The sequence below is a fragment of the Paraburkholderia bryophila genome (genome assembly GCF_003269035.1).
In the GTDB taxonomy this organism is placed as follows: domain Bacteria; phylum Pseudomonadota; class Gammaproteobacteria; order Burkholderiales; family Burkholderiaceae; genus Paraburkholderia; species Paraburkholderia bryophila.
Map to the genome: position 1 here is coordinate 1 of NZ_QLTK01000030.1, position 57,671 is coordinate 57,671.

The 57,671-nt window shown below is 62.4% G+C and carries 50 protein-coding genes and 2 pseudogenes (1 of these 52 running past the window's edge); 22 read left to right on the top strand and 30 right to left on the bottom strand.

What is annotated here, in order from left to right; translation table 11 throughout:
- Positions 1-215: 215 nt before the first annotated feature.
- The 3 genes from BX591_RS29455 to BX591_RS29465 are packed head-to-tail and all read right to left on the bottom strand — an operon-like array spanning position 216 to position 3,134.
- Positions 216-1,244 (bottom strand): Gfo/Idh/MocA family oxidoreductase, encoded by a 1,029-nt coding sequence (locus BX591_RS29455; protein ID WP_111934844.1) that lies wholly within the window; start codon positions 1,242-1,244, stop codon positions 216-218.
- Entirely contained in the window at positions 1,244-2,260 is a 1,017-nt protein-coding gene (gene iolG, locus BX591_RS29460) for an inositol 2-dehydrogenase (RefSeq protein WP_111934845.1), read from the bottom strand. The genes BX591_RS29455 and iolG overlap by 1 nt, the downstream gene beginning before the upstream one ends.
- Positions 2,253-3,134, bottom strand: coding sequence for a MurR/RpiR family transcriptional regulator (locus BX591_RS29465; RefSeq protein WP_111934846.1), 882 nt, complete (start codon positions 3,132-3,134; stop codon positions 2,253-2,255). The genes iolG and BX591_RS29465 overlap by 8 nt, the downstream gene beginning before the upstream one ends.
- Positions 3,135-3,410: 276 nt before the next feature.
- On the opposite strand from BX591_RS29465, the gene BX591_RS29470 reads away from it, so the two are divergent.
- From BX591_RS29470 to iolB, 7 genes are all read left to right on the top strand, one after another.
- On the top strand, positions 3,411-4,457 hold the full coding sequence (locus BX591_RS29470) for a sugar ABC transporter substrate-binding protein (protein ID WP_105506662.1): 1,047 nt from the start codon (positions 3,411-3,413) through the stop codon (positions 4,455-4,457).
- A gap of 286 nt (positions 4,458-4,743) precedes the next feature.
- Positions 4,744-5,928: an ABC transporter permease gene (locus BX591_RS29475; protein WP_111934847.1), complete on the top strand. Its 1,185-nt coding sequence runs from the start codon at positions 4,744-4,746 to the stop codon at positions 5,926-5,928.
- 34 nt (positions 5,929-5,962) lie between these two features.
- On the top strand, positions 5,963-6,769 hold the full coding sequence (locus BX591_RS29480; RefSeq protein WP_111934848.1) for an ATP-binding cassette domain-containing protein: 807 nt from the start codon (positions 5,963-5,965) through the stop codon (positions 6,767-6,769).
- A gap of 72 nt (positions 6,770-6,841) precedes the next feature.
- Positions 6,842-8,896 carry a bifunctional 5-dehydro-2-deoxygluconokinase/5-dehydro-2-deoxyphosphogluconate aldolase gene (locus BX591_RS29485; protein ID WP_111934904.1) on the top strand — a complete coding sequence of 685 codons (2,055 nt, stop codon included), beginning with the start codon at positions 6,842-6,844 and terminating at the stop codon, positions 8,894-8,896.
- Entirely contained in the window at positions 8,893-10,866 is a 1,974-nt protein-coding gene (iolD, locus tag BX591_RS29490) for a 3D-(3,5/4)-trihydroxycyclohexane-1,2-dione acylhydrolase (decyclizing) (RefSeq protein WP_111934905.1), read from the top strand. The genes BX591_RS29485 and iolD overlap by 4 nt, the downstream gene beginning before the upstream one ends.
- A 10-nt stretch (positions 10,867-10,876) precedes the next feature.
- On the top strand, positions 10,877-11,803 hold the full coding sequence (iolE, locus tag BX591_RS29495; RefSeq protein WP_111934849.1) for a myo-inosose-2 dehydratase: 927 nt from the start codon (positions 10,877-10,879) through the stop codon (positions 11,801-11,803).
- Positions 11,800-12,600 (top strand): 5-deoxy-glucuronate isomerase, encoded by an 801-nt coding sequence (gene iolB / locus BX591_RS29500; RefSeq protein WP_111934850.1) that lies wholly within the window; start codon positions 11,800-11,802, stop codon positions 12,598-12,600. Before iolE ends, iolB begins: the two co-directional genes overlap by 4 nt.
- Before the next feature lie 43 nt (positions 12,601-12,643).
- Here the strand turns inward: iolB and BX591_RS29505 are convergent, their stop codons facing one another.
- On the bottom strand, positions 12,644-14,905 hold the full coding sequence (locus tag BX591_RS29505; protein WP_244146823.1) for a hypothetical protein: 2,262 nt from the start codon (positions 14,903-14,905) through the stop codon (positions 12,644-12,646).
- Here BX591_RS29505 and BX591_RS37035 point away from each other — a divergent pair.
- Positions 14,802-15,170: a hypothetical protein gene (locus BX591_RS37035; protein ID WP_244146861.1), complete on the top strand. Its 369-nt coding sequence runs from the start codon at positions 14,802-14,804 to the stop codon at positions 15,168-15,170. The genes BX591_RS29505 and BX591_RS37035 overlap by 104 nt on opposite strands.
- Positions 15,171-15,461: 291 nt before the next feature.
- On the opposite strand, the gene BX591_RS29510 is transcribed toward BX591_RS37035, so the two are convergent.
- The 5 genes from BX591_RS29510 to BX591_RS29530 form a co-directional block, all read right to left on the bottom strand.
- A complete protein-coding gene (locus BX591_RS29510; RefSeq protein ID WP_111934852.1) occupies positions 15,462-15,845 on the bottom strand; it encodes a nuclear transport factor 2 family protein in 384 nt (127 codons plus the stop codon).
- A 239-nt stretch (positions 15,846-16,084) separates the two neighbouring features.
- Positions 16,085-17,875, bottom strand: a complete 1,791-nt coding sequence (locus BX591_RS29515) for an ABC-F family ATP-binding cassette domain-containing protein (RefSeq protein ID WP_244146824.1) — start codon at positions 17,873-17,875, stop codon at positions 16,085-16,087.
- A 309-nt stretch (positions 17,876-18,184) separates the two neighbouring features.
- On the bottom strand, positions 18,185-18,478 hold the full coding sequence (locus BX591_RS29520; RefSeq protein ID WP_111934854.1) for a hypothetical protein: 294 nt from the start codon (positions 18,476-18,478) through the stop codon (positions 18,185-18,187).
- A 269-nt stretch (positions 18,479-18,747) separates the two neighbouring features.
- Entirely contained in the window at positions 18,748-18,942 is a 195-nt protein-coding gene (locus BX591_RS37040; RefSeq protein ID WP_420849436.1) for a hypothetical protein, read from the bottom strand.
- A gap of 74 nt (positions 18,943-19,016) precedes the next feature.
- Entirely contained in the window at positions 19,017-19,436 is a 420-nt protein-coding gene (locus BX591_RS29530; RefSeq protein ID WP_244146825.1) for a VOC family protein, read from the bottom strand.
- A gap of 54 nt (positions 19,437-19,490) precedes the next feature.
- Here BX591_RS29530 and BX591_RS29535 point away from each other — a divergent pair, with 54 nt between their 5' ends.
- The gene (locus BX591_RS29535) at positions 19,491-20,153 is read left to right on the top strand and encodes an ureidoglycolate lyase (protein WP_111934856.1); all 663 of its coding nucleotides are present in this window, start codon (positions 19,491-19,493) and stop codon (positions 20,151-20,153) included.
- Between the two features lie 76 nt (positions 20,154-20,229).
- On the opposite strand, the gene BX591_RS29540 is transcribed toward BX591_RS29535, so the two are convergent.
- A complete protein-coding gene (locus BX591_RS29540; RefSeq protein ID WP_111934857.1) occupies positions 20,230-20,841 on the bottom strand; it encodes a TetR/AcrR family transcriptional regulator C-terminal domain-containing protein in 612 nt (203 codons plus the stop codon).
- A 92-nt stretch (positions 20,842-20,933) separates the two neighbouring features.
- On the opposite strand from BX591_RS29540, the gene BX591_RS29545 reads away from it, so the two are divergent.
- Positions 20,934-22,445 carry an FAD-dependent monooxygenase gene (locus BX591_RS29545; RefSeq protein ID WP_244146826.1) on the top strand — a complete coding sequence of 504 codons (1,512 nt, stop codon included), beginning with the start codon at positions 20,934-20,936 and terminating at the stop codon, positions 22,443-22,445.
- 28 nt (positions 22,446-22,473) lie between these two features.
- Here BX591_RS29545 and BX591_RS29550 read toward each other — a convergent pair whose 3' ends face one another.
- From BX591_RS29550 to BX591_RS29565, 4 genes and pseudogenes are all read right to left on the bottom strand, one after another.
- Complete coding sequence (locus BX591_RS29550) at positions 22,474-23,940, bottom strand: hypothetical protein (protein ID WP_146749827.1); 1,467 nt, start codon at positions 23,938-23,940, stop codon at positions 22,474-22,476.
- A gap of 308 nt (positions 23,941-24,248) precedes the next feature.
- Positions 24,249-24,845 carry a GNAT family N-acetyltransferase gene (locus tag BX591_RS29555; RefSeq protein ID WP_167444639.1) on the bottom strand — a complete coding sequence of 199 codons (597 nt, stop codon included), beginning with the start codon at positions 24,843-24,845 and terminating at the stop codon, positions 24,249-24,251.
- Positions 24,846-25,035: 190 nt separating this feature from the next.
- Positions 25,036-25,227, bottom strand: a pseudogene (locus BX591_RS29560) (CDF family Co(II)/Ni(II) efflux transporter DmeF); the annotation flags it as partial.
- 82 nt (positions 25,228-25,309) lie between these two features.
- A complete protein-coding gene (locus BX591_RS29565; protein ID WP_111934861.1) occupies positions 25,310-25,918 on the bottom strand; it encodes a short chain dehydrogenase in 609 nt (202 codons plus the stop codon).
- A 110-nt stretch (positions 25,919-26,028) separates the two neighbouring features.
- Between BX591_RS29565 and BX591_RS29570 the strand changes: the two genes are divergently transcribed.
- Positions 26,029-26,907 (top strand): LysR family transcriptional regulator, encoded by an 879-nt coding sequence (locus tag BX591_RS29570; protein WP_111934862.1) that lies wholly within the window; start codon positions 26,029-26,031, stop codon positions 26,905-26,907.
- Between the two features lie 33 nt (positions 26,908-26,940).
- Here BX591_RS29570 and BX591_RS29575 read toward each other — a convergent pair whose 3' ends face one another.
- Both BX591_RS29575 and BX591_RS29580 read right to left on the bottom strand, forming a co-directional pair.
- Positions 26,941-27,327 carry a VOC family protein gene (locus tag BX591_RS29575; RefSeq protein WP_111934863.1) on the bottom strand — a complete coding sequence of 129 codons (387 nt, stop codon included), beginning with the start codon at positions 27,325-27,327 and terminating at the stop codon, positions 26,941-26,943.
- Positions 27,328-27,512: 185 nt separating this feature from the next.
- The gene (locus tag BX591_RS29580; RefSeq protein WP_111934864.1) at positions 27,513-28,016 is read right to left on the bottom strand and encodes a hypothetical protein; all 504 of its coding nucleotides are present in this window, start codon (positions 28,014-28,016) and stop codon (positions 27,513-27,515) included.
- Between the two features lie 132 nt (positions 28,017-28,148).
- Between BX591_RS29580 and BX591_RS29585 the strand changes: the two genes are divergently transcribed.
- A complete protein-coding gene (locus BX591_RS29585; protein ID WP_111934865.1) occupies positions 28,149-29,087 on the top strand; it encodes a LysR family transcriptional regulator in 939 nt (312 codons plus the stop codon).
- A 17-nt stretch (positions 29,088-29,104) separates the two neighbouring features.
- Here BX591_RS29585 and BX591_RS29590 read toward each other — a convergent pair whose 3' ends face one another.
- From BX591_RS29590 to BX591_RS29620, 7 genes are all read right to left on the bottom strand, one after another.
- A complete protein-coding gene (locus BX591_RS29590) occupies positions 29,105-29,818 on the bottom strand; it encodes an ABC transporter ATP-binding protein (protein ID WP_111934866.1) in 714 nt (237 codons plus the stop codon).
- Positions 29,815-30,621, bottom strand: coding sequence for an ABC transporter ATP-binding protein (locus BX591_RS29595; protein ID WP_111934867.1), 807 nt, complete (start codon positions 30,619-30,621; stop codon positions 29,815-29,817). Before BX591_RS29595 ends, BX591_RS29590 begins: the two co-directional genes overlap by 4 nt.
- A complete protein-coding gene (locus BX591_RS29600; RefSeq protein WP_111934868.1) occupies positions 30,618-31,862 on the bottom strand; it encodes a branched-chain amino acid ABC transporter permease in 1,245 nt (414 codons plus the stop codon). Before BX591_RS29600 ends, BX591_RS29595 begins: the two co-directional genes overlap by 4 nt.
- A complete protein-coding gene (locus BX591_RS29605; protein WP_111934869.1) occupies positions 31,855-32,793 on the bottom strand; it encodes a branched-chain amino acid ABC transporter permease in 939 nt (312 codons plus the stop codon). The genes BX591_RS29600 and BX591_RS29605 overlap by 8 nt, the downstream gene beginning before the upstream one ends.
- Positions 32,794-32,797: 4 nt before the next feature.
- The gene (locus tag BX591_RS29610; RefSeq protein ID WP_111934870.1) at positions 32,798-33,247 is read right to left on the bottom strand and encodes an acyl-CoA thioesterase; all 450 of its coding nucleotides are present in this window, start codon (positions 33,245-33,247) and stop codon (positions 32,798-32,800) included.
- A 187-nt stretch (positions 33,248-33,434) separates the two neighbouring features.
- Positions 33,435-33,965, bottom strand: coding sequence for an NUDIX domain-containing protein (locus BX591_RS29615; protein WP_105506639.1), 531 nt, complete (start codon positions 33,963-33,965; stop codon positions 33,435-33,437).
- A gap of 383 nt (positions 33,966-34,348) precedes the next feature.
- A complete protein-coding gene (locus BX591_RS29620) occupies positions 34,349-35,776 on the bottom strand; it encodes a YbfB/YjiJ family MFS transporter (RefSeq protein WP_244146827.1) in 1,428 nt (475 codons plus the stop codon).
- Between the two features lie 119 nt (positions 35,777-35,895).
- Here BX591_RS29620 and BX591_RS29625 point away from each other — a divergent pair, with 119 nt between their 5' ends.
- Positions 35,896-36,810 (top strand): LysR family transcriptional regulator, encoded by a 915-nt coding sequence (locus BX591_RS29625; protein WP_111934871.1) that lies wholly within the window; start codon positions 35,896-35,898, stop codon positions 36,808-36,810.
- A 262-nt stretch (positions 36,811-37,072) separates the two neighbouring features.
- Here the strand turns inward: BX591_RS29625 and alaS are convergent, their stop codons facing one another.
- Entirely contained in the window at positions 37,073-39,697 is a 2,625-nt protein-coding gene (alaS, locus tag BX591_RS29630) for an alanine--tRNA ligase (protein ID WP_111934872.1), read from the bottom strand.
- A gap of 304 nt (positions 39,698-40,001) precedes the next feature.
- On the opposite strand from alaS, the gene BX591_RS29635 reads away from it, so the two are divergent.
- Positions 40,002-41,222, top strand: coding sequence for a CaiB/BaiF CoA transferase family protein (locus BX591_RS29635; RefSeq protein WP_111934873.1), 1,221 nt, complete (start codon positions 40,002-40,004; stop codon positions 41,220-41,222).
- 148 nt (positions 41,223-41,370) lie between these two features.
- Here the strand turns inward: BX591_RS29635 and BX591_RS29640 are convergent.
- Positions 41,371-41,922, bottom strand: a pseudogene (locus BX591_RS29640) (RBBP9/YdeN family alpha/beta hydrolase).
- Between the two features lie 84 nt (positions 41,923-42,006).
- Complete coding sequence (ggt, locus tag BX591_RS29645) at positions 42,007-43,758, bottom strand: gamma-glutamyltransferase (protein WP_111934874.1); 1,752 nt, start codon at positions 43,756-43,758, stop codon at positions 42,007-42,009.
- Between the two features lie 539 nt (positions 43,759-44,297).
- On the opposite strand from ggt, the gene BX591_RS29650 reads away from it, so the two are divergent.
- Together BX591_RS29650 and BX591_RS29655 are read left to right on the top strand one after the other, a co-directional pair.
- Positions 44,298-46,007, top strand: a complete 1,710-nt coding sequence (locus BX591_RS29650; protein WP_111934875.1) for a glutamine--tRNA ligase/YqeY domain fusion protein — start codon at positions 44,298-44,300, stop codon at positions 46,005-46,007.
- A gap of 261 nt (positions 46,008-46,268) precedes the next feature.
- Positions 46,269-47,219, top strand: coding sequence for a transporter substrate-binding domain-containing protein (locus BX591_RS29655; protein ID WP_167444640.1), 951 nt, complete (start codon positions 46,269-46,271; stop codon positions 47,217-47,219).
- A gap of 55 nt (positions 47,220-47,274) precedes the next feature.
- On the opposite strand, the gene BX591_RS29660 is transcribed toward BX591_RS29655, so the two are convergent.
- The gene (locus BX591_RS29660) at positions 47,275-47,724 is read right to left on the bottom strand and encodes an NUDIX hydrolase (RefSeq protein ID WP_111934876.1); all 450 of its coding nucleotides are present in this window, start codon (positions 47,722-47,724) and stop codon (positions 47,275-47,277) included.
- An 82-nt stretch (positions 47,725-47,806) separates the two neighbouring features.
- Positions 47,807-48,196 (bottom strand): RT0821/Lpp0805 family surface protein, encoded by a 390-nt coding sequence (locus BX591_RS29665; RefSeq protein ID WP_111934877.1) that lies wholly within the window; start codon positions 48,194-48,196, stop codon positions 47,807-47,809.
- 311 nt (positions 48,197-48,507) lie between these two features.
- Here BX591_RS29665 and BX591_RS29670 point away from each other — a divergent pair, with 311 nt between their 5' ends.
- Entirely contained in the window at positions 48,508-48,747 is a 240-nt protein-coding gene (locus BX591_RS29670; protein ID WP_111934878.1) for a hypothetical protein, read from the top strand.
- A gap of 19 nt (positions 48,748-48,766) precedes the next feature.
- On the opposite strand, the gene BX591_RS29675 is transcribed toward BX591_RS29670, so the two are convergent.
- Positions 48,767-50,131 carry a cytochrome-c peroxidase gene (locus BX591_RS29675; protein WP_244146829.1) on the bottom strand — a complete coding sequence of 455 codons (1,365 nt, stop codon included), beginning with the start codon at positions 50,129-50,131 and terminating at the stop codon, positions 48,767-48,769.
- Positions 50,132-50,451: 320 nt separating this feature from the next.
- On the opposite strand from BX591_RS29675, the gene BX591_RS29680 reads away from it, so the two are divergent.
- The 3 genes from BX591_RS29680 to BX591_RS29690 all read left to right on the top strand — a co-directional run bounded on the left by BX591_RS29680 (position 50,452) and on the right by BX591_RS29690 (position 55,067).
- Positions 50,452-52,032, top strand: coding sequence for an acid phosphatase (locus BX591_RS29680; RefSeq protein WP_111934880.1), 1,581 nt, complete (start codon positions 50,452-50,454; stop codon positions 52,030-52,032).
- A 270-nt stretch (positions 52,033-52,302) separates the two neighbouring features.
- Positions 52,303-52,686: a DUF427 domain-containing protein gene (locus tag BX591_RS29685; RefSeq protein WP_111934881.1), complete on the top strand. Its 384-nt coding sequence runs from the start codon at positions 52,303-52,305 to the stop codon at positions 52,684-52,686.
- A 623-nt stretch (positions 52,687-53,309) separates the two neighbouring features.
- Positions 53,310-55,067 (top strand): retron Ec67 family RNA-directed DNA polymerase/endonuclease, encoded by a 1,758-nt coding sequence (locus BX591_RS29690; protein ID WP_111934882.1) that lies wholly within the window; start codon positions 53,310-53,312, stop codon positions 55,065-55,067.
- An 807-nt stretch (positions 55,068-55,874) separates the two neighbouring features.
- On the opposite strand, the gene BX591_RS29695 is transcribed toward BX591_RS29690, so the two are convergent.
- On the bottom strand, positions 55,875-56,174 hold the full coding sequence (locus BX591_RS29695) for a helix-turn-helix domain-containing protein (protein ID WP_236071051.1): 300 nt from the start codon (positions 56,172-56,174) through the stop codon (positions 55,875-55,877).
- A 351-nt stretch (positions 56,175-56,525) separates the two neighbouring features.
- Here BX591_RS29695 and BX591_RS37045 point away from each other — a divergent pair, with 351 nt between their 5' ends.
- Positions 56,526-57,044 carry a hypothetical protein gene (locus BX591_RS37045; protein WP_244146830.1) on the top strand — a complete coding sequence of 173 codons (519 nt, stop codon included), beginning with the start codon at positions 56,526-56,528 and terminating at the stop codon, positions 57,042-57,044.
- Positions 57,045-57,467: 423 nt separating this feature from the next.
- Positions 57,468-57,671, top strand: partial view of an HAD domain-containing protein gene (locus BX591_RS29710; protein WP_244146831.1) — the 5' end (the start) only. 672 nt of this gene lie beyond the right edge of the window; only the first 204 of its 876 coding nucleotides appear in the window; its start codon is at positions 57,468-57,470; its stop codon lies off the right edge, out of view.

The window sequence follows — 57,671 nt, forward strand, 5'->3', positions numbered from 1 at the left end:
GGTCTATCTGAATCCGGAGCGAACCCAGGCCTCAGCCGAAATGTATAGGCAGGCCGCGTAACGGTTCAGGCGACAACTACCTTGACACACACCGCGGCAAAGAGAAGTTAGTGCCGCCCCGCACAGGGGCAACACTAATAGACCACTAACCCAGCAAGAAAAGGCCAACACCACAAGCAGCACAACCAGGCCCCCGTCCAGGCAAAACCAAAAACCTACAAAACCACAGCCCGCCCACTCAGGAGCGACTCCCTAAGCGCACTCCCAATCCGCGTAGCCTCAACCGCATCAGCAAGCGAAGCCCCACAAGCCCCCCCACCCCGCACAGCCGCAACAAACTCCCTCGCCTCAACCAGAAACGCCTCCTCGAACCGATCAAAAAACGTCGGCGTGCACTCATTCCGAATTCCGGATCGATCATAAATCTCAACCCGATTCACCGCGGGATTGCGCCCAATCGTCAACGCGCCGGCCGTGCCAATCACTTCACTATGGCTATCGTTGCCATGCGCCTGCGTCCGCGACGCATAAAACACCGCAAGCTTGCCACCCTCAAACTCACAGATCGCCACGCCGTTATCAACGTCGCCAAACTCCCGCAACCCCTCGTGCAACGCCACCGCCCCCGCAGCGAACACCCGCGTGGCACGCGGCTTCCCTAACAACCAACGCGCGACATCGATATCGTGCACCGTGCAATCGAGAAAAATCCCGCCCGACGTCGCCGCGAACCGCACGAAGAAACCATCGGTATCGTTCTGATCCGTGGTTTGCGAGCGCACCAGAAACGGCCGGCCAATCGCGCCGGCGGCAATCTTGTCGAACGCATCCCGATAGCTCGGATCGAAACGCCGCATGAACCCAATGGTCGCCTGCAAATGCGGATAGCGCGCCGCCTCGGCCAGCACCCGCTCGCATTCCGCCAGATCCAGCGACAACGGCTTCTCGCAAAACACATGCTTGCCGGCCTGCAACGCGTCGATAATCTGTTGCGCGTGCAACGACGACGGCGTCACCAGCCACACCGCATCCACCTCGCGATCCGCCAGCAATTCGGCGTAATCGCTGTATAGACGCGGTTCCGGCAGCGCCTCGCGGGCCCATGCGCGCTCCTCGTCCACCGGACTGCAGGCCGCCACTAAAGACGCCCCCGGCACCCGGTACGCAAGATTCTCCGCGTGGCGCTTGCCCAGCCGCCCCAACCCCACCACGCCCAATCGAAGCCGCCCCGTGTCCGCGCTCATCACGACGCCTCGCCGAGTTTGACCGCACGGCCCTCGCGCCACGAACGCGTGGCGGCGTCGGCGAGTTCGAGCGCTTTCAGGCCATCGGCAACCGTCGTGCGTACCGGCTTGCCGCGCGTCACCGCATCGAAGAAATGCGCGATTTCAAGCGCGTACGCCGCGCGGTAACGTTCGAGGAAAAACGCTTCGGGCACGTCGCTCGACACCTCGGTTTTCGAATACGCCGTGACTTCCGTCGGCCGCACATTGCCTGCCTGCAACATGCCGGTGCTGCCGAGCACTTCGAAACGCTGGTCGTAGCCATACGCGGCACGTCGCGCGGTATTGATCTGGCACAGGCGGCCGCGCTTCGTCCGGATCGTCACCGCCGTCGAATCGATATCGCCCGCTTCGGCGATCGCCGGATCGGTCAGGCAACTGCCGGTGGCGTGCAGCGTGTCGGCTTCGTCGTCGAGAATCCAGCGGAAGACGTCGAAGTCGTGAATCAGCATGTCCTTGAAGATGCCACCCGAGTGCCGGATGTAATCGACCGGCGGCGCACCCGGGTCCCGGCTCGTCACCACCAGCATCTCCGGCGTGCCGATCTCGCCCGCGTCGATACGCGCCTTCAATGCGGAAAACGTCGGGTCGAAGCGGCGCTGAAAGCCGATCATGCACACCACGCCCGCGCGCGCCACCGCGTCGGCGCAAGCCCGCGCGCGCTCCAGCGTGAGATCGACCGGCTTCTCGCAAAACACGTGCTTCTTCTGCGCGGCGGATTTCAGAATCAGATCCGCATGCGTATCCGTGCTCGAACAGATCACGGTCGCGCCGATCGACGCGTCGCCCATCGCGCCATCGATATCCGCCACCTGCGCACCGTGCTCGGCGGCGAGCGCCGCGGCGGCCTCGCGATTCACATCGACCACGTATTTGAGCCGCACGCCCGGCTGGCGCGCAAGATTGGCCGCATGAATCCTGCCGATGCGTCCCGCGCCGAATACCGCGACATCGATCGTCTTTGCCACATCAGTCATCGTATCCTCCAGTGTCTTTGGATTCTTCAACGTTCAATTCGAGCTTGTACGCGAGCGCGATAAACAACGCCTGGCACAAACAGATCGTGCTGGTCAGCGAGCGAAACGCGAACGCGCTGCCCTCTTTCACATACAGTTGGGTCGTCGCATAGCGGGACAGCGGCGACAACTGGCTGTCCGTAATCACCAGCGTTTTCGCCTGATGGTGATGCGCCACGCGCAAGCAATACTGCGTTTCCTTGCCGTACGGCGCGAAGCTGATCGCGATCACCACGTCGCCCTTCTTCACGCTGCGAATCTGTTCGCGGTACATGCCGCCGAAACCGGACACCAGATGCACGCGCTTGGGCGTGTGCTGCAACGCGTAGACGATGTAGCTCGCCACCGGAAACGAACGCCGCACGCCGATCACGTAAATGTTGTCGGCCTGTTGCAGCATCTTCACGGCGGCGTCGAACTGCGCGTCGTCGAGGCCGGCTTCGAGTTCCTCGAGCCCGCCGCGCGACGCCGCAATGAATTCCCGCGCCACCGAGCCGCCCGACAACGCACCCGGCTTCTCGTCGATCAGCTTGCGAATGCGCTGCTGATAACTCGGCGACGAACTGCCCTGCCCCGTGTAAGCCTGACGGAACACCGCCTGCAGATCCGAGAAACCGGAAAACCCGAAGCGCTGCGCAAACCGCACCACCGCCGATGGATGCACGCCGCAACTCGCGGCGATGTCGCTGGTGCGATCCACCATCACGCTGGCGCGGTGCTGCTCGATATAAGTCGCGACATTCTTCAACTGACGCGGCAGCGCCTCGTAGTTTTCCGCGATGCGCTGCATCAATTCCTCGACGCTCGGCAATTCTTCGGTGCTCTCTTCCGCCATGGCTCTCTCTCGGGTGCTTTATTGCAGTGCGGTATCGGCCGGTAAAGCCCGCCACACGGCGTCCTGACGCTGCCGATTATAGGCAGCGGCCCCGTCAAATGGAACGTATTTTCTATTTTTATTTGTCATGAAATTTTCATTGCAACGCTCGGAAAGATGGCCTAATCTTGGCCGTGAGCGATGGCGTCGAGCTGAACCGCACTGTGCTGACTGTGAACGGAAAGCCGCCCGCCAGACGCTCCCTTCAATAACGACAGACCGAGAAAGGTGGAGACAATGAGACTTTGCAAGGGCAAGGGTGCGCTCAGGATTCTGGTGACGGCATTGACGTTGGCGACGGGATTCGGCGCGGCCTCGGCCGCCCGCGCGGCTGACGCCCATTTCGTGCTGATCAGCCACGCGCCGGATTCGGATTCGTGGTGGAACACCATCAAGAACGCGATCAAACAGGCCGACGAGGACTTCAACGTCGAGACCGATTACCGCAATCCGCCGAACGGCGATATCGCCGACATGGCACGGCTGGTCGAACAGGCCGCAGCGCGCAACTACGACGGCGTGATCGTCTCGATCGCCGACTTCGACGTGCTGAAGAGTTCGATCGCCAAGGTCACGCAGAAACACATTCCGCTCGTCACGATCAACTCCGGCACCGAAGAGCAAAGCGCGCAGCTCGGCGCGATCATGCACGTCGGCCAACCCGAATACGCGGCCGGCAAGGCGGCCGGCCAGAAAGCGAAGGCCGCAGGCATCAAGTCGTTCCTGTGCGTGAACCACTACGCGACCAATCCGGCTTCGTTCGAACGCTGCCGTGGTTTCGCCGATGCACTCGGCGTCGACTTCAAAACCTCCACGCTCGACGCGGGTCAGGACCCGACCGGCGTGCAGTCCAAGGTGAGCGCGTATCTGCGTAATCATCCGGACACGCAGGCGGTGCTCGCGCTCGGTCCGCTCTCGGCCGATCCGACCATCAAGGCGCTGCAGCAGATGGGCCTCGCCGGTAAGGTCTGGTTCGCCACCTTCGACTTCGACAGCGACATCGCGAAGGCGATCCAGGACGGCACGATCCAGTTCGCGATCGATCAGCAGCCGTACTTGCAGGGCTATATCCCGGTCGCCGTGCTGGCTATCGTGAAGAAGGAACACACCACCGACCCGGCGAAGATCCGCCAGATCCTGCAGGCCAATCCGAAGTTCAAGGAACGGCTGGCTACTTACGGGCTCGCACCCTCGTATGGGCCACGCAATATCGGCTCGGGCCCGGGCTTCATCACCAAGGCCAACGTCGACAAGGTGCTGAAGTACGCGGGGCAATACCGCTAATCAGGCAGCTAAGTCACGCCTGACCTGAACCCGCCGCGAGCATCACGATCACGCCGATCGCCCCGCTCGCGGCCAACAACAGACCAGCGAATGCCGGCCGGATCGATTCGGGCCGGCCGGCACTCGCCCGCCCGTTGTGTTTGACGTGCAGCCTCGTCGCGCTGCACCGGCATGCCGCACAGACAGACGCGAACTGCCGCCCTTATTCGCCGCATTTACTTTGCTTCAAACGCCGCACGGGTTGCCGACCATCAGTCGCCCGCCGGCGTATCAAGGAGAGCTTCAAATGGGTGTCGCCAACATTTTTCATCCCCATCCCCGCAAGCAGCCGCCGGGCGACCCGCAAGACCCGACCGGCCAGGCCAGCACCACGACGGCCGCCAGCGCCGATGAACGCGTGCGCCGGGAGTCGTGGTTCAAACACCTGCTGAATCGCCCGGAATTCGCCGCGCTCGCCGGCACCGCCATGGTGTTTATCGTGTTCGGCGTAGCGGCCGGCAACTCGGGGATGTTCAATCTCGACGGCGTGATGAACTGGTCGCAAGTCGCGGCCTATCTGGGCCTGATCGCGGTCGGCGCCTGCGTGCTGATGATTGCGGGTGAATTCGATCTGTCGATCGGCTCGATGATCGGCTTTGCCGGCATGATGGTCGCGCTGCCCACCATGTATTTCCACTGGCCGATCTGGCTCGCGATCATTTTCGCGTTCGCCGGCTCGATGCTGCTCGGCGCGCTCAACGGCTATCTGGTGATGCGCACGCGGCTGCCGTCGTTCATCGTCACGCTCGCCTTCCTGTTCATTCTGCGCGGCCTGACGCTGGCCTTATCCGTGATGTTCGCGGATCGCACGATCATCTCCGGTGTCGGCGATGTCGCACGCCAGGACTGGCTGGCCCACACGCTGTTTCAGGGTGTCGCGTTCAAAGGCCTGTTCGTCTGGCTCGGCCACCTCGGTCTCGTCAAGATGCTCGACAACGGCGTGCCGCTCGTGCCGGGCATTCCCAAGGTACTGCTGTGGTGGCTCGGCCTGGCGATCGTCTGCGCGTTCGTGCTGGCGCGCACACGCTTCGGCAACTGGATCTTTGCCGTCGGCGGCGACGCCAACGCGGCCAAAAACGTCGGCGTGCCGGTACGGCGCGTGAAGATCTCGCTGTTCGTGCTGACCGCGTTCTGCTCGTGCCTGTATGCGGTGCTGCAGGTGTGCGACATCGGCTCGGCCGCGGCCGACCGTGGTTTGCAGGCCGAATTCGAAGCGATCATCGCCGCGGTGATCGGCGGCACGCTGCTCACCGGCGGCTACGGCTCGGTGATCGGCGCCTGCTTCGGCGCGCTGATCTTCGGCGTCGTGCAGATCGGCATTACCTACACGAACGTCGACTCGGACTGGTTCCGCGTGTTCCTCGGCGTGATGCTGCTGTTCGCCGTGCTGTTCAACCACTACGTGCGTAGCCGCGTCGCGGCGTCCCGCTAAACCTCGCTAATTTCGCTCAGGCACGGAGCTCACGATGAGCACACCCGAACAGACCGACGGCGACTACATCCTGTCGCTGGAAAATGTCAGCCGCTATTTCGGCAACATCATTGCGTTGAAGGACATCAACATCAAGCTGCGGCGCGGCGAAGTGCATTGCCTGCTCGGCGACAACGGCGCGGGCAAATCCACGCTGATCAAGACGCTCGCCGGCGTGCATCAGCCGAGCGAGGGAACGTATCTCGTCGACGGCAAACCGGTGCGCTTCAACTCGCCGAAAGACGCGCTCGATCTCGGTATCGCCACCGTCTATCAGGATCTGGCGCTGGTGCCGTTGCTTTCAGTGGCGCGCAATTTCTTCATGGGACGCGAGCCGCAGAAAAAACTGCTGGGCTTCATCAACGTGATGGACCTCGAACACTGCGCCACCGCCGCACGCGACAAGCTCGCGGAAATGGGCATCAACGTGCGCGATCCGCATCAGCCGATCGGCACGATGTCCGGCGGCGAGAAGCAATGTCTGGCGATCGCGCGAGCCATTCACTTTGGTGCGCGCGTGCTGATTCTCGACGAACCGACCGCCGCGCTCGGCGTGAAGCAGAGCTTCAATGTGCTGAAACTGATTCACAAGGCGCGCGCCAAGGGCATTTCGGTGATCTTCATCACGCACAACGTTCATCACGCGTATCCGATCGGCGATTCGTTCACGCTGCTCAATCGCGGCAAATCGCTCGGCACGTTTACGAAAGACACCATCAGCAAGGACGAAGTGCTCGACATGATGGCCGGCGGCGCCGAGATGCAGAAGATGATGGGCGAACTCGAAGGCGCGACGATCTGATTGGATCTGATCTATTCGCGTGGGCCCGGTGCCAAGACGCCGAATCCCACGCTCAGCTACTCAGGATTATTCATGGCTCACTCCAGCACATCCAGCGCTCACCCGTCCGGCCCCGCGTCGGGTTCGGGTTCGACCAGCGGCCGCTTCGCGCCGGGCCGCACGCGCGACATCGTCTGCCTCGGCCGGCTCGCCGTCGATCTGTACGCGCAGCAGGTCGGCGCGCGGCTCGAAGACGTGTCGAGCTTCGCGAAGTATCTCGGCGGCTCGTCGGCGAATATCGCGTTCGGCTGCGCGCGGCTCGGTCTCGCCTCCGCCATGCTGGCGCGCGTCGGCAACGATCATATGGGCCGTTTTCTCACCGAGACGCTCACTCGCGAAGGTTGCGACGTCAGCCGGGTACGCATCGATCAGGAACGCCTGACCGCGCTCGTGCTGCTCGGCCTGAAAGACCGCGACACGTTCCCGCTGATCTTCTACCGCGAGAACTGCGCCGACATGGCGGTCGACGAAGCGGATTTCGACGAAGCCTTTATCGCGTCGTCGAAAGCGCTGCTGATTACCGGCACGCACTTCTCCACCGAACAGGTGAACCGCACGAGCCGTCGCGCGCTGGATTACGCGCGCCGCAATCAGGTGCGTACCGTGCTCGATATCGATTATCGTCCGGTGTTGTGGGGCCTCACGGGCAAAGCGGACGGTGAAACCCGCTTCGTCGCGAGCGAAGGCGTCACCGCGCATTTGCAGCGGATTCTGCCGCTGTTCGATCTGGTGATCGGTACCGAGGAGGAATTCCGCATTGCCGGCGGCAAGACCGAACTGGTCGATGCACTCGCCATGGTGCGTGCCGTGACGCCCGCCACGCTGGTGCTCAAGCGCGGACCGCTAGGCTGCCAGATCATCGACGGCGCGGTGCCCGCCTCGCTCGACGACGCGCCGATTCACGGCGGCGTGGAAGTCGAGGTGCTGAACGTGCTCGGTGCGGGTGACGCGTTCGCCTCCGGCTTTCTTTCCGGATGGTTGCGCGATCAACCGCTCGAAGCCTGCGCGCGCGCCGCCAACGCGAGCGGCGCGCTGGTGGTGTCGCGACACGGTTGCGCACCGGCCATGCCGACGCCGGCCGAGCTCGACTACTTCCTGCGCGAAGCGAAGCTGGACCCGCAGCGCATGCGCCGTCCGGATCGCGACGCGACGCTGGCCCGCTTGCATCGCGTCTCACCGGCCCGCAAACAATGGGACGAAGTACTCGGCTTCGCCTTCGATCACCGCAACCAGTTCTTCGAACTCGCGCAGCAGACCGGGGCGGATGAAGCGCGCATTGCACGGCTGAAAGGCCTGTTCGTCGAAGCCGTCGCGCAGACGGAAAGCGCGTTGGGCTTGCAGGACCGCATTGGCGTATTGATCGACGACCGTTACGGCCAGGACGCGCTGAACGCGGCGACCGGACGCGGCTGGTGGATCGGCCGCCCGGTCGAACTGCCCGGCTCGGTGCCGCTGGTGTTCGACCACGGCCGCTCGATCGGCACCTCGCTGATTGCGTGGCCGCGAGACCATATCGCCAAGTGCCTCGTGCAGTTCCATCCGGACGAGCCCATCGAACAACGTCTCGAACAGGAAGCGCAGTTGCGTGCGCTATACGACGCGACTCAGGCAAGCGGCCACGAACTGCTGCTCGAAGTGATTCCGCCGAAGCACGCGTCGCTGCCGCAAGGGCCGGATATCGTGTATCGCGCGTTGAAGCGGCTGTACAACATCGGCATCTATCCGGAGTGGTGGAAACTCGAACCGATGGACGCCGCGCAATGGCAGGCCGTCGACGCATTGATCGCCGAACGCGATCCGTATTGCCGCGGCGTGGTGCTGCTCGGTTTGTCGGCGGGTGTCGAGCAGTTGAACGAGGGGTTTCGCGCCGCCGCGCAATCGGCAACGTGCCGCGGTTTTACGGTCGGCCGCACGATCTTTCACGAACCGAGCCATGCGTGGCTCGCCAATGAAATCGGCGACGACGAACTGATCGCCCGGGTGCGCCGCACGTTCGAAACGCTGATCGCGTCATGGCGCGCGACGCGTGGCGCGAACGCCTCGCAGCACGGCGCGTCGCGCCGCGTTCATCAGGAGCAGGCCGCATGAACCAGCGCATCATGCATCACGACACGGCGTCCGCCAACGACGCCACCCAGGCACGCCCCGCCGTGTCCGGCACGATCCGCCTGACGACCGCGCAGGCGCTGGTGCGCTATCTCGCCGCGCAACGCGTTGTCACTGAAGACGGCAAAAGCACCGAGACGCTATTCGGCGGCGTCTTCGCGATCTTCGGGCATGGCAACGTGGCGGGGATCGGCGAGGCGCTGTACCAGCATCGCGAGGAATTGCCGACGCTGCGCGCCCATAACGAACAGGCCATGGCGCATAGCGCGATTGCTTTCGCGAAGGCGCATTTCCGCCGCCGCATGATGGCCGTGACGACCTCGATCGGACCCGGCGCCACCAACCTCGTGACGGCGGCGGCGCTCGCGCACGTGAACCGTCTGCCGGTGCTGTTGCTGCCCGGCGACGTCTTCGTGTCGCGCGCGCCGGATCCGGTGCTGCAACAGGTGGAAGACTTTCACGACGGCGGCGTCTCCGCCAACGACGCGCTCAAACCGGTATCGCGCTACTTCGACCGGATCGTGCATCCGGCGCAATTGCTCAATGCGTTGCCGCGCGCCGTGCGCGTATTGACCGACGCGGCGTTGTGCGGGCCCGTCACGCTCGCCTTGCCGCAAGACGTCCAGGCGCAGGCGTGGGATTTCCCGGCGGAATTTTTCGAGCCGCGCGTCGTCCGGTTTCATGCGCCTGCAGCGCGTATCGACGAGATCGACGCCGCCGTCGCGCATTTACGCCGCGCCAAACGGCCGCTGATCGTCGCGGGAGGCGGTGTGCTGTACGGCCACGCCACCGATGCGCTGCACCGCTTCGCCACCACGCACGGCATTCCGGTCGCGGAAACGCAGGCCGGCAAAGGCTCGCTGGCGTGGAACGATCCGTTGAACGCGGGCGCGCTGGGCGTGACGGGTTCGCCCGCCGCCAACGCGCTCGCGCACGATGCCGATTGCGTGCTCGCCATCGGCACGCGCCTGCAGGACTTCACCACCGGTTCGAACACGTTGTTCACCCAGGCGGAGGTGGTCGCGATCAACGCCAACGCGTTCGACGGCCTCAAGCATCGCGCCCTCGTCGTGGAAGCCGACGCGCGTCTCGCACTCGACGCGCTCGCCGAGCCGCTGCAAGGCTGGCACGCGGACCGCCCCTGGACCGCGCGCGCGCACAAACTCGCGGCGAGCTGGCGCGACACGGTGAGCACGCTCACGCATGCACCGCAACGCGACAGCGTGCTGCCATACGAAGGCGATGTGATCGGCGCGATCCAGCGTTCGAGCCCGGGGTCGGCCGCGAACGATATCGTCGTGTGCGCGGCGGGCACCCTGCCCGCTGAGTTGCACAAGCTGTGGCGTGCCGGCAAACCGGGCGCGTATCACGTCGAATATGGCTATTCGTGCATGGGCTACGAGATTGCCGGCGGCCTCGGTGCGAAGCTCGCACGGCCCGCGCGCGAAGTGATCGTGATGGTTGGTGACGGCAGCTATCTGATGATGAACAGCGAGATCGCGACCTCGGTGATGATCGGCGCCAAGCTGATCGTCGTGGTGCTCGACAATCGCGGCTACGGTTGCATCAACCGTCTGCAACAGGCGTGCGGCGGTGCGCCGTTCAACAATCTGCTGGAGGACTGCATGCAGGGTCCGCTCGGCGCGCCGCAGATCGATTTCGCCGCGCATGCGCGAGCCCTCGGCGCGCAAGCCGAGCACGTCGCGAATATCGCTGAACTGGAAGTCGCGCTGCAACGCGCACGCATCGCGGATCGCACCTATGTGATCAGTATCGACACCGACCCGGCCCGCACCACCGACGAAGGCGGCTGGTGGTGGGAAGTCGCCGTGCCCGAAGTGTCGACGCGCCCCGCCGTGCGCGACGCGCGCGCGAAATACGACGCGCAGCTCGCGGCGCGGGCCGAATCGGCCGACGCCGATGACCGCGCCGCCCAACCCGACAACGAATGAGGACGTCCGCATGACTGCTTTCGACGTACGTATCGGCATCAACCCGTTATCGTGGATGAACGACGATCTGCCTTCGCTCGGCGGCGAAACGCCGCTCGACGTGGCGCTGACCGAAGGCCGCCAGATCGGCTATCAGGGCTTCGAACTGGGCAACAAGTTTCCACGCGAGCCGCAGGCGCTGAAAACCCTGCTCGCGCAATACGATCTCGCGCTGGTGTCCGGCTGGTATTCCGGCCGCCTCGCGCGCGGCAGCGTGGAAGACGAAATCGCCTCGGTCGGCCCGCATCTGGACCTGCTCGCGCAAAACGGCGCGACGGCCATGGTGTACGGCGAAGTCGCCGATTCGATTCAGGGCGCGCCGCAGCCGCTGTATCAACGGCCGCGTTTTTTCAGCGACGCGCAGTGGGCGGCGTACGCGGCGCGAGTCGATGAATTCGCACGCTATACGTTGAGCCGTGGCGTGCGGCTGGCTTATCACCATCACATGGGCGCGTACGTCGAAACGCCCGCCGACGTCGATCAGCTGATGGCACGCACGAGCGACGCGGTCGGCCTGCTGTTCGACGCCGGGCACATTACGTTTGCCGGCGGCGATCCGCTGGCGGTGCTCGACAAACATATCGGCCGCGTGTGCCACGTGCATTGCAAGGACGTACGCCCCGCCGTGATGAAGCTGGCACGCAATCGCAACTGGAGTTTTCTCGACGCGGTGATTGCCGGCGCGTTCACCGTGCCGGGCGACGGCGCGGTGAATTTTCCGGCCATCATCGAGCGCCTGAAGCGGCACGGTTATCGCGGCTGGCTGGTGGTCGAAGCGGAACAGGACCCGGTGGTCGCACCGTCGTTCGAGTACGCGCAGAAGGGTTATCGCACGTTGCGCGCGTTGGTGGATGCACCGCTCGACGGTGTGGGCCGCGCGGATCAGGAGGCAGCATGAGTTTATTGGTGAAGGCGCAGCGCGACGGCCAGACGATCGCGCGGGTCACGCCGGAGTCGGCGTGCTGGCGGTACGTGGGATTCGCCGCTTACCGGTTGGGCGCGAACGAGGTCGTGCATGTGTTCGAAGCGACGCGCGAGGTGTGTATCGTCGTGCTGACCGGCGCGGTGGATATCGAAACCGCGGACACCACGTGGACCGCGCTCGGTTCGCGCGACAACGTATTCGAAGACGCCGCGCCATATGCAGTGTATTTGCCGCCGGGCGTGCGCGCGACGGTGCGCGCCAATCGCGAGGCGGAGATCGGTGTGGCGAGCGCGCCGGCCAAAGGCGAGTTTCCGGCAAGGCTGATCGAACCGGCTTCGATGAAGCGCTCCACGCGCGGCAAGGGCCTGAATACGCGTTATGTGTGCGATATTCTTCCGCAGACCGAGCCGGCGGAGTCGTTACTGGTGGTCGAAGTCAGAACGCCGGGCGGCCACGCATCGAGCTATCCGCCGCATAAGCACGACACCGACAACGTGCCGCACGAGAGTTCGCTGGAAGAGACTTACTACCATCGGTTGAACCCGCCGCAAGGCTTCGCGTTTCAGCGCGTGTACACCGACATGCGCGATATCGACGAATCGATGGCCGTGGAGAATCACGACGTGGTGATGGTGCCGCGCGGCTACCATCCGGTGATCGTGCCTTATGGTTACGACTCGTACTACCTGAACGTGATGGCCGGCGGGCAACGGGTCTGGCATTTCCGCAACGATCCGGCGCATGAATGGATCATCCATAAAGACGCTTGACCGGTTTGGCGTCACGGCATGCCGTGACGCGCCGTGACGTTTGCTACTTTCTGGTGGCCAGGTCGACGTCCAAACCGCCGTCGGTGCCCATTCGCACGGTTCCCTTCGACACGTCGCGGCGATAACCGTACAGATCGAACTTCATCACGCCGGGGTTCGAACTGTCGCTGATGAAGGTTCTGGTATTCGTCACCAGCGAATTGAACATCTTCACGTCGCCGGATTCGATCCAGACGAAACTCCTGGCCGCATTCGCCGGCGGGCGCGCGGCGGCAAGCGCGCCGTCGCGCTTGAATTTCAGCACCAGACCTTCGTCCGTTACCGTCGCGCTGGCGAGGCGGCCTTGCAGCACCGGCGGCGGAAACACCGTGTACTGATCGAACACCAGTTCGTTGCCCTGCAACGCGACGCCCTTGCGCGTGAGCGGCGTGAGCGATGCCAGCGGAATATCCAGTGCGCGCAGCAAGCCCGCCTGCGGCACGCCCAGCACTTTCACCGAGGTCGGTTCATAGACGAGATGCCGCTCGTCTTTCGCGACGATCGTGCCGCTCATCGTGGTCGGCAGCCAGACGCCGGGAAAGTGATTCCACAACTTGATGCCGCCGGTGACTTCCAGCTTGCCGTCGACGGGTTTCAACTGCAGATCGTTCAGCGAGCGCGGCGCGTAGTCGAGCAGGTAGTCGTTGAATAGCGCCGCCATGGCCGGCCAGGGCTCGACCACCTCGCCGCCGATGATATGAATGTCGTACTGATCCGAATCGTCGAGGTCGACGGGTTGGCCCGGTCGCTTCGGCACCATTTGCGCGTCGAGCGATCGCACATGAAAACCGATCCGCCCGGCGACGTAGAAGTCGACGTTCTCGACGTGAATCAACGGCGCGACGGCCGCTGAATGACGCTCGTCGATGAACGCCGAGCCCGGCGTCGCCATGCTCTGGCCGCTGAATGCCGCGCGCGTGCCGACCGGAATCGCGCGCGCCACCGAAGCGGTCCTCGCGATCGGCGGCACGTGTTGCCACACCAGCCGAGCCTGCGCGAGCGAAGCCTGCTGCGCGCGGATGAAGCTGTCGTTGAAGCGTGCGCCGGCGCTGCCGGTTTGCTGCGACGCGTCGTTCGCCGCAGCGGCGCCACTGGCGCTGGCACTTGCGCTGGCGAGCGTCGAATAGGACGGCAGATGCACGTCCAGTGCGCCCGCTTCATTGAAAGTCAGATAGCCGGCCGCCATCTGGTCGCGGTAGTGATACAGGTCCAGCACGAACGGCGCGCCGGCGTCGAGCGGCGTGATCGCCATGTCGATATTCATCGGCATCGAGCGCATGAATTTCACGTCCCCGCCCTGCACCAGCATGCCGCGTGCGGGCATCGTCGCGGGCCAGTCGATTCTGGGCACCGTGTGATCGTCCAGCGTGAAGCGTACGCCGGCCGCGCTCGTCTCGATGTGCGTGATCGTCATGCGCAAGGCGGGCGGCGGCGTGAGTTTGGCGACCTGCATCACCACGTCATCGCCGTCCAGACGCGCGATCGGCGTGTCGACTTTCAGCAGATCGGCCATCTTGACGTGCGCGGCCTGCATCAGCTTGTCGGCGCCGACGCCGGCGACTTCGACATGATCCGCGCGGAACACGAGTTCGCGGGCGTTGCGCATCGACAAGGCGCCGCTCAGCACGATCGGCACCCACGTTTCGCGATGCATCTCGCCGGTAATGCGCAAGCTCCCGCCGTCTTGCGGCACCACCCGCATATTGCGCAGCGGTGAGCCCTGATACTGGAACAGGTAGCGGTCGAAAATCGCGGTGAGCTTCGCGCTGTCGAGTGTGACGTCGCCGCGGTGCACGTTGATCGTCACGCTGGTGGGGTCGTCGAATACGATCGGCTGACCGGCATGCGCGGGGCTCAGCGTCGCGGCCATGTCGTGGATCATGAAGCCGATGTCGCCGGTGACCCGAAAGTCCACGTCGCGCGCGAACATCAGCGAACCGTCGATGCCGGAATCGCGCAAGCTCAACGGGCGGGTGCGCTTTTCGGTCATGCCGCTGGCCGACGGCAGGCGTGCCGCGATGCGCTGTTCGGTAGCGAGTTGTTGGGCTTTCGCGAGTTCGAGTGACGGGCGTGTCGATGCGGCGGGTTGGGCGACGGCGCCGCGCGAGGTGTCGGCGGCGCTCAGGGCTGGGACTGAGTCTGGCGACGGTGTTGCAGTGATAGTGCTGCTGGTTGCGCTCGCCGCGCTCATCGGCGCGCTGGCGGAGTTCGACGGCGCGGCCGACGTCCCGCTCGTGCTCGAACTCGCATCGGCGCAGGCGGACATCAACAAGGCGGCGGTCAACAACGCGACGCCGACGCCAATCGGCGCGCACCACATCCGCGTGTGCCCCGCTTTTCGTGCCGGTTTTGAGCGTGATCCAGCCGAGTCCACTATGCGTTGCCCGGTCGCGGCCGCTTCGTCTGTTGCGCGTGTCTGTTTCATGACGTCTCCTCCTGAAGCCGCGACGCGTCTCGCGCGCGTCGGCTGCGGCATGGTTCGTCACGCTGGCGGCGGCTTTAAACACCACGCCGACGCCGCGCGCCTTTGACCTGATTGTCTTGATTTGTCAGCGCGCTGCCGACAAGATTTCTGGAGGGTGCTCACCAAACGATCAAGCGTTTGAATCGCCTCGGTGAGTCAGTGGGAAGCCGCGTGCGTCGGGCTTAAGCGGCGCGCCGTGAAGCAGCATTCAAACGGCATTGCCGGGTGCAAGCTACGCAGCGTGCGACGTTAGCGGACAGGCAGAGGCTCTAGATACACTCGATCGCGACGCAACCCACCGCGCAACGCGATTTGCGGCGCTGCAATAAGAAAGCGGCACATCGGCCGCCCTCGGGTATCACTTAGTCTGCTGAACCCATTGCTTACGCCAGCCCGGCGCTTCGAAAGGATCCGAAAAATACTGCGTCTCGTGGACGACCTTGCCGTCGCGAAACTCCATGATGCTCACCGTCAAGAACGCCCGGCCGTTATAGGTGATCTCGTATTCCGTGACCCACAGAGTTCCTTCGCCCTGAATTCGCATGACGTCGAATCCCGATGGCCTGTCAGGGTGATGACCGCGCAGTGCCTGCAAGTTGGCTCGACCGAGAATCCGCTCGCCCGATTGGGGATAGTCACAGATGGCGTCGTCAGCATAAATGGCGTGCTCCGCGTCCAGATCGCCGGCCGCCGAGGCGCGCCAGTGTGCATTCAAGGCTTCACGCAATTGCGCTTCCTGCATGGCAACACCTCCGCACGATTACATGTCCCGCGATGAAGGACTCACGCGTTGAAGCCGTCAAAAAGGGCGATGTGGAGTCGTCATCAGATAGCCACCGTCAGGGTCGAATCGAGCCCAAAACAGCAGGTGGATTGGCTGATTCAGTGTAGCAAATGGATCGCGGCCGAATGATGCCGACTGGTAACGGCAGCAATTGCGCCGTTTACCAGCCGGGTTCCAAAGGATTTTTTACTCAGGCTTTACAGACCCAACGATTCCTCCAATCGTCGCATCTCCTGCTGCCATTCCTGCTGCAAATGAGCCTTCTGATGTTTCGGCTTGCGCGCCCGATCCGTCTCTAGCCACGCCTCCAATTGGCACCAGCGCTGCCACTGCACTTCGGCCTCTTCACTAGCGAAAGTGGACTGCGCAACCGGACCGGGCAGCGCAGCCGGAGCAGCTTCGGATCGCACCTTGTCATTGGTGGCGAACAGCCGCTGATAGGCGCCGGCGGCATCTGGCCATTCCTGAACCTGGCCATTGCCGATGACCCAGAACCGGTTGCAACTGGTTTCGATCAATTCCCGATCGTGCGAAACCAGCAGAAAACCACCGGCGAAAGCAGCGAGTGCGGCCGCGAGTTCACGCTTGCCGTCCAGGTCCAGGTGATTGGTCGGCTCATCGAGCCATAGCATGTGATAGCTGGCCATGGACAGCGCCAGAAACAGCAACCGCGCGCGCTCACCGCCGCTGAGCGTGGCCACCTTCTGGCCGTGACGCGAATAGGCGAACCCTGCCGATATCAAGGCTTGCCGTCGCTCCCTGTCGCCGACCGGCGCGAACTTGTAGAGGGCGTCGGCCAGCGTCGCTTCGTCGGCCAGTTGACGCAGCGACTGATCGTAGTAGGCGATGCGCGCCGCCGGATGATAGCGCCAGCCTGCGCGTGCTTCGCCTGCCTGCACGTCGCTCCAGCACTGACGCAACAGCGAAGACTTGCCCGCGCCGTTGCTGCCCAGCAGCGCAATCTTGTCACCCAGCCGCAACCACAGGGCGTCGAGCTCGAACAACACCGGCTGATCGGACTGCGCGCGTACCTGCAAGCCTTCGAATGCCAACAGACTGTCGGCGGCCAATGACTTCCCTTGCAGCTTCAGGCACCACGGACTGCCGCGACTGACGAAGGTCTGCTCGTCTTTCAGCTTATCGGCGCGCCGCTGTATGTTCCTCGCCTGGCGCAACAGTTTTTCATTGTCATGCTCGCGCCCCCAGGTCGCGACGCGCCTGCTACTGGCCGTCAAGCGGTCGATTTCCTTTTGCTCGCCGGCATGGCGCGACTGCGCCGCGACGTCGGCTTCGGCCAGCGCGACTAATGCCTGACTGCACGGCAAATCGAAACTGTACAACTGCTGATCGCGCAGAATCCAGCTCTTGTCGCTGAGCGTATCCAGCAGCCGTGGATCATGCGACACCAGAATGAAACCGCCTTGCCAACGGCGCAGGAAATCCTCCAGCCACAGCAGTGACGGCAGGTCCAGATGGTTGCTGGGTTCGTCCAGTAACAACAGGTTGGGCTCCTGCAATACGGCGCGCCCCAGCAGCAGGCGGGTGTGCTGTCCGCCGCTCAGGCTGGCCACCGGCGTATCGGCGGCGTCAGGCAAGGCCAGTTCGCTCAGCAGACTGTCGACTCGCCAATGGTGTTCCGGCTGTTTGTCGATCGCCTCCAGAAGCGCCTCGCGCGCCGTCAGGTCCGCAAGCCGTGGCGGCAGATGTTGCTCGACATGCTGAAGGCGGCACTGTCCAGCATATTGCACGCTGCCGGCACCCGGCTCGCGGCTGCCCGCCAATAGACCCAGCAGGCTGCTTTTGCCGCAGCCGTTATGGCCCAATAGACCAATGCGGTCGCCGAGTTTTACGGTAAAGGAAAGATCGTGGAATAGCGGGCCATGGCCGCTTTCCAATTGCAGGGAAAGTGCGGAAATCAGGGTTGTCATGCTTTTGCTCTCGTTTCTGCGGGACGTGTTTGTCCCTGTCAACAGGAGCGCTGGCGACAACAATGGAATCGAGAAAGAACTCGATTAGATGAGTAGGCTTTGCTCTGACCAGGTTATCGCAGCGCGATAGAACGCAGGTGAGAGCAGGCAAATGTGCTGGACCAATGTACCAACATCATTGGGTACACGAGCAGAACCATATTTACCTCCTTTTTTTCAGAAAGAGTTAAGGTCCGCGCAGTGTAATCCGGATTGGGCGATAAGCGCTATTCCGTTAGCGTCCGTGATAACGACGTCGTGCCGGACGAGGTAGGCCAGGCCAACACATCGTCGTCATTCCCGATCGCTGTTATTGCGTGTTATCGCCGGTTATTGCGCGGCCGGCGATACGGTACTCGGGGTGGCCAGCGTATTGTGACTGCCGGGAAGGTTGGTCAGCGACGTGGCACTATTGCTCGAGTTATTAGGCATACCCGAGTTTGGCGAGCCGGCGTTCGTGCCGCTTTCCGAGTTGCCTGCACCGGGCGTGCCGTAGCCGCTCGTAGCGGCAGCCGGCGACGTGACGCTTGGCGTCGCGAGCGTATTGTTGCTCTGTGCATAGGCGCCGGCCGACAGCGTGATGGCGGCGACGGCCGCGATGAATATGCTAGTTGCCTTGATCATGTCCCGCTCCTTTTTTGATTTGGACTCGAATTGCGGCTCAACGACCCATTCACCCTTTTGCACGGCGGTCGTTGTCTGCCTGATTCGTGGCGATCGAACCTGTGCCTGTATGCCCGCGCATTCGTATACTCGAAGCAAAGCAAAGATCGCCGCACAGCTAGTCTAGGAAAACGGTCACGGATAATTAAGCACTATATTTGCAAGGATGAATTGCTATTTCTGGAATTGAGCCGGGCAGGTTTTGATCACCATCGAGAAAGGAAACCGCGTTAAGCCAAAGCATTCTTTTGAGCGGCCAGATTAAGTTTGCCCGCTCCCATGCGAACCTCGACCTCCGCGAAAATCGCCTCGGCGAATTCGACCACGGGCGGTTTCTCCGCGTCGTACATCATGACGAATTCAATATCCGGCAGTGCCGGTAAGCCTTCGCTCACGCCGAGTTCGCGAAGTTCGTCACCGATCACGCTGCGCGGCACCGGCGCGATGGCGCGCGAATTCTAGGCGCGCTCGCTGCGTCACGAATTGATGCCGGCGAGGCCTAATCGTGGCACGTGCAGATTTCGAATTCGTGGCCGTCGGGGCTCGCCAGAACGACGCTGGTCATGGCGTCGTTTAACTGCATGACGACGGTTGCGCCGAGAGACTTCGCGCGTTCCAGAAAACCCGGCAGAGACGATGATTCGAATTCGAACACGGGCACGGATGCGCTACCGACCAGTTCATCGCCAAAATCGTTCAGCAATAAGCCGAGCCGAATGCCGCCGATCGAAAACTCGGCCCATTTCTCCGACTTGCGATTCGGTGCGAGTTCCAAAAGCTTTTCCCAGAACGTGATCGACCGCTCCATGTCCATTACCTTGAAATAAATGGTTCTGATGCGCATTGAATGTTCCTGGATGGCTGTTTGGAAGAGCCCAAAGATCCCACAACTTAACCAGGAAAGATACGGCGAGGGCATGGCAGGTGGCCCGGCGTTCACGAAGAACCTATGCGCGACGTGTAGACTATTTCGATGACCCAGCAAATCGACTACCTCAACCCCGCGCTGCCGGCCGCCCTGCGCCGCGTGACCATGCCCGTGGTCGACGCGACCCCGCAAACACTCCACGGATTCGGCAGGCTCGTTGCAGACCCGAACGAGTGTCCTGTCGAAATCGTACAGTGGCCCGCCGTGGGATCGAGGCCGATCGATCCCGGCACCGGCGACGAAGCCGGCACCACCACGGGCACATTCATCAGCGAATGGCACGGGGACATTCTCTACGGCCGAAACGAGGCCGTGGGCGGTCACTACGTCCTCGCGTATGCAACCGAGCCCGACACCGCGCGCGAAGAATCCACCGCTGCGCCTGAACGCATGCTGCTCTGGCACGCGAACTATCACCCGGACGGCGGACAGCTCTTCTTTCCGCTGGACCAGCGTCCGTTTTATGTGCCGCTTGCCTTGCCAGGTGACGACATTGCGCCGGAAAACTTCGTGTGCTTTCGTTTCGATGGAACCCAGGGTCTCTACATCCATCCGAACATCTGGCATGAAGGGGTGTTCACCCTCGAGGGCACCCAGCGCTTCTTCGACAGGCAGGGCGCCGTTCACGCGCGCGTGTCTGTCGACTTTGCCCGCGAGTTTGGCTGTCTTCTCGAAGCGCCGATTCACGGTAGTGCGCTGCCCGGTTGAGGCGGAAAGTTATCTCTTGAAGCAGCACCGTCGGTAAGCGCGGCCTCTCGCCTCATGGTGCCGTGGCGGGTGGCCGCTATCGGCTGCAAAGACCGCTAACCAGCAGACCCAGGCCAAACTCAAAGGCCACCTCCGGATCGATGGGATCGATCGCCGGGCCGGCGTCTGCCGCCTGTGCGGTCTCGCCTTTGGCGGCCGCTTTGCGTTGAGGTTCGGGTGACGCAGTCCTGACGTCATGCGCCTGCTCCTCCAGCACGCAGCCCACCGTGAACTGACCCGCGGCCAGCAACGCCATCTGCGCATCCGGTTCGCTGAAGCCCGCGCGCACGAGATACGCCACTTTCGGCAGGATCCGCTCAAGTTCGGCCTGGTTCGGCGTCGTGCCGGCGTGCAGCAGTGCGCCGTCGCGGTGGGCGAGGAGCGCACGGCGAAAGCTGCGGGCGTTGTCGGCAAACCAGACCGGCCAATCGGCGATGTCAGCGGGCACGCCGATCGTGTGATGCCGCGCCAGCACCAAGGAAGCCATCTCGCCGAGTAGCGCCGACTTGTCACGGAAGTGCCAGTAAAGCGTGGCCGACTCCACGCCGAGTTTCTCGGCCAGACGTCTCGTCGACAACCCATCCAGCCCGACTACATCGAGCAATTCAAGCGCTGCGCCGGCCACTTCGTCACGTCGAATTTTTGCCATGCTTGATTCTCTATCAGCGATAGATATACTTATCGATGATAGATTTTAACATCGAGGAGTCGCGCATGACCGTTCGCCCTACCCGCACATCGGTGCTGATCGTCGGCGGCGGACTGGTTGGCCTGTCGGCTGGCCTGTTCCTGCAACGCCTGGGCGTTCCCTTCATCCTCGTCGAGAAAAACCGGAACGTTTCGCTGCTGCCGCGCGCGCGCGGCATTCATCTGAGAACCATGGAGCTGTTTCGCCAGATTGGTGTCGAGGAGGCGGTCGAGGCGGCGGCGGCCGCAGCCTGGCAACAGGGCAGCTTCGGCGGCGCTCGGCGCGGGCGCACGCTGGTGGATGCGGAGCCGATCGTCGACGTCTCCACCATGCGCGTGAAAATGGCGGCGGCCGGCGCGTCGCCGTCGAGTTTCGGCGCCTGCCCGCAGACGCTGATCGAGCCGGTGCTGCGGCAGCAGCTTGAGGCGCGAGGTGGGGACGTGCGCTTCGGCCATGAACTCGTGTCGTTCGTCGAGTCGGGCGACGCGGTGGTCGCGGCCGTACGCGGCCCGGATGGGCGGGAAACGATCATTGAAGCCACCTGGCTGATCGGCGCCGACGGAGGACGTAGCTTCGTGCGCAGGCAACTGGGCGTCGGCAGGGTCGAGACGCCCGCCCCGCAGCACCTGCTCAACATCTTCTTCCATGCCGATCTGGCCGAGGCCGTGGCAGGCCGCACGTTCAGCCAGTGCGAGATCGCGAACGAGCGCGTGCGCGGCCTGTTTCTGGCAATGAACAACACGGACAAATGGTCGTTCCACCTGGAGTACGAGCCATCGCAAGGGCTGCCAGCCGACAGCGAACTGCCCGACCTGGTGCGCGCCGCGATTGGTCTGGACGATGTCGACATCGACATTCCCAGTCGAGGCGCGTGGAGTACGGGCGTGTCGATTGCAGAGCGTTATCGGGTGGGCCGCGCTTTTCTGTGCGGCGACGCGGCGCACCTGATGCCGCCGTGGGGTGGTTTCAACGCGACCACCGGCATTGCCGACGCGCACAATCTCGCATGGAAACTCGCCGCGGCATTGCGCGGCGAGGCGACAACGGCGCTGCTAGACAGCTATGAAACCGAGCGGCGGCCAGTCGCCGTGCGTAACGGCAGCCAGGCCCTGTTGCGCACGGACTTCGATGCGCGCTTCGGTATCGAAACGCAGACCAACCGCGAGGTGTTCCCTGCGCTGCTCGATGCGGGTGCGTTGTTGTTGCGGCATCGCTATCGGGTCGCGGACGGCGCGTCTGCAGAAGAGTCGCCGGAGTGGGTAGCGCATCTGCAGGCACAGACCGGGACGCGCTTTCCTCACGCCTGGATTCGGCGCGACAACCAACGGATGTCGACGCTGGATCTCTTCGGCGACAGTTATGTACTGCTGGCCGGCCCGAACGCTTCGGTGCAGCCGTCGAGCCGTGCAAGTCTTAACCCCGCTACGCCCGCGGTTTATGTCGCCGGCAAGGATTTTGAGTTCGTCGATTCCGAAGACGACTGGCGCACGTTGACAGATCTATCCGACGACGGCGTCGTGACGGTACGGCCAGACGGATTTGTTCTGTGCCGATCGACGGGTTGAGTTTGAGTTTGTTTCGAACGAACCGGGGTCAATCGGCGCACGTCAATCCAGTCCTCGAAATTTCAAAACGAAACGGCAACGGGTCAGACGGAATTGGAAAAACGGGAGGCATGTCGTCTGAGTCCGACGAGGAATATCCCGATGTTCGAATATACGAAGTGGGAGTGCCCGCGTGACCGCCCAGCGGATACGGGTAGCACGACCATAGCTGGTACATGCGTCTGTTCTGAAGCATGAAATGCGCGAGTTGCCTTTCCTGAATGCCGTACAACAACGCATTGAGGTCTCGGCCAGCTCCACCCACGTTGCCCAACCCACCCTCAGATCTAGCGACCTTGCCATTGACCAGGCGGATCTCCCAAAAGCCGTCCAAACCGGCCTGTGCCGTCGGAACGGGGCCGACGGATATCCAGATCATGTTTGCAATGGCGCGCAGTTGCGCCAGATCATCCATTGCAAGTGTGATGTTCGAACGATGAGTGATCGCGGACTGCACCTTTCCATTGATCAATTTCAACTCGAAATTGATAACGGAGAAAGTTCCAGTGTCGAAATCAACGAGTCTTGTCGTCGTTCCACCAAGTCCACCGACCGAGACGGTGAAGCCATGGCGCAACTGTTTGAATGGATACCCTTCCGGCATAGGAGCCGACGAGCAATTTCCTGCGCACGTTCGCTCCGATGCGCGAGATCCGATTTCAGCTGTTGCCGCAAGACGCACCATTCGAGGCGGACGCGCCGCGAGGGCGTGCAGGTAGCCGTCCAACGCATCGCTCTCAATTGAGAATTCTTTCTTGATACGGTCCTGCGCAAGGATCTGACTGCCTTGATCCCGGATATTTAGCGTAGCGGAGACCTGCGAGGCAGCGTTGTCCGCCGCGGCATTGATCTGGTACCGACGCTGAGCAAACTCACCGTACGTTAGTTTCTGCTGCGAGAGAGCGACGGTAAGTTGGCGCAACTTTGCTTCGGCTACGCTTGCGAACGCTGCTCTTTGCAGGAAAATCGATTGCGCCATTGGTGTTAGATCCGGCGACGCCGGACTGATCTCATGCTCCTGCTCTATGCACGCATCGCGGAGTTCTTCCCATTTCATGATCAACGGTACGTCGGCATCCGTGGGAAAAGCATCAAGGGACGCATACGTGTATGGCGCGGGCGACAACGGATCGTGAAATATCTCAATCTTGTTGCGAATTGGATTCAAATCGGGTGTGGACATGGCGGCTGCACACTCTTTGCGCCATACATCGATCCGAGCGTTAATCGCCTTGTATCCATCGGAATTTGCTGCGTTCTGGAGCGTGGTCGCAGGAGCGAACTGATCCCGCGAGGGATTGCTGAGTCCATTGCTCGTTACCATCGAACCCGTCGCGCATGCCGGTGTTCCGAGACCAGTTCCGCAACCGGAAGAATGATTGGTCGATACGGGACGATAGGAATTGCAGCCACTCATCAACACCAGGACGGCAAGTGCCGCAATATGTTTTCTCATCGTGTAGTGTTTCAGGAGAGGGGCCTTAAATAGTGGGGGCGAGTTTTCACGCGGTGACCCGAGTACCAGAAGATTCTATTGGTTAGGTGTTCGAGCGTCGACGATCCGAACGCCGTTGTCGAATGACCGGTCATGGCCTCTGCATGCTGCAGTCTGCCCAGTTCGGCTCATCCCTTTACTTTTTTTATGAGCGGACATTGGACCAAACCAGAAGTCGATCTCTATGGATCGAAGCAACGGACCGTACCGGCCGGCGACCATGATAGCCGGCGTCTGATGGCAAGCGCCGGGTCGGGATCGATCAGCCGTTACGCGCTGCCGGGGCGATCACGACTGACCAGACTCAGATATTCGCTCAATCCGGCTTCGCCAATCGGCTTGATCATGACACGCAAGGTATGGGTGGCATTTTTCATCGCGACCCCATGCCGACGGCGCGCCTCAAGGTAGCCATTCCGTTCCCAAAAACGTTCCGCGCGCGCGTTGCCGACAATCACACCCAGACGCAACCACTTTGCTCCGGATCCCTTAAGCCAATTTTCAAGGCCGTCATACAGGTGACGCGCTACACCTTGGCCGTGTTTGTCGGTCGACAGGATGAACAGTCCAATATGCCAGACACCGTCGACGAAGAGGTCTGACACAGTTGTAGCAAAGGCGGTCAACTCTTTGTTGCCATCGACAAACGCGATTGCGCGCTTGCTAGTGAACGCCCACTCTTCAGGCAGTTCACTTTCAAACTCCTCTTCGGCTTGCGTCTTTGTTGGAAGACAACCTTCTGCCGACAAGAAGTACGCGGGGTTGTCCTCCAGGAATTTCTGAATGACCGGGAGGTCATCGTAAACAAGTTCGATTGCGCAGTAACGACCTACCTCGAAAAGTATACGATTCGATTCAAAAGGCATTGGTTGGTTTCCGATTAGTCCGTGGCGTAGCGGCGGTTCATCAGGAAACGCCACGCAAGGATTGTCGCCAGTTCCGACGATTCTACGGCTAACCAGTTCTGGCCGGCTCGTGACAAATGCGTTTGGCAGAAATCGACGCAAAGCGCTCGGACCACTATCGTTCAAACGATGGCGGCCAGCGGATTCAGTTGTCTTCGGTGACATGGCGGACGTTATCGGCCATGCGTCTGTCGGGATTCATGTCGAGCAGAATGCCGCCCGTGTCTCGCATCAGGCCCCACGACCGGTTTGCAATCACAACGGCACCGATTACACCCGCAAGCAGGTCCATCCAGAGCCAGCCGAATGCACGCGCCAGCAACAGACCGCTGGTCGCCATCACGCGACCTTGTGGGATGGCCAGATTTATTTTTTGTTGCAGCGGCACGTCGTGTCCAACCACAACCTGCCGCGAGTCCTACACGTCAATGACCGACCCGATAAACGCGGCCGCTATGCACGCCCTCCACACTGCGTCGATAGGCCATTGCCACACGCGCCGCCGACACACTCTCGTAGCCGGGGAAGAACGGACCAAACCGGTCCATGGATTCGGTCAGTACCGTCGGACTCACGGCATTGATCCGGATACCCCTTGGAAGATCGCACGCGGCGGCACGCACGAATCCCTCTATCCCAGCATTCGATGCCGCGGCATGGGCACCTTGCGCAATCGGATCATCGACTGCAATGCCGGAGGTCAGCGTGATCGAGCCGCCGTCGTTCAGGTAGTGCTGCCCGACCAGCGCGACGCGCACCTGACCTAGCAGTTTGTCCTGCAAGCCTTTGTCGAAGGCGGATGCTGTCATCTTGTCGATGGGCGCCAGAATCACATTGCCTGCCGCCACGATGATGGCGTCGGTCTGTCCGATCTGCTCGAACAGGGTAGCGACGCTTTCATCGCTGGTGATGTCGACCTGCCGATCGCCTCGGGTACGGCCGACGCGAATGATTTCGTGGTTGCCACCACGCGAAAGTTCATCGGCCACGGAACGACCCACGTCCCCACTGGCACCGATCACGACGATCTTCATAAAAGCGGTCCTTTTTCGAAATCAGATTTAGAACGCCCCCATTCTTCATCAAACCAAACACGTAATAAATATGCTCTAATTTCCGATACTACTAACTACGAGTTAGCAATATGGACAAGCTGCGTGGTATGGAAGCCTTCGTTGCCGTCGTGGAGGGAGGGAGCTTCACCGAGGCGGCGCAGCGCCTCGAAGTATCGGCGGTCATGATTGGCAAATATGTGCGCCAGCTCGAAGAGCATCTCGGTGCCCGCTTGCTACAGCGCACCACACGCCGTCAGAGCCTGACCGACGCTGGTCGCGTTTTTTACGAAGACGCCAAGCGTGCGCTTGAACAGGTGCGGATGGCCGAGACGTCGATCGAACGGTTACGCGCGTCACCATCCGGCACGTTACGCGTAAGCGCCCCGACTACCTTCGGTGCGTGTATCGTCGCTCCGTTAGCGGCGACTTTCCAGCGAATGCATCCGCGTGTGCGGGTCGAACTGGAATTGAGCAATCGCAACGTCGACCTCATCGACGAAGGTTTCGATCTGGCGATCCGTATTGGCGAATTAGGCGACGCCGACCTGATTGCAAAACCGTTGACGCTGTATCGCATGGTGATTTGCGCGTCGCCGGGCTATCTCGCGCAATACGGGCGGCCAGAAACGCCGCAGGATTTGAGCGCGCATCACTGCCTCGCTCACTCGGTCTGGAATAGCCGTAACGGCTGGAAGCTCGGCGGTGAGGACGCACCGCCCTTTCCGGCAGAGCCGGCATTCACATGCAATGATGGAAACGGGCTGCGCATGGCCGCCCTGGCAGGTGCCGGATTGTTGCTGCAGCCGGAAGTCCTCGTGGCCAGCGATCTGGCAAGCGGGACATTGGAGCAGGTATTGCAAGCCTACTTGCCCAAGCCACATACCATTCATATCGTGTATAGACACGATCGCCGACCACTGCCGAAGCTCACCCGCTTTGTCGCGCATTTGCTCGAGCATGCGGCATAGCGAGAACCGCCCCACTCGGCTCGACAAAAAGCCTCAGCCCTCGGCCTCGACCTCGGCCTGATGGCAAACCACTTCGATGTTATGCCCGTCCGGACCAATGACAAAAGCCGCATAGTAGTTCGCGTGGTAGCGCGGACGCAGACCCGGCGCACCGTTATCCTTGCCGCCCGCTTCCAGCGCCGCGCGATAGAAAGCGTCGACCTGCTGACGATTGTCGGCCGTGAACGCCAGGTGAAGATGCGCCGGCTTCTCTTCGGTCTGGAACAGGCACAACGATGCCTTGCCCGGCGGACTCAGTTCGACACCGTAGGTGGGCGCCCCCTCCGAGACGACAGCTACGCCGATCGGTTCGAGAGCCGCGACGAAGAATGCTTTGCTCGCGGCATAGTCGCTGACGCCGAATTTAACGTGGTCGAACATGAACGCTCCTGAGTGTGGCGGCCCTCGTAAGACCTGACCTTTTTTTGAAATCCCCGCGATGTTGCCACACGCAAGCACGCGTGGCCACCCGTGGCAATCCGGGTATGAACGACGCACGGTGCAGGCATAGTCAGGTTGCGGCGAAGACATGACCTCACGCTCTTCAGCGGTGCCCCAAGCCAGGCTCAAAAACTCCGCACCACCTTCGGCTGCGAGCGCAATAGCAGGTAACACGCGGCGACATGCGTAATCATCAGCAGCGGCACATAAAGAATCGGAATCGCGTACATTGCGCCCAACTCGCCCGCGAGCGCCGGAAGCCCCGCCTGAATCGCACGGTAATAGTCGAGGACCAGATCCGTCACACCGACAACATTAAACGCCACGACGAACAACGAGAACAGCGCAGCTCTGCGTGCCGTCAATAACGCAAACATCGCCAGCACGCCCGTTGCGAAGTCACCATACGCGGCAGACACAGCAAAACTCGCGGGCAGATGAGGGCCGACCACGCCCGGCAGAATGAACGCCAGCCCGAAAAACCGAAAACTATGGAACGCAGCAATGGCGCGTTGCGCATCGAAAGCATCCATCGTTTTAAGCCGCGGCCAGACATACACACGAAAGCAAAGCAGCCACGCGACGTAGCCCAGAGCGAGATGCAACGGGAAGAGAAGTTCCGGCGGCATGAAGCCTCCTGTCAGGTGTTATCCGGCGCGCTGAAGGACACGAAAGAGAGCGGCCGGCACGAGCTCTCATCCGCAAACGTAGGTGTACCATGGCCTCTCTCGACCGACTATTCACCACAATGTTGACGGGCTATGAAGCAGAACTTCACAGTCAGACAAGGCGCGCTCGATGGCGTGGAGGTGTTCCTGAGCGTCGCCCAGCATCGCAGCTTCCGCCGGGCTGCCGCGGAACTCGGGGTGACGCCGTCGGCCGTGAGTCAGACGGTACGCGTTCTCGAAGCGCGCATCGGCGCGGCGCTTTTCATCCGCACCACGCGCAGCGTCGGCCTGACCGAAGCCGGCGAGCGGTTTCTGGCGCACGCCAGGCCCGCTTTCGAGGAGCTTGTCGCCGCGAGCGAGGCAGCGCGCGGATTCGGCCAGCGGCCCACTGGCCTGTTGCGGCTTTCCGTACCGCGCGCGGTGCTGCCCATTCTGCTCGAACCGCTGATCGCATCTTTCTGCGAGGCGTATCCCGAGGTCGAAGTGGAGATCGCCGCCAGCAAGGAACTGATCGATCTCGCAGCGGAAGGATTCGACGCCGGCATCCGCATGGGACAGTACCTCGACGCCGACATGGTCGCCGTGCCGTTGACGCCGCCGCTTCGTCTCATCGTGGTCGGCAGCCCCAACTACTTCGCCGTACACAGCCCGCCACAACACACCAACGATCTACGCCAGCACGCCTGCTTGCGGTGGCGGCGATCGAACGGCGCGCTCGCGCTCTGGTCCTTCAACGACAACGGCCAGACCATCGAGATCGCCGTATCCGGCCCGCTGATCGCCAATGACTTTCCGACCATGCTGGGCGGCGCGATCGAAGGCATGGGGCTTTCCCAGTTGCCTGAACCGATGGCCGCCGAACGGTTGCGAGCCGGACAACTGATGCACGTGCTGGAGCCATTCGCGCCAGTGATTCCGGGCGTGTTTCTCTACTATCCGAACCGTCGTCAGATCACGCCGAAGCTGCGCGCGTTCATCGATCACGTGAAAAGCCGCGCGGCGGGTCAGGGCAAAGTGCCGCGAACAGGATAAGGATCGACGCCGCCCGCTCAACCCACGCCGAGCCATTCCTGCATGACATCGGCGCGCGTCAGAAACGACGCCAGCGATGCCTCGAACACGATCTCGCCATGCCCCATGACGGCAACGCGGCTGGCGATATCGCGCGCGATCACGAGCCGCTGTTCGATCAGCAACATGGCCACGCCGCGTTCGCGCAATCTGCGCAGACACGTGGCCACCTGGTCCATGACGAGGCCCGCGAGTCCCTCGCCGGGTTCGTCGATCAGCAGCAGATCGGGATCGCCGAGCAGCGCGCGGGCGAGCGTCAGCATCTGCTGCTCGCCGCCCGACAGCGCGCCGGCACGCGTGCGCTGGCGCTCGCGCAGCACGGGGAAGAGTTCGTAGGCGTCATCGAACGTGAAGCGCGGCGGGCGCTGGCGGGTGCGCGGCGCCACGCCCAGCTGCAGATTCTCGTGGACGCTCAGCGTGGGAAAGACGTCGCGATGTTCCGGCACGTAACCGAGTCCCAGACGCGCGATCTCGAAGGTGCGCAAGCCGCCGAGCGAGCGGCCCGCGAAACTTGCTGCGCCCTCGCTGCGCACGAGGCCCATCAGCGCGCGGGCGAGCGTCGAGCGGCCGGAGCCGTTGCGGCCGACCAGCGCGAGCGCTTCGCCCGCCTCGATGCGTAGCGTGACGCCGTGCAGCGCCTGGCTGGCGCCGTACCACGCGTTGAGTCCGCGGATGTCGAGCAAGGCGGTCATGCGCGAGGGCCTTGGGTGAAGGCTGTGCCGTTGCCGTTGCCATTCACGCCGCCGGCGGCCACACCGTTGCCCAGATAAGCGGCACGCACCGCCGCGTCCGCGCGAATCGCCGCCGGCGTGCCGCTCGCGATAACACGCCCTTGCACCAGCACCGAAATACGATCCGCGATAGCGAACACCGCGTCCATGTCGTGCTCGACCATCAGCAGCGTGCGTCCGGCAGTGGTTTCGCGAATCAGCTCGATGGCGCGGGCGGCTTCCGCGTGGTTCATGCCGGCGGTCGGCTCGTCGAGCAGCAAGGTATGCGCGCCGCCCGCGAGTGCAATGCCGAGGTCGAGCGCGCGTTGTCCCGCATAGCTAAGCGTTCCTGCCTGCACATGCCGATGAGCGCTCAGACCGACGGCGTCGAGGACCTGTTCGGCGCGGGCGTCGACGGTGCGCGAGCCGGTCAGCCGCTGCCACCAAAGCGTGCGGTCGCGCTCGGCGAGTTGCGCCGCGCAGCGCAGGTTGTCGAACACGCTCAACCGCGCGAACACGCTGGTGGTCTGGAAACTCCGCGCGAGACCCCGGCGTGCGATCGCGGCGGGCGCGAGCCGCGTGATCTCCGCGCCGAACAGATCGATGCGCCCCGCGTTGGGCCGCGCACCGCCGGCGATCAGATTGAAAAGCGTCGACTTGCCCGCGCCGTTCGGACCGATCAGCGCGTGGCGTTCGCCGGGCTGAATCGCAAGGTCGACGCCGTGCAGAATTGGCGTGGCGCCGAAGCGCTTGGTCACGCCGTAGAGTGCGAGAGCGGGGATCATCGCGCCTCTCCCACGAGCGGCGTCTCGCCCGCGGGCATCGCGAGACGTGCCTGCGCGCGGATCGCGTAACGCGCCGCGATTGCCCCCGGCACGGCCAACAAAAACAGCACGACGCCAAGCCTTAATGGCGCCGAAGCCAGATCCAACGACAAACCCGCGACCTTCAACACCGCCCCGTCGTCCGCACCGAATTGCACGGCATAGGCCCATTGCACCGCGAGCACGATTGCCGCCGTCCACAGCAGCACGGCAACCGTGCCCCACGCGTAAGCCGCGCGACACGCACGCCAGCCGTGCGTCGCGATTCGCGTCGTGAGCCGCTGGGCGAAACCCGCCAGACCATCCGGCGAGACCACCACGATCACGACAAAGAACAGCCCCAGATAAAACAGCCACGCCCGCGTGACGCTCGCCACCGCAACGCTGAAAAACGTCAGCACGACCGCGCCCGCGACCGGTCCGAAAAACGTTGCTGTCCCGCCGATCACCGTGGCGATCAGCACCGCGCCCGAGCGCAGCATGCCGACGCTTTCCGTGGATACCAGTTCGACGTTGATCAGGCTCAGCGTCCCCGCGATGCCCGCGAAAAACGCGGCCAGCACCACCACGCCGTAACGGACGCGGCGCGGATAACAACCGATCGCCGCCGCGCGCGCGGGGTTATCGCGCACGGCATTGGCGAGCCGCATGAACGGCGTACGCGACAGCGCAAACATCGCCGCGCAAGCCAGACAACACCAGACGGCGATCAGCGCGTACGCCTCGCGTGCCGGACCGAAGCTCCAGTTTCCCAGCAACGGCCCGCTCGCACGGTCGATCGACACGCCCGCTTCGCCGCCGAACCAGTCGGGCAGCGTCCACGCGGCGGCCGCCACGAGTTCGCCGAGGCCGAGCGTGATCATCGCGAAGGCGGTGCCCGCGCGCCGCGTCGACACGAGACCGAACAGCGCCCCGCACAGCGCGCCGCCGATGCCGCCGACCAACGGCAGCAGCACGAGCGGCACGCCCATCGCATTGAACAGTTGCGCGGCGATCAACGCGCCGAGGCCGGAATACGCGGCGTGACCGAACGACAGCAATCCCGTTGCGCCGAGCAGCAAGTTGTAGGAGAGCGCGAACACGATCATTGTCGCGGTCTGCGCGAGGTAGGCAAGCAGCCAGCTTTGCGGCCAGACGAATGGCGGGACGGCCAGCAGGAAAACGAGCGCCAGCCATGGCGCCGATCGACGCATTTCACGCATGCTCGTCACGCCGTCCAGACAGCCCGCGCGGACGCAGCGCCAGCATCGCGACCAGCAGCAGATACGGGATCAGCGGCGCGAGTTGCGCGAGCGTCAGCGCTTCCCACCGCGGCGGCAGGGACCCACCCACCACCGCCAGCGCGTCGCCCAACGACACGTCGCTGGCCACGGCAAAGGTCTGCACACAACCCACCAGCAACGACGCCGCCAGCGCTCCGCTCAACGAACCCAAGCCGCCGATCACGACCACCACGAACACGATCGAGCCGAGCGATTCCGCCATCGACGGTTCGATCACCAGCAGCGGCGCGCCGATCACGCCGGCCAGCGCGGCGAGCGCCGTGCCGGCCGCGAACACGCCGGTAAATACGCGTGGCACGTTGTGACCGAGCGCTTCGACGGCGCTCGCATGCGTGAGCGCGGCGCGCACGATCAGCCCCGCCTTCGACACGCGCAACACCGCGTAAAGCACGGCAAGCATGGCCAGCGACACCCCCATCATGAACGCCCGATACCGCGCGAACGCGGCGCCATAGACGGTGAACAGCGGACCGTCGAGCGCCGCCGGCAGCGTCGCCGAAAGCGGGCTCAAGCCCCAGCCGAGCTTGACCAGTTCGCCGAGCAGATACGCCGCGCCAAAGGTCAACAGCAACTCCGCGAGATGGCCATGGCCGCGCACGTGGCGCAACAGCCAGCGCTCCAGCGCCGCGCCGATCAGACCGACGACGAGTGGCGCGATGACCAGCGCGCTCCAGAACCCGGCGTGCGCCGCCACCGAGAAGCCGACATAAGCGCCGAGCATGTAAAAGCTCGCGTGCGCGAAATTCAGCACGCCGAGCATGCTGAAAATCAGCGTCAAACCGGCCGACAGCATGAAGAGCAGCAAGCCGTAACTGACGCCGTTGAGCAGATTGATGACGAGCGATTGCACGCGCCTAATCCGCCTGCGCCGCGACGCTCAACGGTTCGAGCGCCGCGCGCAATCCAGCCGGCAGCGTCACCGGACGGCGCGTGACGCGATCCACATAGACATGCACGAAGTGGCCTTGCGCGGCGGGCTCGGCGTCGCCCTCCTTGAAAAGCCCGACTTCGTAACGCACGCTCGACGTGCCGAGCCGTACCACCCGCAAGCCCGCGTCGATCCGCTCGGGAAACACCAGCGGCGCGAAGTAGTTGCATTGCGTTTCGACCACGAGGCCGATCGTCTCGCCGTGCTCGAAATCCAGCACGCCCGCGCGGATCAGATACTCGTTCACCACGGTGTCGAAGTAGCTGTAATAGACGACGTTGTTCACGTGACCGTAGACGTCGTTGTCCATCCAGCGTGTGGCGATCGGCAGGAAATGCGGGTAGGCGCTGCGCGCGGCGTGGGCAGGTTTGTTCATCGTGGCATGGGGTGGTGGGCGGTGTCCTGGGTGCGTCGACAGTCGCTTTGCGTGGATTCGCGCGGATTCACGTGAATTCGCTTGGGTTCGCTTGGGTTTGCGCGGTGGCGGTGATCGACCAGCGCGCCCTGAATGATTTCGTCGCACAGGGTAGCCGAAGCTCGCCTCGGCTTCCTGCTGTCGTGGCTTACTGCCCCGGCTTCTCGACGAACTCGAACGGCAGGCCGCGCCGACGCATCCACTCGCCGAGCGCCTGACCGGTGCCCGCGCGCCACGGTCGCAATTTTGCGGGTTCCACCAGCCGGTATTCGAGCAATTCCGGCGACAGCGCAACGGTCCCGTAGGCCTTCACGTGATACGCAATGATCAACTCGTTCTTGCGGATGAATTCATACACGCCGATCAGTTCGACCGTCTCCGCGTGCAGCGAGGTTTCTTCGAGCACTTCACGGGCAATCCCCTCTTCCGGCGTCTCGCCGTTTTCGAGGAAGCCGGTAATCAGCGCGAACATGCCCTCCGGCCACGCGGCGTTGCGCGCCAGCAGAATCTTGCCTTCGTACTCGACGATCGCCGCCACCACCGGCAGCGGGTTGTTCCAATGGACGTAGCCGCACTCCACATCGGGACAGGTCTGGCGGATCCGCCCGCCTTCGTGCTCAGGGTCGGCGCGCTCGGTCAACGGGGTGGCGCAGCGTGGACAAAATCGGTAATCGGTCATGGCGTGAGGGACGTCTCGTTTGTTTTATAGCGGTTTATGTTCTACGTGCTTCGGGCAGGCCGCGCCGGGGCGCGGAAATGAAGCCCATTTTCGAATGTCGGTTGGCCGCCCGGTTTCTGACAATTGTCGAACGCGAAGTGTTGCATGGCGGACGGCGTGCCCGGCGACAGGCGCGATGAGATGACGGCGAAGCGGTCATTCTAGTGCGCTGTGGGGATTTGGTCTTCGGGAGGAAGCGAGTTGGCGGGAGGGTCGTTGCGAGGCGAGGCGGGGGGGCGAGTTTTTTTTATCGCTTTGGGTGGGTGTGGGGGGCCGGCTCTTTGTTCTCCGCCGGTCGGACGTGGAGACTCGCACTGTGTTTTTTGAGCCGACCGGTCACGCCATCAGGAGCATCCGCAATCGGGCATGCGACTGCGGCCGTGCGGCCAGTGCGCCACCGCGAGCAGGCCGATTGCGCCGAGCAACAGGACGCCCGTGGCCAACCACAAGGCCAATGAAAACGAGCCGGTGTGTTCGGCGATCGGCGCGGCCACCAACGGGCCGACGATCTGGCCGATGCCATAAGCGGCGGTCGCAAACCCCATCAAACCCGCGGCATGGTCGCCGCGCAAGTGCCGTGCTTCGCGCATCGCGAACAGCGTGATCGCGGTGAACGGCAGGCCGATCAGGATGCTGCCGAGCGAGAAACCACCGGCGGTCGGCCACACGATACCGAGCGCGATACCGGCCGCCTGCAGCACGTAGCAGCCCGCAAGCAACGTGCGGTTATCCCAATGCAGCGGCAAGCGTGCCGCCAGCAAGGCACCGACGATCAGAGCCAAACCGAACATCGGCCAGAACAGGTCGGGCCAGGATGAGCCCGGCAACGCGTGGCGCGCAATCACCGGAAGGAACGTCGCCGTGATGATGTAGCCGAAGCCGGGCACCCCGTAGAGGAGGACAAGCCAAAAAGCGTCCGTGCGATGTGGGACGCGGGTGGTGAGGGGTTGGGTTGCTGCGTGTTGGGTTGCTGCGTGTTGGGTTGCTGCGTGTTGGGTTCCGCCCTGCGGGGTCACAGCGTCCTGGCTTGCCACATGGTCACTCGCTGCACGCCCGGTTACTCCGCGCTCCGTTACTGTACGTTCCACCACAGCGTCCGCCGCCGCCGCACCGTGGCGCAGACTCGCCTGCGCCGCCCCACGATCCGACGCGCGACCAAATACCGACCACACCACTACCGACAAAACCGCCGCAATCAATCCGAACCCGATCCACCCCACCGTAGGTCCAAACCCGCCCGCAGCGCTGACCAGCAATCCCGTTCCGGCGATTCCCACGCCCGGCCCCGTGTAAATCACCCCGCCCCAGCCATGCGCGCCGAGTTCGTGGAGTCGCCGCAGTCCCCATTGCGAAGCGAAAACGAAGGTCCACGCACTCACCGCGCCGGCAATGAAGCGCACCACCGCCCACACCCAGAAGTGACTCGTGACGCCCATCGCCAGTGTCAACAGCACCGTCAGCACGAGCCCCGCCCGCACCATGTGGGCCGCGTCGACCCGCCGCAGCGCGGCGCACGCCACTGCGCCCACGAAATAACCTGCATAGTTGAACGACGCCAGCCAGCCGCCATGCTGGATGTCGATTTGCGGCTGGCCGTACGCGCTGCCGTGGAGCATCAGCGGCAACAACGGGGTGAAGGCGAATCGCCCAATGCCGAGCGCGACAGCTAGCGTCACCATGCAGGCAAGCGCCGCACGGCGGGCGGCATGGTTTTCGGCGGCCCGGCTGGGCGCGTCGCGGGAAATGTCGGAGGCGAGCTGGTTCGTGGGCATGGCGGCAGACGACAACCGGTTCGCGGTCACCGTTTCGGGTTGGGTTCAATGCATATTAGCTTGACCTTTCAATCATTAAAAATGAATAATTACGATATCACCCATCGCCAGGAGAGATCATGGATCTGGCCGCTTTGACTATCTTTCGGGCTGTCGTGCGAGAAAACGGCGTGACGCGCGCCGCTGCCAAGCTCAATCGTGTGCAATCGAACGTCACCACGCGCATCAAACAGCTGGAAGAGCAACTGGGCACCGACCTGTTCATCCGCGACGGCCGCCGCCTCGTGCTGACACCGGCCGGCGAGACGTTGCTGCCCTACGCGGAGCGCCTGCTTGCTCTCGCCGACGAGGCACGTCACGCGGTGCGGGAGGATCGTCCGAGCGGGCGTCTGCGTTTGGGCACGATGGAAAGTGTCGCGGCCACGCGCCTGCCCGGCTTGCTCGCGCGCTATCACACGCAATGGCCCGACGTCGCGCTGGAACTCGAAACCGGCACGACCGGCAAGCTGATCGAACGCGTGCGTGAGTTCGAAGTGGACGCGGCCCTGGTCGCGGAGCCGCTAGACCCGGCCGCGCTCGGCGAATTGTTCGAGACGGTGCCGGTGTTCACCGAAGAACTGGTGATGCTGACGCCGCGCGAGCATCGGCAGATTCGGGAGGTACGGGATATCGCGCTGTCGACGCTGGTCGCGTTCGAACATGGCTGCGCTTACCGGGCCTACATCGAGAAATGGTATCTGGAGCACGGCGTGCGGCCGGCGCGCGTGCTGGAGCTGGGCTCCTATCACGCGATCGTTGCGTGCGTGGCGGCCGGTGCGGGCGTGGCGGTCGCGCCGCGGTCGGTGCTGGACCTGCTGGCCGATTCGAGCAATATCGCGGTTCACGCGCTGCCGGAGATCGAGCCGATCGAAACGCTGCTGGTATGGCGGCGCGGGCATTTTTCTTCCGCGCTCAATGCACTGAAGAAGACGCTGACGGCGAAGGACGGTGAGATGGAGTCCGCGGCCGTTGCTGCGGCGCCGGCGGCAGCTTGATTGTTTGTTCGGCGTTTGCGTCGGCGTTTGCGGTTGTGTTTGCGTCGGCGACTGCGTCGGCGTTTGCGTTTGCGACGGCGAAGACAACGGCCGCCTGGCAGGTGAGCTCCATGAGAGAAAGACGCGCGGCGTTTTGCGCGTAGAACAATGGGCCGTCACCACGCAGCGTTCGCGCTAAAGCGCAGGCACCAAAAACTTAGGCCACGCTACGCGCCGATTCTCCGGCGCGCGGCGTGGCCCGCGATCAAACGCGAAACACGAATCAGAGCTGCGCTTCGACCCAACCCTTCACGCCAGCCAGTGCGGCAGGCAGATTTGCCGGTTCGGTACCGCCAGCCTGCGCCATATCCGGCCGACCGCCGCCCTTGCCGCCGACTTGCTGCGCGACAAAGTTCACCAGTTCGCCTGCCTTGACCTTCTTGCTGGCGTCAGCCGTCACACCGGCAATCAGACTGACCTTGCCGCCTTCGACGGAAGCCAGCACGATCGCCGCGCTCTTCAGCTTGTCCTTCAGCTTGTCGACCGTCTCGCGCAGCGTCTTGACGTCCGCGCCTTCGAGCGTGGCCGCGAGCACGTGCACGCCGGCGATTTCGATTGCCTGACCGGCCAGCTCGTCGCCCTGGCTCGACGCCATCTTCGACTTCAGCGCGCTCAACTCCTTTTCGAGCGACTTCACCTGATCCTGCACCTGCGTGATGCGCTGCGTCAGTTCCGACGGCTGCGCCTTCAGCACCGCCGCGGCTGCGTTGATGCGCGCGTCGAGGTCCTGCACGAAGCGCACCGCGTTGTCGCCGGTGATCGCTTCCACGCGACGGATACCCGCCGCCACGCCGCCTTCCATCACGATCTTGAAGAAGCCGATGTCGCCAGTGCGATGCACGTGCGTACCGCCGCACAATTCACGTGAGAAGCCGAGATCGAGCACGCGCACTTCGTCGCCGTATTTTTCGCCGAACAGCGCCATGGCGCCGCCCTTCACCGCCTCGTCGTACGGCATGAGCTGCACGATGCCGGGCGCGTTGGCCAGCACTTCGGCGTTGACGATCGCTTCGACCTGGCGGATCTGGTCGTCGGTCATCGGCGCGTTGTGCGCGAAGTCGAAACGGGTCTTCTCCGCGTCGACCAGCGAACCCTTCTGCTGCACGTGCGAACCGAGCACTTCGCGCAGCGCCTTGTGCATCAAGTGCGTGGCCGAGTGGTTGCGTTCCGTGCGGGCACGACGCACCGCGTCGATTTCCGCCTTCACCACGTCGCCCACCTTCAGCGTGCCCTGTTCGAGCGTGCCATGATGACCGACCACGTCGGCCTGCACTTTCAGCGTATCGGCCACCGCGAAGCGCACGCTGGCGTTCGCCAGCACGCCCTGGTCGCCGACCTGGCCGCCCGACTCCGCGTAAAACGGCGTGTGGTCGAGCACGACCACGGCCTGCTGGCCGCGATCGACTGCCTGCACCGACGCGCCGTCGACGTACAGCGCGATCACCTTGGCGTCGTCGAACACGACTTCTTCGTAACCGTGGAACGTGGTCTTCGCGCCCGAGTATTCGAGGCCCTGCGCCATCTTGAACTTACCCGCCGCACGCGCCTGCTCGCGCTGACGCGCCATGGCTTCGTCGAAGGCGGCTTCGTCGACCGTGACTTCACGCTCGCGGCACACGTCTGCCGTCAGATCCAGCGGGAAGCCGTACGTGTCGTGCAACTTGAATGCGAGTTCACCGTCGAGCGTCTTGCCGCCCTTCGCGTCGAGATCGGCCAGCGCCGATTCGAGAATCGACATGCCATGCTCGATGGTCTCGAAGAAGCGCTCTTCTTCCTGACGCAGCACGTCGGTGACGCGTTGTTCGGCTTCCTTCAATTCCGGATACGCCGCACCCATCTGCTCGACGAGGTCGGGCACCATGCGGTGGAAGAACGAACCCTTCTTGCCGAGCTTGTAGCCATGGCGGATGGCGCGGCGCACGATCCGGCGCAGCACGTAGCCACGGCCTTCGTTGCCGGGAATCACGCCGTCGACGATCAGGAACGAGCAGGCGCGGATGTGGTCGGCAATGACCTTCAGCGAGTTGTTCGTGAGGTCGGTGGTTGCCGTTTCGCGAGCCGCTGCCTTGATGAGCGACTGGAACAGGTCGATCTCGTAGTTGCTGTGCACGTGCTGCAGCACGGCCGCGAGACGCTCCAGACCCATGCCGGTGTCGACGCTCTGCTTGGGCAACTTCGTCATGTTGCCCTGCGGGTCGCGATTGAACTGCATGAACACGAGGTTCCAGATCTCGATGAAGCGGTCGCCGTCTTCTTCCGGCGATCCCGGCGGGCCGCCCCAGACTTCCGGACCGTGGTCGTAGAACACTTCGGTACACGGACCGCACGGGCCGGTGTCGCCCATGGTCCAGAAGTTATCGGACGCGTAACGCGCGCCCTTGTTGTCGCCGATGCGGATGATCCGCTCTTTCGGCACGCCGATTTCGTTTTCCCAGATGGCGAACGCTTCGTCGTCTTCCTGGTAGACCGTGACGGTCAGCTTGTCGGCCGGCAACTGATAGACCTTGGTCAGCAATTCCCAGCAGTAGTGGATCGCCTCGCGCTTGAAGTAGTCGCCGAACGAGAAGTTGCCCAGCATTTCGAAGAACGTGTGGTGACGCGCGGTGTAGCCGACGTTTTCCAGGTCGTTATGTTTGCCGCCCGCGCGCACGCTGCGCTGCGAGGTCGTGGCACGCGAATACGGACGCGATTCCGCGCCGAGGAACACGTCTTTGAACTGCACCATTCCTGAATTGGTGAAGAGCAGGGTCGGGTCGTTGCCGGGCACAAGGCTCGACGAGCGAACGATCGTATGGCCCTTCGATTCGAAGAACTTGAGGAATTTCTCGCGGATTTCGGCGGCTTTCATGGCGTGCGGGGGACGGGTTTGCCAGTTCCCTGGCTGTTACCGGCGGCATCGTGAGATGCGCCAACTGTTTGTTTCTTAAACGACTGATTATACGGGATCGGCGCCCGCGCGCGACGGGCCGTGCGCCAGTTAGCCGTTCGGCCAGGTTTGGGCGGGCAGCGCGAGACAGGGCGAAGTCAAACGGAGTACGCGATTCGTCCTATGCCGTTCGGCCGACTGCGCCGGCGCACGGGAATCGCTTAAGATTGCCTCCATTCGCGGCGCCTTGCGCGTCGCTTCGGCTACCTAGGAGACATCGAACAACATGGGCGCTCTCAGTCATATCCGCGTGCTGGATCTCACCCGCGTACTCGCCGGACCGTGGTGCGCGCAGACGCTTGCCGATTTCGGCGCCGACGTGATCAAGATCGAACGTCCGGAAGTCGGCGACGACACGCGGCACTGGGGCCCGCCGTACCTGAAAACGCCGGACGGCGCGGACACGCGCGAGGCCGCCTACTACCTCGCGGCCAACCGCAACAAGCGCTCGGTCACCGTCGACATCGCCTCGCCAGAAGGCCAGCGGATCATCCGCGAACTGGCCGCGCAAAGCGACGTGGTGCTGGAGAACTACAAGGTCGGCCAGTTGCAGAAGTACGGTCTCGACTACGCGTCGCTCAAGGAGGTAAAACCCGATCTGATCTACTGCTCGGTGACCGGTTTCGGGCAGACCGGGCCGTATGCGCAGCGCGCGGGCTACGATTTCATCGTGCAGGGAATCGGCGGCTTCATGAGCATTACCGGCGAGCGCGACGGCCAGCCGGGCGGCGGTCCACAGAAAGCCGGCGTGGCGATCGCCGACCTCATGACCGGCATGTATTCGACCGTCGCCGTCTTGACGGCGCTCACGCACCGCGACCGCACGGGTGAAGGTCAATACATCGACATGGCGCTGCTCGACGTGCAGGTGGCCATGCTCGCCAACATGAATTCGAACTTCCTCGCCAGCGGCCAGCCGCCGGTGCGCTGGGGCAACGCGCATCCGAACATCGTGCCCTACCAGACCTTCCAGACCAGCGACGGCTGGATCATCGTCGCGGTCGGCAACGACGGGCAGTTCCGCAAGTTCGTCGAGGCGGGCGGCCGGCCGGAGCTGGCCGACGACGAGCGCTTCGCCACCAACCCGGCGCGCGTGCGTCAGCGCGAAACGCTCGCGCCGATGCTTGCCGACATGGTGCGGCTGCAGAGCAAACATCAGTGGATCGCGGCGCTCGAAGCGGCGGGTGTGCCGTGCGGGCCGATCAACGATCTCGGCGAAGTCTTCGAGAACGAGCAGGTGATGGCGCGCGGCATGCGGGTCGATCTGCCGCATCCGACGGCCGGGGCGGTCAAGCTGGTACGCAATCCGATCAGGATGAGCGGCACGCCGCCCGAAGCGCTGACGGCGCCGCCCACGCTGGGCGAGCATACGGAGAGCATTCTTCGCGATGTGCTGGGTTATGACGAGGCGCGGATCGCGGCGTTGCGCAAGCAGTCGGTGATTTGAGGCGGGCGTCTCGGGGCCTGCGCTGTGGCGTCGTCGTGGCGCCATGGCCGCATGGGCGCCACGCTTCAGGCCGCTAAATGCGGAGCAACGCGAACCGCGCTCGTGCCCCGCGAAAGCCTTGTTAGCCTGCTTAGCCTTGTTAGCCTGCTTAGCCGAACGAGCCCAGCCAACGCCGCCCGTCATCCCAATCGCCGAGTCCACTGTCGGCGTTGATATGACCGCGCGGGCCGATGCCGATCCAGCGGCTGCCCCAGCCACTCGCACAGTTTTGTGAGAACGGCTCGTCGCCGTACGGATCGTCGCTGCTCGCCACGACGATGCTGGCAAACGGCAGGCGCGTGAGCGGGACCGCCGCGAAGCCGCTGGCGTCCTGCGGGAAATGACTGCCGGAAGAATCGGGCACGGCCACCAGCAGCGCGCCCGCCACCTTCGCGAGCTGCGCGGCGCTCGCGTACTGCGAGGCCCAGAAGGCGGTCGTCAGGCAGCCGAGGCTGTGCGCGGCGAACACCACGGGCGCGTCGGCGGCGCTCACGGCGGCGTCGAGCGTGCGGCACCACGCGTCGCGCGATGGGTGATCCCAGTCCGGCATCTGCACGCGCGTGAAAGCCGGATCGAGCGCCTCCCAGCGGGTTTGCCAGTGGCCTGCGCCGGAGCCCTAGTAGCCGGGCAGTACGAGAATATTGAGTTTTTGTCCGCTCATGCGTTGGGTGTGGTTAATCGTTGATTCGTTGATTCGTTGATTCGTTGGTCGCCGATCCCCGATCGTCGACGCGAGAACCCCGCGTCACCGTATCACACGCCCCACGCCCACGCCACGCGGGTCCGCAGCCGGCTCGGGAGCCGTGCCTTGCACGCGGATCATCTGCACGTCGCCGTTGAACGACTGGCCTTCGAGCGTATAGCCCTTCGCTTGCAGTTGTTCGGCCAGTTCACCCGCGATCGGACGATACGGCTCGAAGTAGATCGTCTTCTGCGGCAGCAACTGGTGATGAAAACGCATCGCGGCGAGCGCGTCCGTCGGCGTCATGCCGAAGTCGACCAGGTCGGTCATCACCTGGAAAATCGTGGTCAGAATCCGCGACCCGCCCGGCGTGCCGATCACGAGCGCGATCTTGCCATCCTTCAGCAGCAGCGTCGGCGTCATCGACGAAAGCGGGCGACGGCCCGGCGCCACCGCGTTGACGTCCACGCCGCTTGCGCCGGCTGGGCTCGCGTTCGCCGGCCTGGTGACGAAATCGTCCATGGCGTCGTTCAGCAGGAAGCCGCCGCCGTCCACCACCACGCCGGAGCCGAAATCGCCATTCAGCGTGTAGGTGTTCGACACGGCATTGCCCCACTTGTCGACCACCGAGAAATGCGTGGTTTGGGCCTTTTCCGCCGATGCATCGCCAAGCCCGGGTTTGACCGGTGCGGCGCCGGGAACCTCGTCGGGCGAGACTTCGTCGGCGCGTTGGGCGAGGTAGGCGTCGTCGGTCAATTTGTCGACCGGCACCTTGTACGAATCCGGATCGCCGAGGTACTGCTGGCGATCGGCGAACACACGGTCCTCGATCTGCGCGACCAGGTGGATATACGGCGCCGAATTCAGTTCGAGACCATCGAAAGCCTGCTTCAGATCGGCCTTCATTTTCAGCATCTGGATCAGCCCGACGCCACCTGAACTAGGCGGCGGCGCGGTGACGACCTGGTAGCCGTTCCAATCGGCGGTGAGCGGCTGGCGCCACACAGCCTTGTACTGCATCAGGTCCTGTTTCGTGACGAGTCCATGGCCGTACATCTGCTGCGCGATCAGATCCGCGGTGCGGCCTTCGTAGAATTCGCGGCCGCCGTCGCCGGCAATGCGCGACAGGGTTTGCGCAAGCTCGGGCTGGCGATACGTCGCGCCCGCTTTGAGGTTCGAGAAGTAGGCGTCGAAATTGGTCTTGCCGACGAAATTTTTCGCCGCCGTATCGTGGCGCTGCTGCAGCCACGGCTCGACCACGAAACCGTCCGTGGCGTAACGGATCGCGGGCGCCAGCACCTGCTTCCACTTCAGTTTGCCGAAGCGCTGCTGTGCCTCCCACATGCCTTCGACAGTCCCCGGCACCCCCACCGCGCGATGCCCGACCACGCTCATGCCCGGCACCAGGTTGCCCTTGTCGTCGAGGTACATGTCGCGAGTCGCCTGCTGCGGCGCGCGTTCGCGGTAGTCGAGAAAGTACGGTTTGCCGTCCATCAACACGGTCATGAAGCCGCCACCGCCCAGGTTGCCCGCATCCGGACGAGTCACGGCCAGCGTGAAGGCCATCGCGACGGCGGCGTCGACCGCATTGCCGCCGGCGGCGAAGATCTGCTGCGCGGCGTCCGCGCTGTAACGGTCCGGCGCCGCCACCGCGGAAGCATCGAGCACGGCCTTGGGCGGCGGCGTTTTCGCGTTCGCCACGACTGGCGCGAGGCTGGCCGTAGCCAGCGCGAACAGGACTGAAACCGTCGCGATCCGGGCGAAAGAACAAAAAACGAAAGGCGCGCGACGCGCGTGGTGGTTCGGGACAGACATCCGAGATACTCCGGGAACGATGGGCGCCATCGGCACCCGAGCGGCTGAAGCTCGGGCAACGCGGCAAGGGCGGTGCAGCCGGCACGGACGGCGGCTACGTCAACTTGCGCTGCGCGTTTGGACACAAGCGGCACTGCCCAGAAAAAAAATAGAGCGGCGGATTCGCGAGGCCCGCGGAGCGCAGGCCACGTTCGCCGCACAGCACGCGATGGACTCCCGCCAGCGGCGGTCATCGGTTTCGGCAGATTGGCGCATGACCTACGCCAACGCATCGGCCAACGCATCGGCCCAAGGCCAACGGCGGACAAACCACGCCGCTCGCATCCTAAGTCGCCGCCCGGCCCGCGAACAAACCGTTTTACCTCCTGTTACAGCACCTTAAACGCAGCTTGCGGCAAGCACCGACACCCTCGAAAAACCGTAGAAACCGCTCGAACGTTGGCTGCACGCCGCACTCGCCTGTCGCAAAGGGACGCGTCAGGTAGAATTAACGGATAAGTGGGCGCATTGCGCGCCCCGACCGACTTTCACCTTCTCGCATGACTACCGAACGCAACGACGCGCCAGCGGCATCCAATTTCATCCGCAACATCATCGACGACGACAACCGCACCGGCAAGTGGGGCCAGCGCGTCGAAACGCGCTTTCCGCCCGAGCCGAACGGCTATCTGCATATCGGTCACGCCAAGAGCATCTGCCTGAACTTCGGCGTGGCGCGCAGCTATGGCGGCGTGTGCCATCTGCGCTTCGACGACACCAATCCGGAAAAGGAAAGCGTCGAATACGTCGACTCGATTATCGACGCCGTGCGCTGGCTCGGTTTCGAGTGGGAAAAAGACGGCAAGGAACAGCTCTATTACGCGAGCGACTACTACGACAAGCTTTACGAGTTCGCCGAACTGCTGATCGAACGCGGCAAGGCTTACGTGGACAGCCAGTCGGCCGAAGAAATGCGCGCCAATCGCGGCTCGGCCTCCGAGGTCGGCACGCCATCGCGCTTCCGCGAACGCTCGGTGCAGGAAAACCTCGACCTGTTCCGCCGCATGAAGGCCGGCGAGTTCAAGGAAGGCGAGCACGTGCTGCGCGCGAAGATCGACATGTCGTCGCCGAACTTCAACATGCGCGACCCGGTTATCTACCGCATCCGCTTCGCGCATCACTACCGCACCGGCGACGCCTGGTGCGTGTACCCGATGTACGACTACACGCATTGCATTTCGGACGCGTTGGAAAACATCACGCATTCGCTGTGCACGCTCGAGTTCGAAGACCATCGTCCGCTGTACGACTGGATTCTGAACGAGCTGGCTGAAGCGGGTATTTTCACGCGCCCGCTGCCGCAACAAATCGAGTTTTCGCGGCTGAACCTGACCTACGCGATCACCAGCAAGCGCAAGCTGCTGCAACTGGTGACCGAAGGCCATGTGGACGGCTGGGACGATCCGCGTATGCCGACCATCGTCGGCGTGCGCCGGCGCGGCTTCACGCCCGAGGCGATCCAGTTGTTCTGCGAGCGCATCGGCGTGACCAAGGTCGATTCGTGGATCGACATGAGCGTGTTCGAAGGTGCGCTGCGCGACGATCTGGACGACAAGGCGCCGCGTACGGCCGCCGTGCTCGATCCGGTCAAGCTGATCATCGACAACTTCCCGGAAGGCGTCAGCGAGCCGTGCACCGCGCCGGTTCATCCGCATCATCCGGAACACGGTGTGCGCGAGTTTCCGATTTCGCGCGAACTGTGGATCGAGCGCGACGACTACAACGAAGCGCCGCCGAAGGGTTATTTCCGTCTGTTCCCCGGCAACAAGGTGCGGCTGCGTTACGGCTACGTGATCGAATGCGTCGGCGCGGACAAAGACGAGAACGGCAATATCGTCGCGGTGCATTGCACGTATTTCCCGGACAGCAAGTCGGGCACCGAAGGCGCGAACAACTACAAGGTCAAGGGCAACATTCACTGGGTCAGCGCGGCCGCCGCCTACCCCGCCGAAGTGCGCATTTACGACCGTCTGTTCAAGGAACCGCAACCGGACGCCGGTGGCCGCGAATTCCTCGACGCATTGAATCCGGACTCGAAGCGCGTGGTTCATGCGTACCTCGAACCGGGCGCCCAAAATGCGTTGCCGGAACAGCGCTATCAGTTCGAGCGCCATGGCTACTTTGTCGCCGACCGCGTCGACTCGAAGCCGGGCAAGCCCGTGTTCAACCGCATCGTCAGCTTGCGCGACAGTTGGGGCAAGCCGGCGTAAGCTTGAACGGCTGTCGGTCGTCGCGCATCTGAAGTTGAAGACGGCGTGTATACCGTTGATGGGATGCACGCCGTTTCGTTGCATCATGTTCCATCGACAGTGACAGGGCGCCCGCCCGAATGCGCCAGTCCCGGAGGTCCGATGAAAGTGGTTGCCCGCCGCGGGGCGAGTACCGGTGAGCCGACACACGTGGTGCGCAATGCGCACGACCTTCCGGGTATGCATGAAGCGCATCATGCTCAGACCGTTCCCGCCGTCGGCATGGCACACGCCGCCGCACGCTTCGCTCGTCGCGCGTTGCAGCGCGGCCGGCTGACCAGGCTCAACCAACTCGCGGCGCTGGCCCCCCTGATCGCAGCGTCGCTCGCGGGCCCGGTCCGCGCGGACGAACTCACCGGCACCCTGAAAAAAATCCATGACGACGGCGTGGTCGTGCTCGGCGTGCGTGAGGCGTCGATTCCGTTCTCTTACTTCGACGGCAAAGGCACGGTCGGCTATTCGCAAAGCATTGCGCTGCAGGTCGTCGATGAAATCAGGAAGACGCTCGGCATGCCGCAACTGAAGGTGCACGAGATCACCGTGACCTCGTCGAACCGCACGCCGATGCTGCTGAACAACCAGATCGACCTGGAATGCGGCTCGACCACGCATACCGTCGAACGCGAAAATCTCGCCGCCTTCTCGAACAGTTTCTTCCAGTACGCGGTGCGGATGATCGTGCGCAAGAGCAGTGGCATTACGGATTTTCCGGACCTGGCGGGCAAGGCGGTGGTGACGACCGCGGGCACCTCGGACGAACGCCTGCTACGCCGCCTGAATACCGACAAGCATCTGAATATGCGCATTACCAGCGCGCGCGATCATCCGGACGCGTTCAACGCGCTCAAGGACGACCGGGCGGTAGCGTTCGTGATGGACGAACCGATCGTGTACGGCTTCAAGGCCACCGATCCGCGTCCGGACGACTTCGTGGTAACCGGCACGCCGCTCGGCTCCGAGGTCTACGCGTGCATGTTCCGCAAGGGCGACGAACCCTTCCGCAGTCTCGTGAACGGTGTGATCGCGCGCGGCCAGACTTCCGGCGACGCGGAACGTTTGTACCGGCAGTGGTTCACGCAGCCTATCCCGCCGCACGGCATCAATCTGAATTTTCCGCTGTCGGAACAGAATCGTGCGTTGTTTGCACATCCGAACGATCGCGCGCTGGATTGAGGTTCAGCGCGAGGCGGGCCGTGACGCTGCCGGGCTCATTGCGCCGCCCTGGCAGCTATAGCGACCGATGCAAATCCGCCAGCGACAGCGTCGTCTGAAAAAGCCGCGCGAGACTGCGGCTCGCATAACGCTCGACCTCGTGCGGCGCGGCCCAGCGGTAGGCATCCATTTCGGGAATCAGCGTGCCGTCGGAGCGGCGCGGAAACAGCGACGTGCAGGTGCACGAACTCAGATCGAGTTCGTCGGCCCGAGCCCGCGCGCCGAACAGATGCAGGTCCTTGTCGCGCCGGTAGACGAACAGGCCGAGATCCTTCAGCCGCTCCGCTTCGATCGCGATGCCGGTTTCCTCGACCATCTCGCGCAATGCCGTGACGTGCGGCGCTTCGCCCTCTTCGCCGTGCCCTTTCGGAATGTCCCAGTGCGAGGTTTCGGTGGCATGCGCGAGTAGCACGCGGCCGTCCGGATCGAGCAGCACGATGCCGCACGAAATGACCCGCGCGCTCATCGCCGTCTCGCGCCGCAGCGCGCCATGGCATCGGGCCGCGCAGCCGGCCAGCCGGCGCGCGTCGCCATTACGGCCAGCATGCTCAGTGCTTTTTCTGCAGTTGCCAGTTGCCCTCGCCCTGCTTGCAGAATTGCGGGCGCAGGTTCATGGATTGGCCCTTCGCGTTCAACACGACGCCGACGTCGCGGCAGGTGCGCTCGCCGTCCTTGGCCGTGCCGGCGACCGTGATGGTCGCGTCGATTTTCACGCTGTTGCCGGTGCCTTCGTTGACCCAGTTCGCGCTCTCGCCGTCCTGTTTATCGTTCAACGCGGCCATGACCGCCTTCTTGACCGAATCCACGTCGCGCTGCTTCATGTAGCTGATCGGCGTGTCGTTCAGAAAGCCCAGGTTGGCTGCTTGCGCGCTGAGCGCGCCGCCCAGCAACAGGCAACCGACGCTCAGATGAAACAGGGCACGGGTTCGCATCGACATGAAGAGTTCTCCTCGAAAGTGTTTCAGGCGGTCGACGAGCGCGCTCGCCGCAACTCGTGATCTGGACCCCAAAAGCATAGCATGTCCCCTTGACGCGACCGCGCGATATACGCTCGCGGTGACTTGCAGCAATCGGCGTCGAGACCGGAATGCCCCGCTACGTCGGCCTTCTCCCGTCGCGCGCAGCGCGCGGACGCATGCGTACGCTGGTCGCGTCTAATTTTAAGATAAGTCCCATGTCCGCTTGGCGCACGCATTTTTAAGATTGCTCTATTGCGCTTCGGCGCCCTTCACGCGTCAAACCCTTCGCCATGGATACCTCCCTTGCCCTCGAAACCTTTGCCGTCGCGCTCGCGCTGTTGTGTGTCGCGCTCGTACCCGTGGCGATCCGCAGCGACCCTGGCCTGGCGCGACGTATCGTCAGGATGGACGGACTGCCGCTCGCGCGTTGGCCGAATCTGCTGACGCGGATCGGCTTCGCGTGTCTGCTGGCTTCTTTCGCGCTGTTTTTCATCGCCTGCTATTACATCCTCGAAGGCCCGGGTTACTGATCCGGCGGCTCCCGCCCCGTCAGTTCGCGCCGGCCTTCGCGGTTGCGTTGGCCACCCTGGCCACGCCGCCCGCCGCACCTTCCACCTTGTAGCCATCCGTCAACGTCTTCAGGAACGCCACCACGTCCCTGATTTCGGCCTCGTCGAGCGACGGCTTGTCTCCCGGCTTGCGATCGAACGGCGGATCGGTATTCAGATTGACCCAGTAGCGCTGCGGCAAGTCGTCGAACTTCTGCACTTTGCCTTGGGAAACCGGATAGAACTTCTCCGGATTCGTATCGCGCTCGGCATAGAAACGCAGCACCTGTTCGAGCGAATGATAGATGCCGTTATGGAAGAAGCTCTTCTTCAAGGCGACGTTGCGCAGCGTCGGCGTACGAAACAGGCCGCAAAACTCCGCGCGTCCGCCGAGATCGGTGCGCTCCGGACCGCAAGCGCCGAGATCGTGGAACTGCGGGTCGTGATTCACCGCCAGCGCGCGGTTGCGCGGCACACCGATCGCGATCAGGCCGAAGTCGCTGAACTGCGGCGGCGCGCCGTCACGGGTACGCTGGCTGATGTGGCAACTCGCGCAATTGCCCTTCTGTTCGTCGTTGAAGACTTGCAGGCCGTGCAATTCGGCTTTCGTCAGTTGCGCTTTGCCCGCCAGATACGCGTCGTACTTGCTGGTGTACGGATAGAACAACTCGGGTGTCTGCTCGAAGGTTTCGAGCGCTTGCAGCACGGCGTTGAAGGTGGCGTCGTCGTTGTCGAAAATGTGCTCGCCGAAGGCCTCGCGGAACGCCTCGGCATACGGCGCGGCCTTGACCGCGGCGCGCACCCTGGCCGGCGTGCTGCCCATTTCGAACGACGACAACAGCGGAATCCGCGCCTGATCGCGGCCACGGTCGACCCTGCCGTCCCAGGTCAGGCCACCGGTCGGGCCGGCGTCGACACTTTCGTCGCCTTCGTCGTCGGACTCGTGATAGTGCTCGGCGAACGCCGGCACCGATTGCAGATACTTCAGCGTCGGCGCGGCGCGCATGCCGGTGCGATGCATGTCGTTGCCGCCCAGTTGCACCGCCTGCGCATTGGCCGGCGAGAACGCATGGTCGGGACTATGGCACGACGCGCAGGCAAGCTTGCCGGAGCCGGACAGCGATGCGTCGAAAAATAGCTGCTTGCCGAGCGCCGTCATCTGCTGGACGGATTTGTAAACTTCCGCGCGGGTCTGGCCGGCATCGTGAGCGGCATGCCGAGCCGCTACCGGAACCGTGGACGCCGCGCCAGGCACCGCCGCCGCGCTGGCTTCCGCCTTGAGGCCGGTACTCGCCGCAGGCGTGCCCGCGTCGCACGCGGCGAGGCTCAACGTCACGCCGACGAGCGCCAAGGTGACCGACAGCATGCCGCCGATCGTGCCGAATCCCTTGCCCCCAGCCGACTCCGCGTGCCGCCACGCCCCGAACCGAACCGCCGTTTTCCGAATCCCCGCGAGACCAGGCCGCATATGAATGATGTGAGTTGCCGATAGTAAAGTCCGCGAGCGTATTTCATTCACATGTCGCTTAAATGACATACAGCCGACGAAAACTACAACACCAAAGCGATTCGTAATTAATTACATCTTTCTGTCAAATTCCCTGGCCAAACTTTCGCCGGCGGTCATCCGTGTAAGGAAATACAGGAGGCCCGCGTCCCCAACGCGTGAGAGAGAAACCACATCAAATGAACAAAAAACTGATCTGCGCGACGCCTATCGCGATCGCAGCAGCGTTGAGCCTTTATGCGTGCGGCGGCAGCGACATCGCTCCGCAACCGGACATCACGTCGATCAAGACGGTCGTGGTGATCTACGCGGAAAACCGCAGCTTCGACAACCTGTACGGCAACTTCCCCGGCGCGAACGGCCTGCAGAACGTGTCGGCGGCGAACTCCACGCAATTGGACCGCAACGGCACCGTGCTGGCGACGCTGCCGCCGGTGTGGAACGGCCTGACGCAAACCGGCGTGACGCCGGTGATTACGCAGGCCATGACCGCGAATCTGCCGAACACGCCGTTCGCGATCGACGACCCGAAGGGTTTCAACGCACCGATCACCGCGACGACACGCGATCTGTATCACCGCTTCTACGAGAACCAGATGCAGATCAACGGCGGCAAGAACGACAAGTTCGCCGCGTGGGCGGATTCGGGCGGCCTCGTGATGGGTCACTACACGCCCGACGCCGACAAGTTGCCGCTGTGGAAAGTCGCCCAGCAATACACACTGGCCGACAACTTTTTCATGGGTGCATTCGGCGGTTCGTTCCTGAACCACCAGTGGTTGATCTGCGCATGTACGCCGACCTATCCGAACGCGGATAAGAGCCCGGCTGCCGGCTCGATCTCGGCGGTGGAAAGCGACGGCGTGACGCTGAAACTGGCGACGAATTCGCCGGCTTCGGCCATCACCGGCGCGCCCAAATACGTGCTGTCGGGCAATCTGACGCCCGACTTCTACGCGATCAACACGATGCAGCCGCCGTTTCAGCCGAGCGGCAACAAGGCGGCGACCGGCGGCGACGCGAATCTCGCCGATCCGACCCAGGCCACCACGCTGCCGGCGCAGACGCAGCAGCACATTGGCGATCTGTTGAGCAAGGCGAACGTGTCGTGGGCGTGGTACGGCGGCGCGTGGGGCGCGGCGGTGTCGGCGGCGCAAACCGGCACGGCCAACGTGATCTACGGTGCGAATCTGACGGCGCCGAACTTCCAGCCGCATCATCAGCCGTTCAACTACTTCGCCGATCTGGCGCCAGGTACCACCAACCGCGCGCAGCATCTGCTCGACGGCGGCATGGGCGGCTCGGAGTTCATCAAGGCGATCGACGCCGGCACGTTGCCGCAAGTGTCGTTCTACAAGCCGCAGGGCAACCTGAACGAACACGCGGGTTACACCGACGTGGCGTCGGGCGACCAGCACATCGCCGACCTGATCTCGCATCTGCAGAAGAGCCCGCAGTGGAACAACATGCTGGTCGTCGTGACGTACGACGAAAACGGCGGCTTCTGGGATCACGTCGCGCCGCCGAAGGCCGACCGCTGGGGTCCGGGCACGCGGATTCCGGCGCTGATCGTTTCGCCGTACGCAAAGAAGGGTTTCGTCGATCACACGCAGTACGACACGACGTCGATCCTGCGTTTCATCACGCACCGTTTCTCGCTGCCGACGCTGCCGGGTATCGCGACGCGCGACGCGGCGCTGGTTAGCAACGGCAGCAAACCGATGGGCGACCTGACCGCGGCGTTGAACATCAAACAGTAAGCAGGGCGCGGTAAGCAACGGTCCCGCAGTGATGCGTGACCTTTTCATGGGCAGCTTCGGCTGCCTATTTTTTTTTGGGGCTTCGCTCGTCGCGTGTCGGTGTCACGGATTGTCGTGCGACGGGTTTTCGCGAGCGGCGTATGCTTCGTGCGAAGGCGCGATCTTTGGCGTTTTTTTGCGGCGCGGCGCTTAACCAGCCTGTCTCGACCTGCTCCAATCTGTCTCGAGCCGCGCGATAGCGCTCAATCACTTATCCAGGAGTTCGACAGCATGACTGAAAGAACCATCAAGGTCCCCGGACCGGATCATCCGATCACGATCGAGCCGGCGAACGCGCGCGTCGTGGTGACCGTGGCCGGCCGGCAGATCGCCAGCTCGGACAACGCGCTGGTACTGCGCGAAGCCGCGTATCCGCCGGCTTATTACATTCCGCGTACCGACGTGGAGATGGCGCTACTGGAACGCACCGAACACGCGACGTATTGCCCGTACAAAGGCGAATGCGCGTACTACAGCATTCCGCTGGGCGGCGAGCGGACGGTGAATTCGGTGTGGACCTACGAAGCGCCGTATGCGGCTGTGAAAGAGATCGCGCAGCACCTGGCGTTTTATCCGGATCGGGTCGATTCGATCGAGGTGCAGGCGAAGGGGTAGTGGCGGTGCGCGGACAGCCATGCTGTTCGTGAAGCGGAAACCTGGTACGGCAGGAGGGACTCGAACCCTTATGGTTTTTCCCGGCCCCTCCCCATCCGTTCAGCGCGACAAGAATACTGTGCTTTCAACTACTTATCTCTCAAACTTAAATATGCACCTCGGTGCATGTGTACCGTTGGTTTGCATTTAGGTTGTCAAGCGTATATTTCTCGTTGCCTCAGGGGGGTGCGGGGGGAGCCGGCCTTAGAGTTATCAACAGGGGTCGGAGCGTTTTAACGAAGGCGCGTCACTCGAGAATCGAGTACTTAACCTTCCGCAGCGAAGGATGAACGTTCTCCAGATTCGGTGACGGATAGCCTTGATTCAGCTAGGCCGAATATCTCGGACGGTTCAACGGTTACGGTGGCTAACTCTGCATCGTGCTTAGGCCTATCAGCAGTGCTGGTCTTTCGCGAGAGCCCTGAACATGATATGTTTCGCGCTGTCTGCGGACAGATTTGTTATCGCGATTCGCGATAAATGGAAGTAATGCGCGAAGGCGCTGCCCTCGCATATCGTAGCGGCTATCTCGCTGATGATACGTTGCCAAAGAGTGTCCGCAGACACCCATCTTCTTATACCGAATGAAAAATCCCACTCATATCGCGCAACTGCGCGCTCAGACGTCGCTTCACGGCCTTGCTAGGTTGTTGGGATATGAGCCAAAAGGTCTCGCCTATGTTGTGTATGGTATAGGCGATGCATACAAGTATGTGGACTTTCCAATTCCCAAGCGGAGCGGTGGCACTCGCATTATCAGCGCGCCGGTCAAATCACTGAAACTGCTCCAGGCACGTGTTTCCACGTTGCTGGGAGCCTGCGCCGAAGAAATCGAAGTTGAGCGTGGCGGGAAAAATAGATTTTCCCATGGTTTCCGTAAAAATCACTCAATCCTGACGAACGCAACCGTGCATCGTGGGAAGAGATATGTATTTAATGTCGACCTGCATAATTTCTTTGGCACAGTCCATTTCGGGCGTGTTTCAGGTTTTTTTGCAAAGAACCGACACTTCAAGCTGGACCCGGTTGTCGCGCGAATATTGGCGCAGATTGCATGTCATAACAAAGTTCTGCCGCAGGGTAGTCCATGCTCACCCGCCATATCGAATCTCATTGCGCATATTCTTGACGTACGGATGGCTCAGCTAGCCGCACGCCATGATTGTTACTATTCGCGATACGCCGATGACCTGACATTTTCGACAAACAGAAAAGAGTTTCCAGAGTCGATTGCCACGCGAGTTAGCGATTCCAATGAATGGATTGCTGGCAAGTCCTTGCTGAAAATCATAAAGGACTCTCGTTTTGAACTTAACCATAGTAAAACGAGAATGCAATTTCATAGGTTTCGGCAAGATGTGACGGGGGTCGTCGTCAACAAAAAATTGAATGTGCCGAGCGAATACGTAAGGGACGTTCGGGCAATGGTTAATTCGTTTGTCAAAACAGGACAATTTACGCTCCGAAAATCATATCGGAACGACGCTGGTGCATGGGTGGTCGAAGAAGTAGCCGGTAACAAAGTGCAACTTCGCGGCATGCTAAGCTTCATTGACAGTGTGCGAGTTTTTCCACAGAAGAAACTTGCGATGGAAAAAAAGGATAAACGGGAGCAACGAATCCCGCGAGTAGAATTGAAAGACATGGACGGCGCGTCCCGCACATACCGCCGCTATCTGCAGTACACGCAGTTTTTTAATCCCGAGCTTCCGTTCGTTATATGCGAGGGAAAGACGGACAACGTTTATATCAAGTGTGCGTTGCGTCAGCTCGCTGACACGTATCCACAGCTTGTTTCAAAAACCGCTTCGGAAAATAAACTGTTGCTCAACTTCTTCAACTACACAAAGGTGGCCGACCGAATCTTACACCTGGGGGGCGGCACCGGTGACTTCCAGACGTTCATTGGAAACTATGGTAGTGAATTTAAAGGATTTAAAAGCAAAGAAAAGAGAAATCCCGTAATTTTGCTTATTGATAACGATGAAGGCACGGCGAAAATATTTTCCAGCGTCAAAACTGCAACAAAAAGAAAATCTCCGGTCGACGGTAGTGAGCCGTTCTATCACATAGCCGACAATTTCTATGTCGTCGCCATTCCACGGCTGAGTGGAAAATCAACGACTATCGAAGACTTCTTCGACCCCACTCTTCTGAAGACGAAGCTCGGCACGAAAGTCTTCAGTGGAAAGGATGGTTTTGACTCGGCAACGGAGTACGGCAAGCATTATTTTGCTGAATATATCGTAAAGAAGGGGCAGAAGACAATCGACTTTAGCGGATTCCATCCTATCCTGGAACGTCTGGTCGCAGTGCTAACGGCACACGCCGCTAAACCATAAGCCAGCACTCGCCCGAAGACCGCCAGTCACGATGGGTTCGACCGCACCGTTCCATCATTTTCCAGCGGACCGATGCTTTTCTGTGGCGACATAATGAGATGAGACTCGCTCCGTCGGAACAAACACGTTGCCGTCATCGAATTATGCCGCCACGAGACGTTCGAGCCGCTGATAACTTGCAGGCGCGCTCCCTTCGCTTCATTATTACTTCGAGCGCCGCGTGATAACCCGATACGTTTCGCCAGATGCTCACTTGATAGGCACATTGTTCCGCCGAGAGCCGTTGGCTGCCACGAGCTTCCGTCTAGCCCGTTTCCGGCGCCTATCTGCAAAAGTTCTGCAGCCTACTGAACCGACGAAATCAACGCTCTGATTTCCTTTCGTACCGTGCGTGACAAGCGTGGCCGCGAGAGTACCAACTCCGCAAGCTCATCGTCCTCACAATAAAAGTAAGCAGCCGGCATTTTACGGACGGACATCGCTCTGTGTCAGTTGAAGACCAACGACGTCGGGTTTGCAATTTTTTCGTTGCAAATGGGCAAGTCGGCACAGCCGGCGCGTCCGACGTTCGAGTGTGTGCAACTCTGGCACTGCCCAAAGGGCAGCTGTCCACACCCTTGTGGTGTGGGCAGCAGAGTTGTGCATACTGGGTGAATCACAGGGGTTTGACGGAGGACCGCTCAAAGACAGCTTTATGCCGATAGCGAGACGTTGAATGTGCGTCTGTATATGCGGAATGCACTCCGACCCGCAACTGCATGTCGTCGACAGTGTCGCGTTCGCAAAGACCACCCGCACCACCCGCGCCTACTCGCCCGCGGGCTCAACCGCTTTCTTCTTCCGCCCGCCCTTGAGCCGCATTGGCACTTCATCGCGCTCAGCAAACAACTCGATTTCTTCGACCTCTAGCACAACAGCCAATGCCACAAGCGTGTCGACCATGACGTTCGACTTTCCACGCTCGATTGCGCTGATTTGCGTGCGGTGCAATCCAGCACGGTCCGCAAGTTGCTCTTGGGACATGCCTTGTTTACCGCGGAACAATCTAAGGTTATTCGCGATTCGCCGACGGGTTTCCGCCTGCCGCGCGTCAATGCTCTTTGCCATATGGGGCAGGAGCATCCACTATTGTAGCGGCACAATCTACAGTTTTGAAACTGTCAGTTTATAAACTGGCAGTCTCGACACTACATATTTTTCCCGCTACACTCCGCCCGTTCGTATGCCGCGCTAACGGCGAATGTCAATGTCACGCGTCGGCAGCTAACTTCACTTTCACAATCGCTCACCGCGAGGGACTTGCTCGTCCCGCCGCAGGTGGATGACGGAGGATTCTTAGTGACTGCTCCTCGAGCACAGCGTCGCACACGGTCGGTCGAGAACTCGCCAGCGGTGCGCCGACAGGTCAAACTGGTTGAACCGGTGGACACTGAACTTCACCCCCGGCCCCGCTTGTGGATGATGAACGGCGAACAGAGAGAGCTGTTTTCGCGTTTCCCCCTCTTCTTTCGCGCGATGCATCATCCAGAGTCGTACCCGGCGAACATCTCGCACTTCGGAATTCAGTGCGGCGTTGGTTGGTATCCAATCATTGAAGTGCTGGCGCGTGACGTTGAATTTGAGCTACGCGCATTGTGGCGCGAGCAACTCCAGTCTCCCGAGAAAATCGCGGACATGGATAGAGCACTTCTGTCCGGCCGCGTCCCCTACCCGACGCTTCCCGTTTGCACTGACATCTCGCAGGTCGCAGGCGAACTCAAACTCGTCGTCTTGAATGGGTACATGTGTCCGCCCGATGTCTGGACGCGCATTTCGGCGAGCGTCGAAATCGCTGTGGCGACTGCTCGGTGCGTATGTGAGAGCTGCGGCAACCCAGGCACGCTCCGAGATGTTTATTGGCATCGCGTCTATTGCGACAAGTGTGTCGACCCCGCCGTCGAATCCGATTGTGCGATATCACCCGGTTCGTCGAGCTAGGGCTGACGCTCGACACCCGTGTCATTTGGACCAGCAATGCAAACCACCACACAGCCGGCTAACGTCCCCGATGATTTTCCGCGTGACGCCCCCCCCCGGCATCGTCGCTGGCGCGCAGCCCAAAGTCTGTGCCGTTATGTCCGAAGGCAAGTACGTCGCTGGGCAAACGGCCATTTAACGCGAGGAGCGTTGGAGCATCTTCGAGGACCTCGCGCACCAACTTGTGCCAAAGGCACTGAAGGATGCGTCGGCTCATCCGGAACAAAGTCAAGACGTCACCCTCGCGCGTGCGCGCCGCAATCGCATGCAAGGGATGGGTCTCAGAAGATGAATCGCGTTGGCTTATCGTTTGCCTCCGCGCGTTACTGAATTGGTAACCGTTTGTGGAATTGCTGCACCTTTCCCACCTCACCATCCGCTACCATGAACCTAGCATCATCCCCGCCGCCCTCTTCACTCAGCCCACTGGCGTCAGACCTACCGACGCTTGGCCGCCTAATTCGGAGTTGTAGGCTGCATTGCGAACTGAGCCTCCTCGATGCTGCTGAAATCGTCGATATCGACGTCGCCGAATTGAGCCGCATCGAAGATGGGAAGTCGGCTGCTACCGAAGCCCTGTTCAAGGTT

Coding starts and splice junctions, on each gene's coding strand:
- BX591_RS29455 (WP_111934844.1), bottom strand. CDS start 1,244: ATGAGCGCGGACACGGGGCGGCTTCGATTGGGCGTGGTGGGGTTGGGG.
- iolG (WP_111934845.1), bottom strand. CDS start 2,260: ATGACTGATGTGGCAAAGACGATCGATGTCGCGGTATTCGGCGCGGGA.
- BX591_RS29465 (WP_111934846.1), bottom strand. CDS start 3,134: ATGGCGGAAGAGAGCACCGAAGAATTGCCGAGCGTCGAGGAATTGATG.
- BX591_RS29470 (WP_105506662.1), top strand. CDS start 3,411: ATGAGACTTTGCAAGGGCAAGGGTGCGCTCAGGATTCTGGTGACGGCA.
- BX591_RS29475 (WP_111934847.1), top strand. CDS start 4,744: ATGGGTGTCGCCAACATTTTTCATCCCCATCCCCGCAAGCAGCCGCCG.
- BX591_RS29480 (WP_111934848.1), top strand. CDS start 5,963: ATGAGCACACCCGAACAGACCGACGGCGACTACATCCTGTCGCTGGAA.
- BX591_RS29485 (WP_111934904.1), top strand. CDS start 6,842: ATGGCTCACTCCAGCACATCCAGCGCTCACCCGTCCGGCCCCGCGTCG.
- iolD (WP_111934905.1), top strand. CDS start 8,893: ATGAACCAGCGCATCATGCATCACGACACGGCGTCCGCCAACGACGCC.
- iolE (WP_111934849.1), top strand. CDS start 10,877: ATGACTGCTTTCGACGTACGTATCGGCATCAACCCGTTATCGTGGATG.
- iolB (WP_111934850.1), top strand. CDS start 11,800: ATGAGTTTATTGGTGAAGGCGCAGCGCGACGGCCAGACGATCGCGCGG.
- BX591_RS29505 (WP_244146823.1), bottom strand. CDS start 14,905: ATGTCCGCCTGCGCCGATGCGAGTTCGAGCACGAGCGGGACGTCGGCC.
- BX591_RS29510 (WP_111934852.1), bottom strand. CDS start 15,845: ATGCAGGAAGCGCAATTGCGTGAAGCCTTGAATGCACACTGGCGCGCC.
- BX591_RS29520 (WP_111934854.1), bottom strand. CDS start 18,478: ATGATCAAGGCAACTAGCATATTCATCGCGGCCGTCGCCGCCATCACG.
- BX591_RS29530 (WP_244146825.1), bottom strand. CDS start 19,436: ATGCCCTCGCCGTATCTTTCCTGGTTAAGTTGTGGGATCTTTGGGCTC.
- BX591_RS29535 (WP_111934856.1), top strand. CDS start 19,491: ATGACCCAGCAAATCGACTACCTCAACCCCGCGCTGCCGGCCGCCCTG.
- BX591_RS29540 (WP_111934857.1), bottom strand. CDS start 20,841: ATGGCAAAAATTCGACGTGACGAAGTGGCCGGCGCAGCGCTTGAATTG.
- BX591_RS29550 (WP_146749827.1), bottom strand. CDS start 23,940: ATGAGAAAACATATTGCGGCACTTGCCGTCCTGGTGTTGATGAGTGGC.
- BX591_RS29555 (WP_167444639.1), bottom strand. CDS start 24,845: ATGCCTTTTGAATCGAATCGTATACTTTTCGAGGTAGGTCGTTACTGC.
- BX591_RS29565 (WP_111934861.1), bottom strand. CDS start 25,918: ATGAAGATCGTCGTGATCGGTGCCAGTGGGGACGTGGGTCGTTCCGTG.
- BX591_RS29570 (WP_111934862.1), top strand. CDS start 26,029: ATGGACAAGCTGCGTGGTATGGAAGCCTTCGTTGCCGTCGTGGAGGGA.
- BX591_RS29575 (WP_111934863.1), bottom strand. CDS start 27,327: ATGTTCGACCACGTTAAATTCGGCGTCAGCGACTATGCCGCGAGCAAA.
- BX591_RS29580 (WP_111934864.1), bottom strand. CDS start 28,016: ATGCCGCCGGAACTTCTCTTCCCGTTGCATCTCGCTCTGGGCTACGTC.
- BX591_RS29585 (WP_111934865.1), top strand. CDS start 28,149: ATGAAGCAGAACTTCACAGTCAGACAAGGCGCGCTCGATGGCGTGGAG.
- BX591_RS29590 (WP_111934866.1), bottom strand. CDS start 29,818: ATGACCGCCTTGCTCGACATCCGCGGACTCAACGCGTGGTACGGCGCC.
- BX591_RS29595 (WP_111934867.1), bottom strand. CDS start 30,621: ATGATCCCCGCTCTCGCACTCTACGGCGTGACCAAGCGCTTCGGCGCC.
- BX591_RS29600 (WP_111934868.1), bottom strand. CDS start 31,862: ATGCGTGAAATGCGTCGATCGGCGCCATGGCTGGCGCTCGTTTTCCTG.
- BX591_RS29610 (WP_111934870.1), bottom strand. CDS start 33,247: ATGAACAAACCTGCCCACGCCGCGCGCAGCGCCTACCCGCATTTCCTG.
- BX591_RS29615 (WP_105506639.1), bottom strand. CDS start 33,965: ATGACCGATTACCGATTTTGTCCACGCTGCGCCACCCCGTTGACCGAG.
- BX591_RS29620 (WP_244146827.1), bottom strand. CDS start 35,776: ATGCCCACGAACCAGCTCGCCTCCGACATTTCCCGCGACGCGCCCAGC.
- BX591_RS29625 (WP_111934871.1), top strand. CDS start 35,896: ATGGATCTGGCCGCTTTGACTATCTTTCGGGCTGTCGTGCGAGAAAAC.
- alaS (WP_111934872.1), bottom strand. CDS start 39,697: ATGAAAGCCGCCGAAATCCGCGAGAAATTCCTCAAGTTCTTCGAATCG.
- BX591_RS29635 (WP_111934873.1), top strand. CDS start 40,002: ATGGGCGCTCTCAGTCATATCCGCGTGCTGGATCTCACCCGCGTACTC.
- ggt (WP_111934874.1), bottom strand. CDS start 43,758: ATGTCTGTCCCGAACCACCACGCGCGTCGCGCGCCTTTCGTTTTTTGT.
- BX591_RS29650 (WP_111934875.1), top strand. CDS start 44,298: ATGACTACCGAACGCAACGACGCGCCAGCGGCATCCAATTTCATCCGC.
- BX591_RS29655 (WP_167444640.1), top strand. CDS start 46,269: ATGGCACACGCCGCCGCACGCTTCGCTCGTCGCGCGTTGCAGCGCGGC.
- BX591_RS29660 (WP_111934876.1), bottom strand. CDS start 47,724: ATGAGCGCGCGGGTCATTTCGTGCGGCATCGTGCTGCTCGATCCGGAC.
- BX591_RS29665 (WP_111934877.1), bottom strand. CDS start 48,196: ATGTCGATGCGAACCCGTGCCCTGTTTCATCTGAGCGTCGGTTGCCTG.
- BX591_RS29670 (WP_111934878.1), top strand. CDS start 48,508: ATGGATACCTCCCTTGCCCTCGAAACCTTTGCCGTCGCGCTCGCGCTG.
- BX591_RS29675 (WP_244146829.1), bottom strand. CDS start 50,131: ATGCTGTCGGTCACCTTGGCGCTCGTCGGCGTGACGTTGAGCCTCGCC.
- BX591_RS29680 (WP_111934880.1), top strand. CDS start 50,452: ATGAACAAAAAACTGATCTGCGCGACGCCTATCGCGATCGCAGCAGCG.
- BX591_RS29685 (WP_111934881.1), top strand. CDS start 52,303: ATGACTGAAAGAACCATCAAGGTCCCCGGACCGGATCATCCGATCACG.
- BX591_RS29690 (WP_111934882.1), top strand. CDS start 53,310: ATGAAAAATCCCACTCATATCGCGCAACTGCGCGCTCAGACGTCGCTT.
- BX591_RS29695 (WP_236071051.1), bottom strand. CDS start 56,174: ATGGCAAAGAGCATTGACGCGCGGCAGGCGGAAACCCGTCGGCGAATC.
- BX591_RS37045 (WP_244146830.1), top strand. CDS start 56,526: ATGATGAACGGCGAACAGAGAGAGCTGTTTTCGCGTTTCCCCCTCTTC.